Source organism: Allobosea sp. (assembly GCF_048595345.1).
Taxonomy (GTDB): domain Bacteria; phylum Pseudomonadota; class Alphaproteobacteria; order Rhizobiales; family Beijerinckiaceae; genus Allobosea.
The window spans coordinates 1-45,211 of the sequence record NZ_JBMDWH010000101.1; the positions used below are offsets into that span (position 1 = coordinate 1).

44 protein-coding genes, 2 pseudogenes and 1 riboswitch are annotated in these 45,211 nt (G+C 66.4%); of the genes and pseudogenes, 32 read left to right on the forward strand and 14 right to left on the reverse strand.

What is annotated here, in order from left to right; genetic code table 11:
• From gatB to ACOJTB_RS10405, 3 genes and pseudogenes are all read left to right on the forward strand, one after another.
• Positions 1–350 (forward strand): annotated as a pseudogene (gene gatB, locus ACOJTB_RS10395) (Asp-tRNA(Asn)/Glu-tRNA(Gln) amidotransferase subunit GatB); the annotation flags it as partial.
• A 143-nt stretch (positions 351–493) separates the two neighbouring features.
• Positions 494–1,000 (forward strand): GNAT family N-acetyltransferase, encoded by a 507-nt coding sequence (locus ACOJTB_RS10400; protein WP_420102451.1) that lies wholly within the window; start codon positions 494–496, stop codon positions 998–1,000.
• A gap of 41 nt (positions 1,001–1,041) precedes the next feature.
• A complete protein-coding gene (locus tag ACOJTB_RS10405; protein ID WP_420102452.1) occupies positions 1,042–1,521 on the forward strand; it encodes a GNAT family N-acetyltransferase in 480 nt (159 codons plus the stop codon).
• Positions 1,522–1,524: 3 nt separating this feature from the next.
• Here ACOJTB_RS10405 and ACOJTB_RS10410 read toward each other — a convergent pair whose 3' ends face one another.
• Entirely contained in the window at positions 1,525–1,848 is a 324-nt protein-coding gene (locus tag ACOJTB_RS10410; RefSeq protein ID WP_420102453.1) for a hypothetical protein, read from the reverse strand.
• Between the two features lie 155 nt (positions 1,849–2,003).
• Here ACOJTB_RS10410 and ACOJTB_RS10415 point away from each other — a divergent pair, with 155 nt between their 5' ends.
• Positions 2,004–2,714, forward strand: coding sequence for a glutathione S-transferase N-terminal domain-containing protein (locus ACOJTB_RS10415; RefSeq protein ID WP_420102454.1), 711 nt, complete (start codon positions 2,004–2,006; stop codon positions 2,712–2,714).
• 241 nt (positions 2,715–2,955) lie between these two features.
• Here the strand turns inward: ACOJTB_RS10415 and ACOJTB_RS10420 are convergent, their stop codons facing one another.
• The gene (locus tag ACOJTB_RS10420; RefSeq protein ID WP_420102455.1) at positions 2,956–3,342 is read right to left on the reverse strand and encodes a DUF2147 domain-containing protein; all 387 of its coding nucleotides are present in this window, start codon (positions 3,340–3,342) and stop codon (positions 2,956–2,958) included.
• A 361-nt stretch (positions 3,343–3,703) separates the two neighbouring features.
• Between ACOJTB_RS10420 and ACOJTB_RS10425 the strand changes: the two genes are divergently transcribed.
• Both ACOJTB_RS10425 and ndk read left to right on the forward strand, forming a co-directional pair.
• Positions 3,704–3,973 (forward strand): SEL1-like repeat protein, encoded by a 270-nt coding sequence (locus ACOJTB_RS10425; RefSeq protein WP_420102456.1) that lies wholly within the window; start codon positions 3,704–3,706, stop codon positions 3,971–3,973.
• 249 nt (positions 3,974–4,222) lie between these two features.
• A complete protein-coding gene (gene ndk / locus ACOJTB_RS10430) occupies positions 4,223–4,645 on the forward strand; it encodes a nucleoside-diphosphate kinase (protein WP_420102457.1) in 423 nt (140 codons plus the stop codon).
• Positions 4,646–4,720: 75 nt separating this feature from the next.
• Here the strand turns inward: ndk and ACOJTB_RS10435 are convergent, their stop codons facing one another.
• Positions 4,721–5,563 carry a MipA/OmpV family protein gene (locus ACOJTB_RS10435; protein ID WP_420102458.1) on the reverse strand — a complete coding sequence of 281 codons (843 nt, stop codon included), beginning with the start codon at positions 5,561–5,563 and terminating at the stop codon, positions 4,721–4,723.
• A gap of 321 nt (positions 5,564–5,884) precedes the next feature.
• Here ACOJTB_RS10435 and ACOJTB_RS10440 point away from each other — a divergent pair, with 321 nt between their 5' ends.
• From ACOJTB_RS10440 to ACOJTB_RS10450, 3 genes and pseudogenes are all read left to right on the forward strand, one after another.
• The gene (locus ACOJTB_RS10440; RefSeq protein WP_420102459.1) at positions 5,885–7,972 is read left to right on the forward strand and encodes a molybdopterin oxidoreductase family protein; all 2,088 of its coding nucleotides are present in this window, start codon (positions 5,885–5,887) and stop codon (positions 7,970–7,972) included.
• A gap of 195 nt (positions 7,973–8,167) precedes the next feature.
• A complete protein-coding gene (locus tag ACOJTB_RS10445; protein ID WP_420102460.1) occupies positions 8,168–8,515 on the forward strand; it encodes a hypothetical protein in 348 nt (115 codons plus the stop codon).
• A 281-nt stretch (positions 8,516–8,796) separates the two neighbouring features.
• Positions 8,797–9,465 (forward strand): annotated as a pseudogene (locus ACOJTB_RS10450) (helix-turn-helix transcriptional regulator); the annotation flags it as partial.
• Positions 9,466–9,557: 92 nt separating this feature from the next.
• Here ACOJTB_RS10450 and purN read toward each other — a convergent pair.
• Positions 9,558–10,193, reverse strand: coding sequence for a phosphoribosylglycinamide formyltransferase (gene purN, locus ACOJTB_RS10455; protein WP_420102461.1), 636 nt, complete (start codon positions 10,191–10,193; stop codon positions 9,558–9,560).
• 146 nt (positions 10,194–10,339) lie between these two features.
• A complete protein-coding gene (purM, locus tag ACOJTB_RS10460) occupies positions 10,340–11,413 on the reverse strand; it encodes a phosphoribosylformylglycinamidine cyclo-ligase (protein WP_420102462.1) in 1,074 nt (357 codons plus the stop codon).
• Positions 11,414–11,648: 235 nt separating this feature from the next.
• Here purM and ACOJTB_RS10465 point away from each other — a divergent pair, with 235 nt between their 5' ends.
• The 4 genes from ACOJTB_RS10465 (at position 11,649) to ppx (ending at position 17,454) form a co-directional block, all read left to right on the forward strand.
• Positions 11,649–12,758 carry an AI-2E family transporter gene (locus ACOJTB_RS10465; protein WP_420102463.1) on the forward strand — a complete coding sequence of 370 codons (1,110 nt, stop codon included), beginning with the start codon at positions 11,649–11,651 and terminating at the stop codon, positions 12,756–12,758.
• 5 nt (positions 12,759–12,763) lie between these two features.
• Complete coding sequence (locus ACOJTB_RS10470; RefSeq protein WP_420102464.1) at positions 12,764–13,462, forward strand: P-loop NTPase family protein; 699 nt, start codon at positions 12,764–12,766, stop codon at positions 13,460–13,462.
• 169 nt (positions 13,463–13,631) lie between these two features.
• Positions 13,632–15,944 carry an RNA degradosome polyphosphate kinase gene (locus ACOJTB_RS10475; protein WP_420102465.1) on the forward strand — a complete coding sequence of 771 codons (2,313 nt, stop codon included), beginning with the start codon at positions 13,632–13,634 and terminating at the stop codon, positions 15,942–15,944.
• Positions 15,910–17,454 (forward strand): exopolyphosphatase, encoded by a 1,545-nt coding sequence (gene ppx / locus ACOJTB_RS10480; RefSeq protein ID WP_420102466.1) that lies wholly within the window; start codon positions 15,910–15,912, stop codon positions 17,452–17,454. The genes ACOJTB_RS10475 and ppx overlap by 35 nt, the downstream gene beginning before the upstream one ends.
• A 119-nt stretch (positions 17,455–17,573) precedes the next feature.
• Here ppx and metC read toward each other — a convergent pair whose 3' ends face one another.
• On the reverse strand, positions 17,574–18,764 hold the full coding sequence (gene metC, locus ACOJTB_RS10485) for a cystathionine beta-lyase (RefSeq protein WP_420102467.1): 1,191 nt from the start codon (positions 18,762–18,764) through the stop codon (positions 17,574–17,576).
• Positions 18,765–19,027: 263 nt separating this feature from the next.
• Here metC and ACOJTB_RS10490 point away from each other — a divergent pair, with 263 nt between their 5' ends.
• The 7 genes from ACOJTB_RS10490 to crcB all read left to right on the forward strand — a co-directional run bounded on the left by ACOJTB_RS10490 (position 19,028) and on the right by crcB (position 25,837).
• A complete protein-coding gene (locus tag ACOJTB_RS10490) occupies positions 19,028–20,050 on the forward strand; it encodes an amino acid ABC transporter substrate-binding protein (RefSeq protein ID WP_420102468.1) in 1,023 nt (340 codons plus the stop codon).
• A gap of 110 nt (positions 20,051–20,160) precedes the next feature.
• On the forward strand, positions 20,161–21,183 hold the full coding sequence (locus ACOJTB_RS10495; protein WP_420102469.1) for an amino acid ABC transporter substrate-binding protein: 1,023 nt from the start codon (positions 20,161–20,163) through the stop codon (positions 21,181–21,183).
• 93 nt (positions 21,184–21,276) lie between these two features.
• A complete protein-coding gene (locus ACOJTB_RS10500; protein WP_420102470.1) occupies positions 21,277–22,470 on the forward strand; it encodes an amino acid ABC transporter permease in 1,194 nt (397 codons plus the stop codon).
• 7 nt (positions 22,471–22,477) lie between these two features.
• A complete protein-coding gene (locus ACOJTB_RS10505; protein ID WP_420102471.1) occupies positions 22,478–23,854 on the forward strand; it encodes an amino acid ABC transporter permease in 1,377 nt (458 codons plus the stop codon).
• Between the two features lie 20 nt (positions 23,855–23,874).
• On the forward strand, positions 23,875–24,666 hold the full coding sequence (locus ACOJTB_RS10510; RefSeq protein WP_420102493.1) for an amino acid ABC transporter ATP-binding protein: 792 nt from the start codon (positions 23,875–23,877) through the stop codon (positions 24,664–24,666).
• A gap of 197 nt (positions 24,667–24,863) precedes the next feature.
• Positions 24,864–25,139 (forward strand): hypothetical protein, encoded by a 276-nt coding sequence (locus ACOJTB_RS10515; RefSeq protein WP_420102472.1) that lies wholly within the window; start codon positions 24,864–24,866, stop codon positions 25,137–25,139.
• A 114-nt stretch (positions 25,140–25,253) separates the two neighbouring features.
• A riboswitch (Fluoride riboswitch) is annotated at positions 25,254–25,320 on the forward strand.
• An 85-nt stretch (positions 25,321–25,405) separates the two neighbouring features.
• Positions 25,406–25,837, forward strand: coding sequence for a fluoride efflux transporter CrcB (gene crcB / locus ACOJTB_RS10520; RefSeq protein ID WP_420102473.1), 432 nt, complete (start codon positions 25,406–25,408; stop codon positions 25,835–25,837).
• A 13-nt stretch (positions 25,838–25,850) separates the two neighbouring features.
• Here crcB and ACOJTB_RS10525 read toward each other — a convergent pair whose 3' ends face one another.
• Complete coding sequence (locus ACOJTB_RS10525) at positions 25,851–26,999, reverse strand: glycerophosphodiester phosphodiesterase (RefSeq protein WP_420102474.1); 1,149 nt, start codon at positions 26,997–26,999, stop codon at positions 25,851–25,853.
• 123 nt (positions 27,000–27,122) lie between these two features.
• A complete protein-coding gene (locus ACOJTB_RS10530) occupies positions 27,123–27,272 on the reverse strand; it encodes a hypothetical protein (protein ID WP_420102475.1) in 150 nt (49 codons plus the stop codon).
• Between the two features lie 174 nt (positions 27,273–27,446).
• On the opposite strand from ACOJTB_RS10530, the gene ACOJTB_RS10535 reads away from it, so the two are divergent.
• The 4 genes from ACOJTB_RS10535 to ACOJTB_RS10550 all read left to right on the forward strand — a co-directional run bounded on the left by ACOJTB_RS10535 (position 27,447) and on the right by ACOJTB_RS10550 (position 33,223).
• On the forward strand, positions 27,447–28,745 hold the full coding sequence (locus ACOJTB_RS10535; RefSeq protein WP_420102476.1) for an RsmB/NOP family class I SAM-dependent RNA methyltransferase: 1,299 nt from the start codon (positions 27,447–27,449) through the stop codon (positions 28,743–28,745).
• 49 nt (positions 28,746–28,794) lie between these two features.
• Complete coding sequence (gene guaA / locus ACOJTB_RS10540) at positions 28,795–30,363, forward strand: glutamine-hydrolyzing GMP synthase (RefSeq protein WP_420102477.1); 1,569 nt, start codon at positions 28,795–28,797, stop codon at positions 30,361–30,363.
• Positions 30,364–30,887: 524 nt separating this feature from the next.
• Entirely contained in the window at positions 30,888–31,538 is a 651-nt protein-coding gene (locus tag ACOJTB_RS10545; RefSeq protein ID WP_420102478.1) for a hypothetical protein, read from the forward strand.
• Positions 31,539–32,518: 980 nt separating this feature from the next.
• On the forward strand, positions 32,519–33,223 hold the full coding sequence (locus ACOJTB_RS10550; RefSeq protein ID WP_420102479.1) for a glutathione S-transferase N-terminal domain-containing protein: 705 nt from the start codon (positions 32,519–32,521) through the stop codon (positions 33,221–33,223).
• 27 nt (positions 33,224–33,250) lie between these two features.
• Here the strand turns inward: ACOJTB_RS10550 and ACOJTB_RS10555 are convergent, their stop codons facing one another.
• On the reverse strand, positions 33,251–33,826 hold the full coding sequence (locus tag ACOJTB_RS10555) for a phosphoribosyltransferase family protein (protein WP_420102480.1): 576 nt from the start codon (positions 33,824–33,826) through the stop codon (positions 33,251–33,253).
• A gap of 83 nt (positions 33,827–33,909) precedes the next feature.
• On the opposite strand from ACOJTB_RS10555, the gene ACOJTB_RS10560 reads away from it, so the two are divergent.
• The 3 genes from ACOJTB_RS10560 to ACOJTB_RS10570 all read left to right on the forward strand — a co-directional run bounded on the left by ACOJTB_RS10560 (position 33,910) and on the right by ACOJTB_RS10570 (position 36,352).
• The gene (locus tag ACOJTB_RS10560; protein WP_420102481.1) at positions 33,910–34,263 is read left to right on the forward strand and encodes an ArsC family reductase; all 354 of its coding nucleotides are present in this window, start codon (positions 33,910–33,912) and stop codon (positions 34,261–34,263) included.
• A gap of 161 nt (positions 34,264–34,424) precedes the next feature.
• Positions 34,425–35,570 carry a tRNA guanosine(34) transglycosylase Tgt gene (gene tgt / locus ACOJTB_RS10565; protein WP_420102482.1) on the forward strand — a complete coding sequence of 382 codons (1,146 nt, stop codon included), beginning with the start codon at positions 34,425–34,427 and terminating at the stop codon, positions 35,568–35,570.
• 2 nt (positions 35,571–35,572) lie between these two features.
• On the forward strand, positions 35,573–36,352 hold the full coding sequence (locus tag ACOJTB_RS10570) for a hypothetical protein (RefSeq protein WP_420102483.1): 780 nt from the start codon (positions 35,573–35,575) through the stop codon (positions 36,350–36,352).
• Here the strand turns inward: ACOJTB_RS10570 and ACOJTB_RS10575 are convergent.
• Complete coding sequence (locus ACOJTB_RS10575) at positions 36,266–37,252, reverse strand: DMT family transporter (RefSeq protein ID WP_420102484.1); 987 nt, start codon at positions 37,250–37,252, stop codon at positions 36,266–36,268. The genes ACOJTB_RS10570 and ACOJTB_RS10575 overlap by 87 nt on opposite strands.
• A gap of 56 nt (positions 37,253–37,308) precedes the next feature.
• Between ACOJTB_RS10575 and ACOJTB_RS10580 the strand changes: the two genes are divergently transcribed.
• The gene (locus ACOJTB_RS10580) at positions 37,309–38,067 is read left to right on the forward strand and encodes a hypothetical protein (RefSeq protein ID WP_420102485.1); all 759 of its coding nucleotides are present in this window, start codon (positions 37,309–37,311) and stop codon (positions 38,065–38,067) included.
• A gap of 22 nt (positions 38,068–38,089) precedes the next feature.
• Here ACOJTB_RS10580 and eno read toward each other — a convergent pair whose 3' ends face one another.
• Entirely contained in the window at positions 38,090–39,373 is a 1,284-nt protein-coding gene (gene eno / locus ACOJTB_RS10585; protein ID WP_420102486.1) for a phosphopyruvate hydratase, read from the reverse strand.
• A gap of 233 nt (positions 39,374–39,606) precedes the next feature.
• On the opposite strand from eno, the gene ACOJTB_RS10590 reads away from it, so the two are divergent.
• Positions 39,607–39,732 (forward strand): hypothetical protein, encoded by a 126-nt coding sequence (locus tag ACOJTB_RS10590; RefSeq protein ID WP_420102487.1) that lies wholly within the window; start codon positions 39,607–39,609, stop codon positions 39,730–39,732.
• Here the strand turns inward: ACOJTB_RS10590 and ACOJTB_RS10595 are convergent, their stop codons facing one another.
• Positions 39,733–39,972 carry a hypothetical protein gene (locus ACOJTB_RS10595; RefSeq protein WP_420102488.1) on the reverse strand — a complete coding sequence of 80 codons (240 nt, stop codon included), beginning with the start codon at positions 39,970–39,972 and terminating at the stop codon, positions 39,733–39,735. It lies immediately after the preceding gene.
• A 406-nt stretch (positions 39,973–40,378) separates the two neighbouring features.
• Here ACOJTB_RS10595 and queF point away from each other — a divergent pair, with 406 nt between their 5' ends.
• On the forward strand, positions 40,379–40,834 hold the full coding sequence (queF, locus tag ACOJTB_RS10600) for a preQ(1) synthase (protein WP_420102489.1): 456 nt from the start codon (positions 40,379–40,381) through the stop codon (positions 40,832–40,834).
• A gap of 58 nt (positions 40,835–40,892) precedes the next feature.
• On the opposite strand, the gene ACOJTB_RS10605 is transcribed toward queF, so the two are convergent.
• Positions 40,893–42,092, reverse strand: a complete 1,200-nt coding sequence (locus ACOJTB_RS10605) for an MFS transporter (protein WP_420102490.1) — start codon at positions 42,090–42,092, stop codon at positions 40,893–40,895.
• Positions 42,085–42,954 carry a 3-deoxy-8-phosphooctulonate synthase gene (gene kdsA / locus ACOJTB_RS10610; RefSeq protein WP_420102491.1) on the reverse strand — a complete coding sequence of 290 codons (870 nt, stop codon included), beginning with the start codon at positions 42,952–42,954 and terminating at the stop codon, positions 42,085–42,087. The genes ACOJTB_RS10605 and kdsA overlap by 8 nt, the downstream gene beginning before the upstream one ends.
• 255 nt (positions 42,955–43,209) lie before the next feature.
• Between kdsA and clpS the strand changes: the two genes are divergently transcribed.
• Together clpS and ACOJTB_RS10620 are read left to right on the forward strand one after the other, a co-directional pair.
• Positions 43,210–43,545, forward strand: coding sequence for an ATP-dependent Clp protease adapter ClpS (gene clpS, locus ACOJTB_RS10615; protein WP_420102494.1), 336 nt, complete (start codon positions 43,210–43,212; stop codon positions 43,543–43,545).
• A 46-nt stretch (positions 43,546–43,591) separates the two neighbouring features.
• Positions 43,592–45,211: Clp protease N-terminal domain-containing protein (locus ACOJTB_RS10620; protein WP_420102492.1), on the forward strand; the 1,620-nt coding region annotated here is incomplete at its 3' end.

The following is a 45,211-nucleotide window of genomic DNA, read 5'->3' on the forward strand; positions in this document are numbered from 1 at the left end:
ACGTCACGGCCTCGCCGGTCTCCGCCGCCCAGCTCGGCGGCCTCGTCGATCTCATCGGCGAGAACGTCATCTCCGGCCGCATCGCCAAGGACCTCTTCGAGATCCTCTGGACCGAAGGCGGCGACCCGCGCGAGATCGTCGAGAGCCGCGGCATGAAGCAGGTCACCGACACCGGCGCGATCGAGAAGGCGGTGGACGAGCTGATCGCCGCCAATCCCGACAAGGTCGAGCAGGTCAAGGCCAAGCCCACAATGCTGGGCTGGTTCGTCGGCCAGGCGATGAAAGCCTCCGGCGGCAAGGCGAACCCGCAGGCGCTCAACGAGATCCTGAAGGCGAAGCTGGGAATTTGACCCTGAAACGCGCGGTCATCCCGGACGCAGCGAAGCGGAGCTCCGGGATCCATGCCTGAACCTTCCCTGGAAGCGCTCCGGCATGGATTCCGGGTCAAGCCCGGGCTGATAGTGCTGTTTCCTGCGCGAACTGGACGATCGGAATGACCCCCGACGGTCTCATCATCCGCGACGCGGAAGCCGCCGATCTGCCGGCGGTGCGCGCCTTGCTGGTCGAGACCTGGCACGCGACCTATGACGGCATCTATGGCTGGCAGCGCGTCGCCGAGATCACCAATGCCTGGCACTCGCTCGAAAACCTAACGAACCAGCTCGGGCGGGAGGAGGGCGTGTTTCTGGTCGCGCTGGTGGGCGAGGAGATCGTCGCTACGGCCTCGGCCCGCAAGGAGCGTGACCGCACGGCGCTGCTGACGCGGCTTTATGTCCTGCCGGCCTGGCAAGGCACCGGCATTGGCCGCACGCTGCTGCAGGTGGCGCTGGCCTGCTTCCCGGAAGCCCCCGTCGCCAAGCTCGAGGTCGAGAACCGCAACGAAGCCGCGATCGCCTTCTACGAGCGCATGGGCTTCTTCCTGCAGCGCCAGGCGAGGTTCGACGGCCGCGACGACGCGCCGAACACGCTGCTGATGGCCAAGCGCCTGTTCGTTGGGTAACCGCCGCCCCCCATCCTCGCTTGCCTCGAAAGCCCGCCTCGATGACTGAAACCGCCCCCGCCATCATCATCCGCCGTGCGCAGGCGGGTGACGTCGCCCGCATCGCCGAACTGATCATGCTGGGCGCCGCGACGCAGACGATGACGCCGGACGAGATCCGGCAGGAGGCGCAGCATCCCGGCTATGCGGAGGCTTTCGCCGCCATCGACGCCAGCCCCGACAATGCGCTCTTCGTCGCCGAGCGGGCAGGGCAGATGGTCGGCACCTTCCAGGTCACGCTGATTCCGGGCCTCGTGGCCCGCGGGCGCAAGCGGGGCAAGATCGAAAGCGTGCATGTCGCGCTGGAATGCCGCGGCATGGGCATCGGCAAGGTCATGATCGCCCATGCGCTGGCCTTCGCGCAGGCGCAGGACGTCGGGCTGATCGAACTCAGCTCCAACAAGTCGCGCCTCGACGCCCACCGCTTCTACCGCAATCTCGGCTTCGCCCAGAGCCATGAGGGCTTCAAGATGGAGCTGTGAGGGTCATGCTCGCGGCGTAGGCGCGAGCAACCCTGCCAGCGCACCGACCGCTGCAGAACCCAGCGCGGTCAAAATATCGGGCACGCCGGCGCCTTCCTTGCCTGACAGAACCAGCAGGATGGTTCCTGCGACAACCAGGATGACAGTCAGGCCGAGGAAGGTTACGACCATGCGGTAGACCCAGGGGTCGGTGTCGAGCGGCAGTTGCCGCTTCGCTTCCGCGGCGGCGCGCTTGAGCGTCGCCTCCGGCTCGGTCTTTAGCCCCTCCGTCGCGTCCGAATCCGCAAGGATGTTCTGGACCAGCAAATCCGCAGACCGCTCCACCATCGCCGCCTCCTATGCTAGTAAATGCAACTATGAGTTGCATGACGCAGGGTCGGAATCAAGATGGCCTGCGCGCAGGGCCGGTCCGGGCTGCGGCGCATCGCTTCCGTTACGGACGGAGCGCGCCTAGCATGGCGCAAATCACACGGGATGCCCCCATGAGCCAGAACCAGACCCAGCCGATCGAACTGCATTATTGGCCGACGCCCAACGGCCACAAGATCACGATCATGCTCGAGGAATGCGGGCTACCCTACACGATCGTGCCGGTGAACATCGGCAAGGGCGACCAGTTCAAGCCGGAGTTCCTGGCGATCGCGCCGAATAACCGCATGCCCGCCATCGTCGATCCGCAAGGACCGGACGGACAGCCGATCTCGGTCTTCGAATCGGGCGCGATTCTGCAATATCTCGGCCGCAAGACCGGGCAGTTCTATCCGGCCGACGAGCGCGCCCGCGTCGCCGTCGACGAGTGGCTGTTCTGGCAGATGGGCGGCTTCGGTCCGATGCTCGGCCAGACCCATCATTTCCGCCTCTACGCGCCCGAGAAGGTGCCTTATGCGATCGACCGCTACACCAACGAGACCAACCGTCTCTATGGCGTGCTGAACCGGCGCCTCGAGGGGCGCGACTATATCTGCGACGCCTATTCCATCGCCGACATGGCCTGCATCGGTTGGGCGAGGGGCTGGGAAAAGCAGGGGCAGGACATCACGCAGTTCCCGAACGTCGCGCGCTGGATCGAGACGATGATGGCCCGCCCGGCCGTGGCGCGCGGCCTGAAGGTCGGCGAGGAACTGCGCACCGCCCCGGCGGGCATCCACACGGCGGAGGAAAAGGCGATCCTGTTCGGCCAGAAGGCCCGGTAAATCGTCGATTCCGATCGGCGTGGTCGTGCCGGGCAAGCGGCCCCCGGCTCGTGCCCTCGGCAGGTCAGAGGACAGGCTCCGCCGTGCCCATCCGGGATCCCTGCCGGAACGGTTTCGGCATGGATCCCGGGTCTCAAGCCAGACCCGGCATCCGTCCGGCCGCACCATGCCTCGCGAAGCCCATTGGTCGGGCTGGACAGGGCAGAGGATCAGGGGTGGCCGATAGCGGGGATAGGTTCCCTCAATCGATCCGCTTCCACACCACCGAGCGGCAAATGAGGCCGCCCATCACGCAGCCGGCCGTGGTCAGTGTGTCGCCGGCGAGCGTCATCGTGCCGGAATAGGTCTTGCCGTCCTCGGGGTTGAAGGCGCTGCCGGCCCATTTGCCGGTGCCGCTCGGCTTCATGTCGTAGAAGATGCGCTGGCCCACCTTGGCCGGCCCGCTCGTATCCTTCAGCCAGGACAGCGTGCCGCACAGCGCCTCGCCGCATTTGGCGATGCGCACGCGCGAGGCGCCGCTGTCGCGCTGCCAATTGCCGAGCGCCTCCTGAGCCCATGCGCCGCCGGCCGTTCCGGCCAGCAGCAGCGCCGCCAGCCCCATGCTCGTCCATCCGCCTTGTCGTGTCATCCGATCCTCCCTTGTGGCGAACATCCCGGATGCCGCCGTTATCGTTTAGATGTGAACGATATCCGCTTTTCAGCGCGGCTCAAGAGGCGGCAAAGCAGTGAGGCGCCGGGGTCTTCCCTGCGGGAGGGTGAATCGAATCTCAATGCGTTGCCGCAAATCGATTCGACAGAGTCTTGAAATCAAACGCTTTTCTGGAATTTCGGCGTAAACGCCCGATTGATTTAACCGCTCGCTCAACTTTCGTTGAGACTCGATTCATCGCGTAATTTAGCCCCCGCTTTAACGGTTGCGGCCACTCTCGGGACATCGGCCGGGACCTTTGGACGGGTGATCGGCGAGCAACGAAACAGGGTGGTTCGTCATGGCACGCATGGAGATGAGCGCGGTTCCCGCTTCGCTGGTGATCCCGGCGCAGGTGTCGGCAGAGGCCTATTACGAGTTGGGTCTGATGCACGCCGCGGGGCGTTCCGGCCCGGTCGACCGGGTGAAGGCGCAGACCTGGTTCAACGTCGCTTTCGCCCGCGGCTGTGCCCGCGCCGCGGCGGCAAGGCAGGAACTCGCGGCGGAGATGACCCGCGACGAGATCGCCCAGGCCCTGCGCGAGGCCCGCGCGGTCCTGACGCGGCACTGAGCGGGCGGACCCCTGTCTCAGCCCTCATCCTGAGGAGCGCTCGACACGAGCGCGTCTCGAAGGATGGTCCAGCGGTCTCAGAGGCCCTCTCGAGCATTCTTCGAGACGCCACTTCCGACGAAATGGCTCGTCAGGATGAGGGCCGAGCGACGCTCGCCCTCGGCATCTGGTCACCAGCCTTGTGGGGCGGGGAGGCGGCGGCTATAAGCGCGCCGCATTCCCGATTTCAAATCCCGCAAGGATCTTCCGATGGCTGTCCAGCGTACCTTCTCTATCCTCAAGCCCGACGCGACCAAGCGCAATCTCACCGGCGCGGTCAACGCGGTCATCGAGAAGGCCGGCCTGCGCATCGTCGCGCAGAAGCGCATCCAGATGACCAAGGAGCAGGCGCAGACCTTCTACGCCGTCCATTCCGAGCGCCCCTTCTTCGGCGAGCTGGTCGATTTCATGACCTCCGGCCCGGTGGTCGTGCAGGTGCTCGAGGGTGAGGACGCCATCGCCAAGTATCGTGAGGTGATGGGCGCCACCAACCCGGCCAACGCCGCCGAGGGCACCATCCGCAAGCTCTTCGCCCAGTCGGTCGGCGAGAACACCGTCCACGGTTCGGACGCTGCCGAAACCGCCGCGGTCGAGATCGCGCAGTTCTTCGCCGGCAACGAGATCGTCGGCTGATTTCAGCCTCGGCTTAAAGACGAAAAAGGCGGGCCTCGCGGCCCGCCTTTTTCGTTTTGAGGTCCTCTCTCGGCCTCACATCCCGAAGGAGTAGCTCGAGCCGGTATCGAAGGAGTAGCTCGCTGCAAGACCGATGGTGAGCGAGTTCTTGGAGCCGAAGGGCCGCACGATCGGAGAGCGGGTCGCATCCCCGGTCAGGCGCTTGTATTCGACATAGGCGGTCGTCTTCAGACTGTCGGACCAGTTATAGGTCGCCTGCGCGATCGCGCCATAGGAGTGCAGCCCAGTATTGAAGCGCTGCAGCAGGCCGCTGGTCCCCGGCATCGCGCCGCCGGTGCCGAAATAGGTGCGGACGTAATCGGCGGAGGTGATCCGCAGGCGCGGGCCGGCGCCGAGCGTCCAGGAGCCGATCGTGGTGAAGGCGTCGAGCTTCAGATCCGCCACGATGCCGTCATGCGCGACGATGCCCCGGCGGATATCGACGCGCCCGCGCAGCCAGGAGGTCGGGTAGAACTCGGCGAAGGCGCCGGCCTCGGCGCCGAATTTGGTCGCAGGCACGGCGACGAGCGCCGGATTGACCTTGGCGCTGCGCTTCCATAGGAGATCGCCCGAAAAGCCGACGCGCCAGCCCTGACCGGAAAACACGCCGATGCTCAGCATCGCGTCGTCCTCGGCGCTCCACCAGGTGCTTTTGAGGCCGCGGCCGAGCGAGATGATCGGCCGCGCGCGGAAGACGTAATCGTCCGAGCCGGTATAGTCCGGCTGGTAACGGACGCCGGCGCCCAGCGTCAGATACCAGTTCTGCGCCGATTGGGGGGAGGTGAGCTGGGTATAGTCTCGCGACTGAGCCTTCGCCCCGCCGGTCAACGCCAGGCCGAGGCCGAGCACGAGGCCCGCCAGATACACAACGCAACGCATGGTTCACAACTCCGGCGCCGAGGCACCTCTCGCAGGGGTTTCGCTGCACTCTCGGCGATGAGGATTGAGGCTCGGTTAACGTTGACGGGGTGTTACGGGGTTGGCGTGGGTTCACCACCCGCCAGTCCGCAGCCCTCCTCTTGAGGAGTGATGCGAAGCGTCGCGTCTCGAAGGGTGCTCCAGACCGTTCCGGAGCCTCTGCGAGCATCCGTCGAGATGCAGCCATTGGCTGCTCATCAGGATGAGGGCTGGTTCGTTCCTGCCCAGCCGAGACGGGATTTGCTCTCCCAAGGCGAAGCTTGATCGATTAGAACTCATCCCATGAACGCCCAGCCGCGCATCGACATTCGCCCCTCGGTCTGCCCGCATGACTGCCCCTCGGCCTGTTCGCTGGAGGTCGAGGTCATCGAGGGGCGCGGCATCGGCCGCGTGCGCGGCTCCAAGCGCCAGAGCTACACCGACGGCGTGATCTGCGCGAAGGTCGCGCGCTATGCCGAGCGCATCCATCATCCCGATCGCCTGCTCCATCCGCTGAGGCGGACCGGCCCCAAGGGCTCGGGACAGTTCGAGCCCATCTCTTGGGACGAGGCGCTGGAAGAGATCGCCAGCCGCTTCCTCGCCATCGAGGAGCAGCATGGGCCGGAAGCCGTCTGGCCCTATTACTATGCCGGCACGATGGGCCTGGTGATGCGCGATGGCATCGACCGCCTGCGCCATGCGAAGCGCTATTCCGGCCAGTACTCGACCATCTGCACCACGACCGCTTGGACCGGCTTCATCGCCGGGACGGGACGTCTCGCCGGGCCAGATCCACGCGAGATGGCGAAATCGGATTGCGTGGTGATCTGGGGCACGAATGCGGTCCACACCCAGGTGAATGTGATGAATCACGCGATCAAGGCCCGCAAGGAGCGCGGCGCCAAGATCGTCGCGATCGACATCTACGACAACGCGACGCTCCAGCAGGCGGATCTGGCGCTCGTCCTGAGGCCGGGAACCGATGCGGCGCTGGCCTGCGCGGTGATGCATGTGCTCTTCCGCGACGGCCATGCCGACCGCGGCTATCTCGCCCGCCATGCCGATTGCCCGGAGGAGCTGGAGGCGCATCTGGCCACCCGCACGCCCGCATGGGCCGCGGCGATCACGGGCCTGACAATCGCCGAGATCGAGGAATTCGCGACGCTCGTCGGCACGCGCAAGAAGAGCTTCTTCCGCCTGGGATACGGCTTCGCCCGCCAGCGCAACGGCGCCGTCGCGATGCATGCCGCGCTCTGCGTGCCGACCGTGACGGGAGCCTGGCAGCATGAAGGCGGCGGCGCCTTCCACAGCAACAGCGGCATCTACAAATGGCGCAAGAGCCTCATCCAGGGGCTCGACGTCCATCTGAAAAAGGTGCGCCAGCTCGACCAGTCGCAGATCGGCCGGGTCCTGACCGGCGACGCCGAGGCGTTGCGCGGCGGCGGGCCGGTGAAGGCGCTGTTCATCCAGAACACCAACCCCGTTTCGGTCGCGCCCGAGCAGGAGCTGGTGAAGCAGGGCTTCGCGCGAGACGACCTCTTCACCGTCGTCCACGAGCAGTTCATGACCGAGACGGCGAAGATGGCCGATATCGTGCTCCCGGCGACGCAGTTCATGGAGCATGACGATCTCTATCAGGGCGGCGGTCACCAGCACATCATGTGGGGCGGCAAGCTGATCGAGCCGCCGGGCGAGTGCCGCTCGAACCACGAGGTGATCTGTGCGCTGGCCGGGCGGCTGGGGGCGGAGCATCGGGGCTTTTCGATGAGCGTGCGCGAGATCGTCGACTGGACCCTGCGGGAGAGCGGGCGCGGCACGCTGGAAGAGCTGATCGCCAGGGATTTCATCGATGTGCAGCCGGATTTCGAGACGGCGCATTATCTCAAGGGCTTCGGCCATCGCGACGGCAAGTTCCGCTTCAGGCCGGACTGGCCGAAGGTGCCGAACCCCAATGAAGGCCTCGTCGGCCCGTATGCGCAGATGCCGGAACTGCCCGACCAGTGGGACGTGATCGAGCAGGCCGATGCCGAGCATCCCTTCCGCCTCGCCACCAGCCCGGCCCGCAGCTTCCTCAACTCCACCTTCACCGAGACGCCCGGCTCGGTGAAGAAGGAAGGCGGACCGACCCTGATGCTGCATCCGGAGGATGCTGCCGGGCTCGGCGTGGTTGCCGGCGACCAGCTCGTCGTCGGCAACCGGCGCGGCACGGTGCATCTCACCGCCGCGCTGTTCGCGGGTGTGCGGCGCGGCGTCGTCATCGCTGAGTCGATCTGGCCGAACGCCGCCCATAAATTCGGGCGCGGCATCAACACGCTGACCGGAGCCGATTCGCCCGCGCCGTTCGGCGGCGCCGCCTTCCACGACAACAAGGTCTGGATCAGGAGGGCGTGAGGGCCACGGGCATCGGACGCGAGTCCTCGGGTCGCTCTTCAGGATGGGGGCTGAGGGACATGCGAACCGCTCCGGCGTGACCCTCCGTCCTCTTGACCTTTCGGTTGGCTGTGTCATGCGGAACGCCACGGCGACGGCGATCCTTCGCGCCGCCTTTCTCGAAAGCACGGGCTCGAAAAGATGATCATGCGGCGGATGGGTGCGGTCGTTCTGGCCGGTGGACTGGCGCTTCTCCTCAGCGGCGCGGCCCTGGCCGCCAGCAGCCAGACGCCCGTGCCGGTCGTGGACCCCACGGCCAAGAACCTCACCCCCTACATGATCAAGCTGCGCGCCTTCGACGCCTGCCTCGTCAACCAGTCGGGCCTGCTGAAGACCACGCGCGAGGCGGTGCACACGCCCTGCAGCTGCTACGCCAACGGCACCATCGAATCGATGACCAAGGACGAGATTCAGGCTTTCCGCGACACTGGCTATTTCAACGATTCCGCCCGCGAGAAGGCGCTCTCCTTCCTCGACAAGTGTAAGCTGAAGCGCCCGTTCTGAGGCTGTCGAGTTCCGTCATTCTCGGGCCAGGCGCAGCTTGGATCCGAGAATCTCGGGGACGATGAGCACGGCTTTTCCTGCACCAGCTGCTCGGCGCGCGCCCGAGCATGACGCCGTCTTCTCCGACGCCGCTCCCGCCATGCTGCTGCCACGCTCCTGACAGAAGCTGTCAGCCTGATCGAGTCATCCTGACAGCACGGTCGAAGCCGACGCCGCTTTCACAGAAGCGGCGTCGCGGCATGGGCCGTCAGCGATCGCGAAGAGGCGGGGAGAAGACAGCCGTGCAGCGCGCCGAACGTTTGCTGGATATGATCCAGAGCCTGCGCCGCCGCAGGCGCCCGGTGACGGCCGAGACCCTGGCGGCCGAACTGAGTGTCTCCGTGCGCACGGTGTACCGCGATATCGGCGCGCTGGTGCGTCAGGGCGTTCCGGTGCGCGGCGAGGCCGGCATCGGCTATGTGCTTGATGCGGGCTTCGACCTGCCGCCGCTGATGCTCTCGCCCGACGAGATCGAGGCGGTGCTGGTCGGCATGCGCTGGCTTACCGAGCGTGCCGATCCGAGTTTGGCGCGCGCGGCGGAGGATGTCGTCAGCAAGATCGGGGCGGTGCTGCCCTCCCATCTCAAGCCGATCCTGCTTGACGGCGCGCTCTTCGCCGCCTCCTATCCGGGCGATCTGCCGGTGGACCGGGTCGATATCGCGCCGGTGCGCGCCGCCATCCGCAACGGCCGCAAGCTGCGCATCGCCTATAGCGACGAGAGCGGCCAGGCGACGCAGCGCATGATCTGGCCGATCGGCATGACCTTCTACGAGCGGGTGAGAGTGGTCATCGCCTGGTGCGAGCTGAGGCAGGCCTTCCGCCATTTCCGCACCGACCGCATCACCGAGCTGGCGGCGCTGGAGGAGCGCTATCCCGGCCGCCGCGCCGAGCTCTTCCGCCGCTGGCAGAAGGAAGAGGAGCGCACGCGCGAGGAATGGGCGCGCTGCCAGCGCGAAGGCCGGGAGGCACCGCAGCAGGCCCAGCCTGCGTCGGAGGCTGCCCCTCAGCCGCGCTCGACCACACCGCCGACCAGCTTCGCGCGGCCTGAAGCGACCTCCGCCAGCGCGGCCGGATAGAGCTTGTGCTCCTCGACGAGGACGCGCTGCGCCAGCGTCTCCTCATCGTCGCCGGGGAGGACCGGCACCTTCGCCTGCAGGATCACCGGCCCGGCATCGAGCTCCGGCACGACGAAGTGGACCGAGCAGCCATGCTCGGTGACGCCTGCTTCCAGCGCCTGCCGGTGGGTATGCGTGCCCTTGAACAGCGGCAGCAGGGAAGGATGGATGTTGATCATCCGCCCTTCCCAGCGCTGGACGAACCAGGGCGTCAGGATCCGCATGAAGCCGGCGAGCACGACGAGTTCGATCCGGTTTTCCCGCAGGACCGCGTCGACCGCCCGCTCGAACGCCTCGCGATCCTTGCCGAAGGCGCGGTGATCGACCGTGGCGGTCGCGATGCCGAAGCCACGCGCCCGCTCCAGCCCGACGACATCCGGGATGTTGGAGACGACCAGCGCGATCTCGGCCGGGTAGTCAGCCGCCCGCGCCGCCTCGGCCAGCGACACCATATTGGAGCCGCGCCCGGAGATCAGCACGCCGACGCGGGTGCGGGCAGCGGAACGAGGCTGTTCATCGAGCATGGGAAGCCCTCATCCTGAGGAGCGGCCGCAGGCCGCGTCTCGAAGGATGCCCCAGAGATCTCCCGCGCCTTTGCGAGCATCCTTCGAGACGCGCTTCTGCGAAGCGCGCCTCAGGATGAGGGCCGGGAAGGAGCCGCAGCTGAAGCTCACAGCGAAAGCCTGCCGCGATAGCTGACTTGCTCCTCGCCCGCCGATACCGGCACGACCTTGCCGAGCTTGACCGGCGCTTCGCCGGCGGCCTTCAGCGCGGCCTCCACCTCGTCGGCCTTGGCCGCATCGGCCGCCACGACCATGCCGAGCCCGCAATTGAAGGTGCGCAGCATCTCGCGCTCGGCGACGCCGCCGGTCTTCGCCAGCCAGCCGAAGACAGCTGGCACCGGGATGGCGGGCAGATCGAGCGCGACGCCCAGCCCCTCGGGCAGAACGCGCGGGATGTTGTCGGGAAAGCCGCCGCCGGTGATATGGGCGAGCGCCTTGATGCCGTCGGTCGCCTTCAGCGCTTGCAGCAGCGGCTTCACATAGATCCGCGTCGGCTCCAGCAGCGCCTCGGCGAGCGTCTTGCCGGCTGCGAAGGGGGCGGGCGCGTCCCAGGAAAGGCCGCTCATCTGGACGATGCGGCGCACCAGCGAATAGCCATTGGAATGCACGCCGGAGGAAGGCAGGCCGAAGACGACATCGCCGGCTTTGAGATCCTCGCGCGGCAGCAGCGTCCCGCGTTCGGCCGCACCGACCGCGAAACCGGCGAGATCATAGTCTTTCTCGGCATACATCCCCGGCATCTCGGCGGTCTCGCCGCCGATCAGCGCGCAGCCGGCCTGCCGGCAGCCATCGGCGATGCCCCGCACGATCTCGACGCCGACCTTGGGGTCGAGCTTGCCGGTGGCGTAATAATCGAGGAACAGCAGCGGCTCGGCGCCCTGCACGATGAGGTCGTTGACGCACATCGCGACGAGGTCGATGCCGATCGTGGAGTGCAGCCCGCTCTCGATCGCGATCTTCACCTTGGTGCCGACGCCGTCATTGGCCGCGACCAGGATCGGATCGCTGAAGCCGGCGGCCTTGAGGTCGAACAGGCCGCCGAAGCCGCCGATCTCCGCATCCGCACCCGGCCGGCGGGTCGCGCGCACCAGCGGCTTGATCTGGTCGACCATCGCATTGCCGGCGTCGATATCGACACCCGCCTGCGCATAGGTCAGTCCATTCGCGCCGGGCTTGCTCATGGCTCTCTCGCCTTCCATTCCTGCTCGCGCGAGCGATAGGCAAGGCGGCCGCGGCTGGCAAGGCGTCTGACCGGGTTATCCGCCGTGCCGCGCCCTGAAAGGGCAGATGGTGAAGGCCCGCCATATTGCGCTTGTCGGCGCCGCGGCCTATCTGCCCAGCGGCTGCGTCCGCCGGGAACTTTGCGGCCTCCCGGCGTTTGAGAGGCGGGCTGTCGTCTTGCGAAGAGGCTGAATCATGACGTTGCAACGCCAGATCGGCTTTTGGCTCGGCTCGCTCGCCGTCTTCGTGCTCTTCCTCGTCGTCTTTCGCGATATCCTGCTGCCCTTCATCGCGGCTCTGGTGCTGGCCTATCTGCTCGATCCGCTGGCCGACCGGCTGGAGCGCATGGGCATGGGGCGGTTGGCGGCCACCATCGTCATTCTCGTCTTCTTCCTGCTCTTCTTCGTGCTCGCGCTCGTCCTGCTCGCGCCGCTACTGGGCCAGCAACTCGCCGGGCTGGTGGCGCGCCTGCCGCAGGACGCCTCCCGCCTTCAGGAACTGCTGATGGAGCGCGGTGCTCCCTGGCTGGAGCGCTTCGGCGGCGGCGACCTCGCCAAGGAGGCCCAGAATTCGCTCGGCAACCTCGTCGGCGAGGCGACGAAATGGATCGGCGGCCTGCTGCAATCGCTCTGGAGCGGCGGCACCGCCATTGTAGGCGTGTTCTCGCTGCTGGTGCTCACTCCGGTCATCGCCTTCTACCTGCTGGCGGACTGGGATCGCATGGTCGCCACCGTCGATGGCTGGCTGCCGCGCGCCCATCGCGACACCATTCGCGGTCTGCTGCGCGAGATGGACACCGCCATCGCCGGTTTCCTGCGTGGGCAGGCGCTGGTCTGCCTGCTGCTCGGCGCCTTCTATGCCATCGGCCTCAGCGTCATCGGCGTGAATTTCGGCGCGCTGATCGGGCTGATCTCCGGCTTCCTCTCCTTCATTCCCTATGTCGGCTCGCTGACCGGGCTGGTGTTGTCGGTCGGCGTGGCGACGGTGCAGTTCTGGCCGGACTGGACCTGGCCGCTGGCGGCGCTCGGCGTCTTCCTCGTCGGGCAGTTCCTGGAGGGCAACATCTTCCAGCCTAAATTCGTCGGGGACTCGATCGGCGTCCATCCCGTCTGGCTGATGTTCGCGCTTCTGGCCTTCGGCTCGCTCTTCGGCTTCGTCGGGCTGTTGATGGCGGTGCCGCTGGCGGCGATCGCGGGGGTGCTCTGCCGCTTCGCCCTTCGGCAATATCTCGCCAGCAACCTCTACAGGGGCGCGCCGGTGCCGCCGCCGAAGGAAGTGGTGGTCAAGGTCGATCTCGAACGCTGAACCAGATGAGCGACAGCACCGCGCGCCCGCGCCAGCTGGCTTTCGATCTGCCGGTCGACAGCCGCCACGGCATCGAGGATTTCCTGATCGGCCCCTCGAACGAGGCCGCCTATGCCCTGGTCGAAAGCTGGCCGAGCTGGCCGGAGGCCTGGCTGCGGCTGACGGGGCCGGCCGGCGCCGGCAAGACCCATCTGGCCGCGATCTGGGGTCGTGCCGCCTATGCCTGGACGGTCAGGGCAGCCGAACTCGGCGACGACAAGGTAGCGCATCTCATCTCCAACGGCGCCCTCGTCGTCGAGGATTGCGATGCCGGCCCCTTCGACGAGGCGGCTCTGTTCCACCTGATGAACGCGGTGAAGGCGCGCGGCGGTCATCTGCTGCTGACGGCGCGGACCCCGCCGGAGCAATGGGGCCTGAAGGTGCCGGATCTGCTTTCGCGCCTGCGGCTGGCGCCGAGCGCGACGATCGAGCCGCCCGATGACGGGCTGCTCCGCGCCGTGCTGGTGAAGCTCTTCATCGACCGCCAGCTCGTCGTCGACACGGCCGTGATCGACGCGCTCGCGCTGCGGATGGAGCGCTCCTTCGCCGCCGCGCGCCTCGTGGTCGACCGGCTCGACCGGCTGGCGCTGGAGCGCGGCCGGCGCGTTACCCGGCCGCTGGTGCAGGAGGCGCTGGCGGAGCTTTTTCCGGAGGAGGGCGGCTGATGGCGGGCCGTTCGGCGCTTTTTGAAGGCGCCGAGCCCGTGACCCTCCGCGGAAAAGCGCCACCTGCCACCTATCCGCAGCTCGAGCGCCTGCTAATCTGAAGCCCCGATTCCCGCCTGCCGTCATCGGATTGTCGTGGTGGCGTGACCTTACGGATTTGATGAGACGGATGACAACCTCCAACCGCGTCAGGGTCCGAAGCAAGCGCATCGCCAAGCCGGCCGCCGAGGCCGGGCAGGCCGCTTCAGCAGCCCCCGCGCCGGAGTCAGCCGAGCCGTCCGCCGTATTGCCGACGCTTCCGCCGGCGCCCGCGAGCCCGGTCGTCGTCATGCAACCCGAGGATGCGCAGCTGCGCCGCTCGCCGGCCCGCTTCATGAACCGCGAGCTCTCCTGGCTCCAGTTCAACCGCCGCGTGATGGAGGAGGCCTCCAACCGCAACCATCCGCTGCTGGAGCAGCTGCGCTTCCTCTCCATCTCGGCGAATAATCTCGACGAGTTCTTCATGGTGCGCGTCTCGGGGCTGCGTGAGCAGCTCAAGGCGGGCGTGGTGTCGCGCAGCCAGGACGGGCTGACCCCGGCGGAGCAGCTGGTCGAGATCGGCAAGGCGACCGTGGCGCTGACCGACGACCAGCAGGCCCGCTGGGCCCAGTTGCGGCAGGATCTGCACGAGAACCGCATCCATCTGCTCGGCCCCGACGATATCGGCCCGCAGGACCGGATCTGGCTGGAGGATTACTTCCTCAACTATATCTTCCCGGTGCTGACGCCGCTGGCGATCGACCCGGCCCATCCGTTCCCCTTCATCCCCAATCTCGGCTTCACCATCGCGCTGGCGCTGGAGCGAAAGGGCGATTCCCGCCAGCTCGACGCGCTGATCCGCGTGCCGACCAAGATCGACCGCTTCATCGAGCTGCCAGACCTCGCGCGCGAGGGGCTGCACCGCTTCATCACGCTCGACGACGCGGTCTCGCTGTTCATCACCAAGCTCTTCCCGGGCTATGCGGTGAAGGGCGCCGGCTCCTTCCGCGTCATCCGCGACTCCGATCTCGACATCGAGGAGGAAGCCGAGGACCTCGTGCGTGTCTTCGAGACGATGCTGAAGCAGCGCCGCCTCGGCGTGGTCATCCGGCTCGAGGTCTCGACGGGCATGCCCCAGCACCTGCTGCGGCTCATCGTGCGCGAGCTCAAGATCGACAGCGACGAGGTCGTCGAGATCAACGGCATGATAGGGCTGAACGAGCTGTCGCAGCTCGTCGGCGTCGACCGGCCGGACCTCAAGTTCAAGCCTTATAACGCCCGTTTTCCCGAGCGCATCCGCGAGCATGGCGGCGACTGCTTCGCCGCGATCCGCCAGAAGGACCTGCTGGTCCATCATCCCTATGAGAGCTTCGACGTCGTCGTGCAGTTCCTGCAGCAGGCGGCGCGCGACCCCTCGGTGGTCGCGATCAAGCAGACGCTCTACCGCACCTCGTCCAACTCGCCGATCGTCAAGGCACTGACAGAGGCGGCCGAGGCCGGCAAGTCGGTGACGGCGCTCGTCGAACTGAAGGCCCGCTTCGACGAAGAGGCCAATATCCGCTGGGCCAAGGAGATGGAGCGGGCCGGCGTCCAGGTGGTCTACGGGTTCATCGAGCTCAAGACCCATGCCAAGCTGTCGCTGGTTGTCCGCCGCGAGGCTGGACAACTGGTCAGCTACTGCCACATCGCGACCGGCAACTACCATCCGATCACGGCGCGCATCTACACCGACGTCTCCTTCTTCACCGCCGACCCGGTGATGACGCAGGACGTGGCGCGGGTCTTCAACTTCATCACCGGCTATGCCGAGCCGGCCGGGCTGGAGCGCATGGCGGTCTCGCCGAGCGGGCTGAAGCAGCGCCTGCTCGCGGACATCGGAGAGGAGGTCGCCCATGCCAAGGCGGGCCGCAAGGCCGCGATCTGGGGCAAGTGCAACTCGCTCGTCGACCCCGAGATCATCGACGCGCTTTACGATGCCGGCCGCGCCGGCGTGGAGATCGACTTCGTCGTGCGCGGCATCTGCTGCCTGCGTCCCGGCGTGCCCGGGCTCTCGGAGAATATCCGGGTCAAGTCGATCATCGGCCGCTTTCTGGAGCACACGCGCATCTATGCCTTCGGCGCAGGCCACGGCCTGCCGGCGGCCAAGGCCAAGATCTACATCTCCTCGGCCGATCTGATGCCGCGCAATCTCGATCGCCGGGTCGAGGCGCTGACGCCGATCCTCAATCCGACTGTGCATCAGCAGCTGCTGGATCAGATCATGCTGGCCAATCTGCTCGACAACGAGCAGAGCTGGACGATATTGCCCGATGGCGGCTCGCGCCGCATCGCCCCCGGGCCGAACGACGAGCCGTTCAACGCCCATAAATACTTCATGACGAACCCGAGCCTGTCCGGACGTGGAAAATCGCTTTCAAGCTCCAGCCCCCGTGCCCTTTCCCGCCGCGGCGGCCGCAAGACCTGAGGCGCGGCACGCGCCGGGCCGGCTGGCGCTGTCGAACACCATCGCCATCGTCGACATCGGTTCCAACTCGGTCCGTCTCGTCGTTTACGAGATGCTCGGGCGCGCGCCCTCGCAGGTCTTCAACGAAAAGGAGATGGCCGGGCTCGGCCGTCAGGTCGCCACGACCGGGCGCCTGGCCGACGACGCCATCGAGAAGGCGATCGAAGCGCTGCTGCGCTTCCGCATCCTGTGCGAGGCGATGCATGTCGGCGAGATCCGCGTCATCGCGACGGCCGCCGCCCGCTATGCCGAGAACGGCCCGGCCTTCATCGCCCGTGCGCAGGAGGCCATCGGCCAGCCGATCGAGCTGATCTCCGGCGGGCGCGAGGCCGAGCTTTCGGGGCTCGGCGTCATCTCCGGCTTTCATGAGGCCGATGGCGTGGTCGGCGATCTGGGCGGCGGCAGCCTCGAGCTGATCTCGGTTTCGGGAGAGACGGTCGGCCCCGGCGCCAGCGTGCCCCTCGGCGGCCTGGCCCTGCAGGACCGCTCGAAGGGCTCGCTCAAGGCGGCGGAAAAGATCGTCAAGGACGAGCTCGACAAGCTCCCCCAGCTGGCCGCGATGAAGGGGCGCGATTTCTACGCTGTCGGCGGCACCTGGCGCGCTCTGGCGACGCTGCATCAGCGCCGCAGCAATTATCCGCTCAACGTCATGAACGGCTACGCCATTCCCCCGCGGGACGCGGCCGATTTCGTCAGGCTGGTCGAGCGGGCCGATGCGACGACGCTGGAAGCGATCGACGCCGTCTCTTCGGCGCGTCGCCCGCTGCTGGCCTATGGCGCGCTGGTGCTGGACGAGCTGATCAAGCGCGGCAAGCCACGCAGCATCGTCATCTCGGCGCAGGGGGTGCGCGAAGGCCTCCTCTACGAGCAATTGCCGCCCGAACAGCGCGCCGGCGACCCGTTGCTCCAGGCGGCACGGGACTACAACCTGCTGCGCGCCCGCGACCCGCGCCATGCCTCCGAGCTGGTGGACTGGACCCTCGGCATCCTTCGCACCGCCGGCGCGACGGAGGCGCTCGTTCCCCATCGCATGATCGAGACCGTGTGCCTGCTGTCGGATATCGGCTGGCGGGCCCATCCCGATTATCGCGGCGAGCAGAGCATGAACGTCGTCGCCCATGCCTATTTCACAGGCATCGACCATACCGGCCGCGCCTTCCTGGCGATGACCCTGTTCCACCGATATGCCGGGCTGAAGGACAGCTCCCCCGCCGCCGAGGCGCTGAAGACGCTCTTGGAGCCGACCCTGTTGCAGCAGGCGCAGCTCATCGCGGCGATCTTCCGCGTCGCCTATCTCCTCTCGGCCGGGATGGCGGGCATCCTGCCGAAAATTGCGGCGGCCTGCGAGGCGGATCGGCTGGTCCTGCGCTTCCCGGCCGAGCTCGCCGCTCTGTCGAGCGAGCGCGTGGAGGGGCGCCTCAAGCAGCTGGCGCGGCTCTTGGGCCGCGACTTCGCGATCGAGCGCGGCTGATCAGGGCGTCAGTTCGGACCCGTGGTCTGTCCGGGGCGCGCCGGCGGCACGAGCCCGGAACTCACGGCCGAGCGCAGCGCCCGCTGCGCTCGGCCTCGGATCGACCAGCGCGGCGCTGCCTACGCCGCCGCGCGCAGCCGCGCAAAGCCGGCGTCGAGATCGGCCTTGAGGTCCTCGATGTTTTCGAGCCCGATATGGATGCGGATGGTCGGGCCCTTGTGGCTCGGCGTCGTCGCCGTGCGATAGGCCCGGCAGTCGAAGGGCAGAACCAGGCTTTCATAACCGCCCCAGGACGCGCCCATGCCGAACAGGGTCAGCCCATCAAGCATGGCGCCGACACCCTTCATCGAGACCGGGGCGAGCTCGATGCCGAACAGCGAGGAGGCGCCGGTGAAGTCGCGCTTCCACAGGGCATGGCCCGGATCGTCGGGCAGGGCAGGGTGCATCACCCGTGCGACCTCCGGTCGCGCCTTCAGCCAGTTCGCCATCTCGATCCCGGCCGGCATCTGCTCCTTCAGGCGGATCGCCATGGTGCGCATGCCGCGCAGCGTCAGGAAGGCATCCTCCGGCGCCACGATGATGCCGAGCTCCTCCCAGGCCCTGCGCAGGGTCTTGTAGAGCTCCGGCGTGCGCGCCGAGACGGTGCCGATCAGCACGTCCGAATGGCCGGCGTAATATTTCGTGCCGGCCTGCACCGAAATGTCGACGCCCGCCTTGTGGCTGTCGAAGAACAAGGGGGTCGCCCAGGTGTTGTCCATCATCGTCAGGATGCCGCGGGCCTGCGCCGCCTTCGCGATGGCCGGGATGTCCTGCATCTCGAAGGTCTGCGAGCCTGGCGCCTCGGTCCAGATCGCCTTGGTGTTGGGCTTGAACAGCGACGCGATGCCCTCGCCCAGCGCCGGATCGTAGTACTCCACCGTGATTCCCATGCGCTTCAGCAGGGAATCGCAGAAATTGCGCGTGGGGCGGTAGACGCTGTCGGTCACCAGCACGTGATCGCCGGCCGACAGGAAAGCGAGGAAGGGCAGGGTGCAGGCCAGCAGGCCCGAAGGCGTGACGACGACGCCGGCCCCGCGCTCGATCGTATTGGCCGCGGCCTCCAGCGCGTCCAGCGTCGGATTGCCGTGGGTGCCGTAGGTGTAGCGCGACCTGCGGGCGAGGAAGTCCTCCGTTGTCGGATAGATCACCGTCGAGCCGCGCACGATCGGCGGGTTCACGAAACCATAGCTGTCGCTGGGGTCGCGGCCGGCGAGAGTCAGGCGTGTGCGCTCGCCCAGGCGGGCGAATTCGGCGGGAGGCAGCTTTTTCATGGAAACGGCACGTCCGGACAAGATGACAGGTGGCGCACTTGACCACATTTGCAAAGTCGCATGAGATGATTGTGGCCAACAAGGGGCGGGAACAGCGGGTGACCGTTGCTTGACGCTCATAGGTCGCTCTGGCAATCGACTGGGTCGAGGGGACGTCGCCCCAATTGCTGGGAACAATCGAGCGGTCGGGAGCCGCCGGCGACGAAACCGATATTTCCGCACACCGGCCTGTCCGGGTGCTTGTCATCGATGGGAGAGTTTGGATGAAGAAATTTCTGGCAGCCGCCCTTCTCGCGGGCGCTGGTCTGGCGCTCGCGGCGACCGGCGCCTCGGCTCAGGCGACCCTCGCCCAGGTGAAGCAGCGCGGTATCCTGAACTGCGGATCCAACACCGGCCTTGCGGGCTTCGGTGTTCCGGACGCGCAGGGCAACTGGACCGGTCTGGACGTCGATTACTGCCGCGCCGTCGCGGCTGCGATCTTCAACGATGCGAACAAGGTGAAGTTCATCCCGCTCTCGGCCAAGGACCGCTTCACGGCGCTCCAGTCGGGCGAAGTCGATCTGCTCGTGCGCAACTCGACCTGGACCATGACGCGCGACGCCTCGCTCGGCATCGTGTTCACGGGTGTGAACTACTATGACGGCCAGGGCTTCATGGTCCGCAAGAAGCTTGGCGTGAACTCCGCCCTGCAGCTGAACGGCGCCTCGGTCTGCACCCAGCAGGGCACCACCACCGAGCTGAACCTGGCCGACTATTTCCGTGCCAACAACATGAAGTACGAGGTCGTGGCCTTCGCCAGCGCCGACGAGACCGTCAAGGCCTATGATGCCGGCCGCTGCGACGCCTTCACCACCGACCAGTCGGGCCTCTATGCCGAGCGCCTGAAGCTGACGGCCCCGGACGACCACATCGTTCTGCCGGAGGTGATCTCCAAGGAGCCGCTCGGCCCGTCCGTCCGCAACAACGATCCGCAGTGGTTCGCGCTCGTCAAGTGGGTCGGCTTCGCCATGCTGAACGCCGAAGAGCTGGGCGTGACCAAGGGCAATGTCGACCAGCAGGTGAAGTCCGAGAATCCCGAGATCAAGCGTCTGCTCGGCACCGAAGGCAAGTTCGGCGAGCAGATCGGCCTGACCACGGACTGGGCCGTCCGGATCGTCAAGCTCGTCGGCAACTACGGCGAGTCCTTCGAGAAGAACGTCGGCGCCGGCTCGCTGCTCAAGATCGCCCGCGGCCAGAACGCGCTCTGGACCAAGGGCGGCCTGCAATACGCCCCGCCGGTTCGCTGATCCCCTCAAGCCCCCGACGACAGGACCGCGGCTCTGGCCGCGGTCCTTGGTCTGGGACTTGCAAAGAGTTTTGGGCGCGGCGGCGGTCGCGCCCAGAGCAGGGGGACATCATGAGCATCGTCGTCAGAACAGCCATCGCGGCTGTCGCTTTCGTCACGACGGCCGGTTTCGCATCGGCCCAGACCAATACGCTGGCCCAGGTGAAGGCGCGCGGAATCCTCAATTGCGGCACCAGCCCCGGGCTTGCCGGTTTCGCGATGCCGGATGCGCAGGGTGTCTACAAGGGCATCGACGTCGACCTCTGCCGGGCCGTCGCCGCCGCCATCTTCAACGATCCGATGAAGGTGAAGTTCATTCCGCTCTCCTCCAAGGATCGCTTCACCGCCCTCCAATCCGGCGAGGTCGATGTCCTGCCGCGCACGACGACCTGGACGATGTCCCGGGACACCTCGCTCGGCTTCAACTTCGCCGCGGTGAACTATTACGACGGCCAGGGTTTCATGGTCCGCAAGAAGCTCGGCATCGATTCCGCGCTGAAGCTGGCCGGGGCCTCGATCTGCGTAGCGCAGGGCACGACGACCGAGCTCAACCTCGCCGACTATTTCCGCGCCAACAACATGAAGTACGAGGTCGTGGCCTTTTCCGTCGGAGACGAAACCATCAAGGCCTATGAAGCGGGACGCTGCGACGCTTTCACCACGGATTCCTCGGGCCTCTATGCCGAGCGGCTGAAGCTGCAGGACCCGGCGGAGCACATCGTGCTTCCCGAGATCATCTCCAAGGAGCCGCTGGCCCCTGCGGTAAGGCATGGCGACGACAACTGGTTCGATCTCGTCAAATGGACCCATTTCGCCATGGTCAATGCCGAGGAGTTGGGCGTCACTAAAGCCAATGTCGACACGATGCTGAAATCGGAGAACCCCGAGATCAAGCGGTTGCTCGGCACGGAGGGCAAGTTCGGGGAGCCGCTGGGGCTGACGAACGACTGGGCCTACCGCATCGTCAAGCATGTCGGAAACTACGGGGAGGCCTTCGAGCGCAATGTCGGAACGGGCTCTCCGCTGAAGATCGCGCGCGGCCAGAACGCACTCTGGACCAAGGGTGGCCTGCAATACGCTCCGCCGATCCGCTGACCGGCACGGAGCCACGAACGAGATGAGGGATGCCGGCGGGACCGAGCCGCCGGCTGCCAACGCATCGATCAGAACCAAAAAAGGGCGTGACAGGTGTCGAGCATCACCGACAAGACAATTTCCCCGGGCAAGGCGTCGTTATTCTACGACCCTCAGATCCGCGGGTATTTCTACCAGTTCCTGCTGCTGGCGATCGTCGCCTTCCTCGTCTGGTCGGCCACCACGAACGTCATCGACAACCTGCGGGCCCAGAAGATCGCCTCCGGCTTTGGCTTCTGGAACAATGCGGCCGGCTTCGACGTGAACCAGAAGCTGATTCCCTTCAGCGCGTCCGGCTCGACCTACGGCCAGGCCTTCTTCGTCGGCCTGCTGAATACGCTCCTCGTCGCCGCCATCGGCATCGTGTTCGCCACCATTCTCGGCTTCGCCATCGGCGTGGCGCGCCTGTCGAGCAACTGGATCGTCGCCAAGATGGCGATGGTCTATGTCGAGATCATCCGCAATATCCCGCTGCTGCTGCAGCTGTTCTTCTGGTACAATGCGGTGCTGAAGCCGCTGCCGGATGCGCGCAATTCGATCTCGCTGCCGGGCGGAATCTACCTCAACAATCGCGGCATCATCATGCCGACGCCGCAATTCGGCGCGGCTTTCGAATTCGTCCTGCTGGCACTGGTTGCCGGTATCGTCGGCGCCATCGCCTTCTTCGTCTGGAGCCGCCGCCAGCAGGCTCGCACCGGCCGGCAATACCCGAATGGCTGGATTGCGCTGGGTCTGATCATCGGCCTGCCTCTGCTGGTCTTCTTCGCCACCGGCCGGCCGCTCGGTTTCGAATTCCCGCAGCAGGGCCGCTTCAACCTCACCGGCGGCGTGCAGATCTTCCCGGAGTTCGTCGCGCTGCTGATCGGCCTGTCGACCTACACCGCCGGCTTCATCGCCGAGGTGGTGCGCGCGGGCATTCTCGCCGTCTCGCGCGGCCAGACCGAGGCCGCCCATGCGCTGGGGCTGCGACCGGGCCCGACGCTGAAGCTCGTCGTCGTGCCGCAGGCCATGCGGGTGATCATCCCGCCGCTGACCTCGCAATATCTCAACCTCGTCAAGAACTCTTCGCTCGCCGTCGCGATCGGCTATCCGGACCTCACCCAGGTCTTCATGGGCACCGTGCTGAACCAGACGGGCCAGGCGGTGGAAATGGTCTCGATCACCATGGGCGTCTACCTCACCATCTCACTGGTGACCTCCATCGCGATGAACATTTACAACAAGCGCATGGCGCTGGTGGAACGGTGAGGGCGCGATGACCGACGCAACGCTCGACAACGCGCCGAACGCCTTCGTCCGCCGCGAAACCCTCCAGCCCCAGCCGGCGCCGCTCTCCGTCGCCGGCCCCGTCGCCTGGGTGCGCACCAATCTGTTCTCCGGCCCGGTGGCGACGCTGCTGACGCTGGTGAGCCTCTACATCGCGATCGTCGTGGTGCAGGATTTCCTGCGCTTCTACGTCCTCGACGCCGTCTTCACCGGGGCCAACCGCGACGCCTGCCTGGCCGACAAGATCGGGCGCCCGGTCGGGGCGTGCTGGCCCTATGTGGCGGATCGCCTGCAGTACTTCATCTACGGCTCCTATCCGGTCCCCCAGCGCTGGCGGGTCGATATCGTGTTCGTGATGTTCGCGCTCGGGGTGGTCTGGCTGCTCTGGAGCCGCGCGCCGCTGAAGCGGGCCGGCGCCTTCTTCTTCTTCGTCATCCTGCCGCTGGCGGGCTTCGTTCTGCTGCTCGGCGGTCCGCGGGCGGAGACGACGCTGACCATCCTTCTGGTGATCTCGCTGCTGCTGGCCGTGGTCTATGCGCTCGTCTCCTTCGTGCCCTCGCTGGCCCTCTGGGCGAGCGGGCCGATCCGCGCCGCCGAGGCGCAGGTCTCGCCGCTGCTGCGCTTCGCCCAGGGCAAGCTGCTGGTTCTGATGTCGCTCGCGATCTTCGGCGCCATCGAACTCGCCAGCGAGCGCATCGGCCTGCCGCGCGTCGATACCGGCCTGTGGGGCGGCATGATGGTGACCTTCCTGATTTCGGCGGTCGGCATCGTGTTCTCGCTGCCGTTGGGTGTCGTGCTGGCGCTGGGCCGTCGCTCGCGCCTGCCGATCATCCAGCTGCTCTCGGTGATCTTCATCGAGTTCGTGCGCGGCGTGCCGCTGATCACCGTGCTGTTCATGGCCAACACCATGCTGCCGCTGTTCGTGCCGCAGGAATACTCGCCCGACCGGCTGCTGCGGCCGCTGATCGGCGTCGCGATCTTCGCCTCCGCCTATATGGCGGAGGTGATCCGCGGCGGCTTGCAGGCGATTCCCAAGGGCCAGTTCGAGGGCGCGATGTCGCTGGGCCTGGGCTATTGGCAGATGATGCGGCTCATCATCCTGCCGCAGGCGATCCGGATCGTCATTCCGGGCATCGTCAACACCTTCATCGGGCTGTTCAAGGATACGACGCTGGTCTCCATCGTCGGCATCTTCGACTTCCTCAACACCGTCCAGGCGACGCTCGTCGATCCGACCTGGGCCACACCGACCACGCGCACGACGGGCTATGCCTTCGCCGCGACCTTCTATTTCCTGTGCTGCTGGGGCATGTCCCGCTACTCGATCGCCGTCGAGAAGCGCATGGCTGCCGGCCAACGTCGTTGAGAGGGAACCAGACCATGGCAATGGCAGAAACCAAGACCGAGACCCGCCCCGCCGCCCTGAAGCCGACCTCGCTCAAGACGGCGACCGCCGTCGAGATGGTCGGCGTGAACAAGTGGTATGGCGAGTTCCATGTGCTTCGCGACGTCAACCTCAAGGTGTCGCGCGGCGAGAAGCTCGTGATCTGCGGCCCGTCGGGCTCGGGCAAATCGACGATGATCCGCTGCATCAACCGTCTGGAGGAGCACCAGAAGGGCCAGATCATCGTCGACGGCACCGAACTCACCAACGACCTCAAGAAGATCGACGAGATCCGTCGGGACGTCGGCATGGTGTTCCAGCACTTCAACCTGTTCCCGCATCTGACGATCCTCGAGAACCTGACGCTGGCGCCGATCTGGGTGAAGAAGATGCCCAAGAAGGACGCCGAGGAGATCGCGATGCACTACCTCAAGCGCGTCAAGATTCCCGAGCAGGCCAACAAATATCCGGGCCAGCTTTCGGGCGGCCAGCAGCAGCGCGTCGCCATCGCCCGCTCGCTCTGCATGAGCCCGAAGATCATGCTGTTCGACGAACCGACCTCGGCGCTCGACCCGGAAATGGTCAAGGAGGTGCTCGACACCATGGTCTCGCTGGCGGACGAGGGCATGACCATGCTCTGCGTGACCCACGAGATGGGCTTCGCCCGCCAGGTCGCCGACCGCGTCATCTTCATGGATGCCGGCCAGATCGTCGAGATGAACGAGCCCAACGAGTTCTTCAAGAACCCGCAGCACGAGCGCACCAAGCTCTTCCTCAGCCAGATCCTGCACTGAGCCTGGGAGGCGCCTCGAGGCGTCTCATCCACCATCGTCGCCGCCGCGCTGGAATTCCCGGCGCGGCGTTTGCGCGTTTGGTGCTGGTGAGCGGCCGCCGGCCATGCGGTCGGCAACAACGCTCCTCGCGCGGCCGCAATGCCCCTTGGGAACGATTCAAGCCGCGGGCGGTTGTCATCCCAAACGGAGGACACAGCATGAAACGCTTCATTCCCGCGCTGATCGCCGCTGTTCTGGTGAGCGGCAGCGCCTATGCCCAGTCCATCAATATCGGCCCCGGCGGCGTCTCGGTCGATCCGCGCTCGCCCCAGGAACGCGCTTACGAGCGCGACATGCGTCGCGATCGCTATGAGCGCGAGCGTGATCGCGAATGGCGCCGCGCCAACTACCGCGACGAGCGCTGCCGCACGATCACGACCCAGCGTGAGACGCCCCGCGGCGTGATTTCCCGCACCGAGCGCGTCTGCGACTGATCATTCTCGATCATGCGTTCCGAAAGGGTCGGCGAAAGCCGGCCCTTTTTGCGTGACGCTCTTCAACCGCCGGCCTTCTGCGGCGTTGCAGCTGCAGGACGGGCGCATTACGCTGGCCACGATGGGGATGGGGTTCCCCCGAAACCGCCTTTTACGGAAGGCTGATGACTCCTGAGCCATGGGTACGGCGGCCGCCGAGGCGAACTGCCGTGCCGCGCGATCATTGCTCGCTGCGGCGCCCGCGCCGCAGGCCGGGAGACCGTTTCATGTCCTTCACCAATTGCCTGATCATCATGCTCGGCGGCGCCATCGGCACGCTGGCGCGCTATCTCATCTCGCTCGCCGCGGCTCCGGTCAGCACGCAGTTGCCCTGGGGCACCATCGTCATCAACATCGCCGGGTCCTTCATCATCGGATTCTTCGGCACGCTGACGCTCGCCCATGGCCGCTTTCCGGCCTCCGAGCCGCTGCGGCTGTTCGTGATGATCGGGATCTGCGGCGGCTTCACCACCTTTTCGTCCTTCAGCCTGCAGACGCTCGACCTGTTGCGCAGCGGCGCGATGCTGCGCGCGGCGCTCAATATCGGGCTCTCCGTCGCGCTATGCGTCGCGGCGGTGGCTCTCGGCCATGCGCTCGCGTCCAGGCTGAATGGCGGCGACCCGCGCATCGCGCAGATCGCCATCGAGGAGGAGGGGTAAGGCCGGCCTCGCCTCAGCGGGCGTCGCGGGCCTTCACCGCCTGCTCCGGGAAGTCCGAGAACAGGCCGTCGACGCCGAGCGCGAAGAAAGCCTTGTACTCGGCCGCCGGATCGCCCTTGTAGGACGCGGCGATGCGCTTGGGCTCGCTGCGGAAGGTCCAGGTGTGGACCGCCAGCCCCGCCGCATGGGCATCCTTCACCACGCTGGTCGGCGCGATGGCGGTGCGGTCGCGCTCGTCGACCACGCCGTCGCCATTGACGTCGCGCGGCTTGCCGTCGGCGCCCAGCTCGGGCTTGGTGCCGATGAGATAGGGCTTCCACGGGCCGACGCCGTCGGCATAGGTCGCGATCTCCTTCAGCCCGGCCGGGGAGAGCATGTCCTGGAAGGTGCGGGCATCACCCAGCACGGCGAAGTCGTAAGGCCGGTCATAGGGCGCGGCCAGCGAGACCTTGCCGTCATTGTCGACGCCATCGCCATCGACGAGTTGGATGAGGCGCAACTGCGTCTTCGGGCGCAGATATTTGAGATTGCCGGTCTCGAAGCTCTGAATGAAGACCGGCGCCGATTTGTCGGTCCAGCCGGCGGCCTTGAGCATGTCGATGAGCTTGTCCTCGAAGGCGAGGCCGAGCGCGGCGTGATAGGTCGGGTGCTTGGTTTCCGGGTAGATGCCGATCGTCCGGCCGACGCGGGCGCTCTCGGACTTGGCGAGGTCGATCACCTGCTGGAAGGTGGGGATCTCGTATTTGCCGTTATGAGACTGATCGCGATCGGCGAAGGCCTGCTTGGCCTTCAGCGTCTGGATCTCGGCGAGAGTGAAGTCGTTGGCGAACCAGTCCTCGGTCTCGACGCCGTCGATCTTGCGCTTGGTCTTGCGGGCGGCGAATTCCGGCCGCTCGGAGACGTCGGTGGTGCCGGAGAGCATCGGCTCGTGGCGCACGATCAGCACGCCGTCCTTGGTCGAGACCAGATCCGGCTCGATGAAGTCTGCGCCCTGCTGGATCGCGAGCTTGTAGCCTTCCAGCGTGTGCTCCGGCAGCGTGCCGCTGGCGCCGCGATGCGCGATCACGAGCGGCTTCTGGCCGGAGAGGGTCGGCGCGGTCTGCGCGAGAGCCGGCACGGCCAGCATCGCGAGCAGGGAGGTCGATAGAAGCAGCTTCTTCATGGGGCACCTCGGTCCACAACAAATCGCCGGGACCCTAGGCTGCCCCATGTGACGGGGCCATGAAGGCAAAAACGGTCGGCGGCCGGTGCGGCGCTGCTGGGCGCCGCCGCACCGGGCCGGCCATCAGCGGCGCTGGTTCGGCTTTTCCAGCGTGGTCTTGGCGTCGAGGCGCTTGGACGGCGGCGGCGTGTAATCCTGCTGGGCCTGCGAGGCGCAGGCGGCGAGACCGAGCGCGAAGAGGCCGAGAACGGCGAGACGAGCGGCGCTTTTCATGGTTTGGACACCCCGGAAACCGCGACATGCGGTTGCATCGTCTTGCCGCTTATGGAACGAGCGCGTCAAGAACGTGACGGCGCGGCTTCCATGCCGAAGAGTCATGCTCGCTCGGTTTCGAGATCGCCCTTTCCCGTTTCGCGGCGCCGGTCGCGCCCGCCTGGACGCTTGCCCATGACCCCCGCCGCCCGGATCAGTGCCGCCATCGAGGTCATCGAAGATATCGTCGGCCGCCGCCGCCCGGCCGCCGACGCTCTGAAGGATTGGGGCCTGTCGCGCCGCTTCGCCGGGTCCAAGGATCGGGCGGCCATCGCCTCGCTGGTCTATGACGCGCTGCGCCGCAAGGCCTCCTCCGGCTATGCCATGGCCTCGCAGGAGCCACGCGCTCTGGTGCTGGGCATGCTCGCCGGCCTGCGGGGGATGTCGGTGAGCGAAATCGGCGGGCTCTGCTCCGGCGAGAGCCACGCACCGGCCCGGCTGAGCGAGGACGAGACCGCGCTGCTGACCGTCTTCTCGGCCGGTGACGCGCCGGACTGGGTGCAGGCTGATGTGCCCGAATGGCTCTGGCCCTCCTTCGCGAGCGCCTTCGGCGCCGCGGCGGTGGCCGAAGGGCAGGCGCTGGCGGCGCGCGCGCCGGTCGATCTGCGCGTCAACCGCCTGAAGGCGAGCCGCAAGGAGGTCGCCGCTGCGCTTAGCCATGCCCAGCCGCAGGAGGGCGCCTGGTCCCCCGATGCGCTGCGCTTCGAGCCCGGGCCGGATGGGCGCGGCCCGTCCCTCCAGACTGAAGCCCCCTTCTTCGCCGGCGCCTTCGAGATTCAGGACGAGGGCTCCCAGCTGGTGACGCTGCTGGCTGCCCCTCAGCCCGGCCAGACGGTCATCGACCTCTGCGCCGGAGCCGGCGGCAAGACGCTGGCGCTGGCGGCGCTGATGGCCAATCGCGGCACGCTCTACGCCACCGATCTGGACGGGCGGCGCCTCGCCCCGCTGCACGATCGGCTGGCTCGTTCGGGCGCGAGCATCGTCGACATCCGCATCCCGCGCTCGCGCGGACACGAGCCGCTGGAGGATGTGGCGGGGCAGGCGGATCTCGTGCTGGTCGATGCGCCCTGCACCGGTTCCGGTACCTGGCGCCGCAACCCCGACGCCAAATGGCGGGTGCGCCCCGGCGCGCTGGCCGAGCGCGTCAAGGATCAGGCCGAGGTTCTCGCCCGCGCCGCCAGGCTGGTGCGCCCCGGCGGGCGCATCGCCTATATCACCTGCTCGATGCTGCCGGAGGAGAACGACGAGGCCATCCGCGCTTTCCTCGGCAAGCAGCCGGGCTTCGCTCCGATCGCGCCGATCGACATGCTCAAGAGCGCCGAGACCGACTTCTCCCTGCTCGCCCGTTTCGCGACCGAGTTCGGGCTGCAGCTGACCCCGCGGCGGACGGGCACGGATGGGTTCTATCTGGCCTGCCTGAGACGCGGGGATTGAGGGGCTCGCGGGCGTTGCGCGCGTGATTGCGATCCATTAACGGAACGCGATGACGAGCGCTCTGCCCTACCACGACTCCATCCTCATCATCGATTTCGGCTCGCAGGTGACGCAGCTGATCGCGCGGCGCATTCGCGAGATCGGCGTCTATTGCGAGATCGCGCCCTTCCAGAAGGCCTCCGAGGCCTTCGAGCGGTTGAATCCGAAAGGCGTGATCTTCTCCGGCGGGCCCGCTTCGGTCCCCGATGAGGGCTCGCCCCGAGCGCCGGAGGCGGTGTTCTCCGCCGGCATCCCGGTGATGGGCATCTGCTACGGCCAGCAGACCATGGCCCATCAGCTCGGCGGCACGGTCGAGGGTGGGCATGCCGCCGAATTCGGCCGCGCCGATGTCGAGATCGTCGCCCCCTCGAAGCTGTTCGAGGGCGTCTGGCAACAGGGCTCGCGCTACCCCGTCTGGATGAGCCATGGCGACCGCGTGACTCAGCTGCCGCATGGCTTCTCGGTGAAGGCGACCTCCGAGAACGCGCCCTTCGCCGTGGCGAGCGACGAGGAGCGGCGTTTCTATTCCACCATGTTCCACCCCGAGGTTGTCCATACGCCCGATGGCGGCAGGCTGCTGCGCAATTTCGTCGTCGAGATCTGCGGCTGCACGCCGGACTGGAGCATGTCGGCCTATCGCGCCGAGATGACCAAGAAGATCCGCGAGCAGGTCGGCAGCGGCCGCGTCATCTGCGGGCTCTCCGGCGGCGTCGATTCGGCCGTGGCGGCGGTTCTGATCCACGAGGCGATCGGCGACCAGCTCACCTGCGTCTTCGTCGATCACGGGCTGATGCGCCTCGGCGAGGCCGAGCAGGTGGTGACGCTGTTCCGCGACCATTACAACATCCCGCTCGTGCACGTCGAAGCCGAGGAGCTGTTTCTGTCGGAGCTGGCCAAATGCGGCGCCGATCCGGAGGCCAAGCGCAAGACCATCGGCCGGCTCTTCATCGAGGTCTTCGATGCCGAGGCCGCCAAGATCGGTGGCGCCGACTTCCTCGCCCAGGGCACGCTCTATCCGGACGTGATCGAGAGCGTCTCGTTCAGCGGCGGTCCTTCGGTCACGATCAAGAGCCACCACAATGTCGGCGGCCTGCCCGAGCGCATGAAGATGAAGCTCGTCGAGCCGCTGCGCGAGCTGTTCAAGGACGAGGTGAGGGTACTCGGCCGCGAGCTCGGCCTGCCCGACGCCTTCGTCGGCCGCCACCCCTTCCCGGGACCGGGCCTCGCCATCCGCTGCCCGGGCGAGATCACCAAGGAGAAGCTCGACATTCTGCGCAAGGCCGATGCGATCTATCTCGAGGAAATCCGCAAGGCCGGCCTCTACGACGTGATCTGGCAGGCCTTCGCGGTGCTGCTGCCGGTCCGCACCGTCGGTGTGATGGGCGACTACCGCACCTACGACCATGTCTGCGCCCTGCGCGCCGTGACCTCGGTCGACGGCATGACGGCGGACTTCTATCCCTACGACATGGCATTCCTCGGCCGCACCGCGACCCGCATCATCAACGAGGTCAAGGGCATCAACCGCGTCGTCTATGACGTCACGAGCAAGCCGCCCGGCACGATCGAGTGGGAGTGAGGGTTATTTTCCTATTCTTGTAAGAATAGATTCAGATTACCCAAAGATGATGTGATCTAAGCCCGCGTAACAGCGGGCTTTTTTCATCTTGCCGCAGAATTTCTGGAATCAAGTAAAAGAACAGCGATTCCGGCGTCTTATGGCATTGTTCATGGTATGGCGCTCGATGCTTGGCCGAAGCTGCCTTTATACCATACACCGTTCATAGCGCGGATCATGGTATTGGCGCTATGCAAGCCTTTGCTGCGCCAGGGGAATCCACCCATTCGCCGCGCATGGTATCGAATTTGAGCCCGATACCATGACGATCCGGCGTTAGCTGAGCGATTCCAGCATCTTATCCAAGGTCGGGCTCCGTAACGTAGTTGATGATGCGGCCGCGTCATCAATGAGCAGGTTCCGATCTCTGGCTTTCAAATCTAACCACACAACGAGCGGAGGGTGTGCTAAAGTAATGAAACGCCATTACTTTGAAATCATGCCAATGTCTGCGCGTATAGTTGTGGCGTCAGCAAAGGAGATGTATGAAAGATCGTGAATTGTTGGAGCCGACATCGCCCACCGTGGCAGTACCTGCTGCAATTACTCGCGCATACCTGCATTACGCACCGAAGAAGCCAGAGTTGTGCCGAGTTGACTTCCTGCCGATGGCATCAAAAGCAGAGCGAGGCTGTGGATGGGTAACTGTGGCGCTCTCTCCAGCGCCTTCCGCGTCCCCGGTAGCCGCACCAGTGGTGCTGTCAGAGCCTGATGGGTTGGAGGAAGATGTGCGCGCAGCACTGCAACTGCTTGAAGACGGAGAGTGGGCGGAGCACTTTGCTACTACCGATCTGGGCAAGGCTTTGGAAGGTGCTATCACAGAGCTGCACAGCGGGCTAAACGCGGACCTTTTCGCCACACGAGCGGATAATGCAAAAACTTCATTGCGAGCTCGCGCGCTAGAGTTGCACGAAAAGGGTTTCATGCCATGGAGAGAGGCAGAAGAGTTGGCTTTACGCGAGGCAGGAATCGGTGATTCCGCTATTGATGAGCTAATCTATGAATGCAGTGATTCTGGATGCTCTCCGATACTTTGCTCCAAGGACGAACTACGAAAATTCACTCGGGCAGTTCTCGTTCACCAGCCTGCAGGGGGCAGCGCCGCCATCGCCAAGGCATGCGTGAGTGCAGCATGAGTTGCGACGAGATCCTCCGTGTCAGCTCCGACGACATCCTGTACCGTCTGCGCCAGGAAGAGCAGGAGAGGGCGGAGGCTCTTCGGCGCTGGCGGGCTAACGCCCACGGTGGCAGCGCGCGGGACGATGACCACGTTCACACGCTGGTCCGGGATGCCGCCTTTGAAATCGTGCGGCTCCGAATCGCGCTGAGTGAGTCAACTAGGCCCGAGCGTACTCCCTGAACATTTTGCAAGAGGCGCTTATTGCCTTGACGATCCACACGCTGTGGACAAGGGTGGATTGTCGCCGGAAGGCGGCACAAGTTCTCCGCCTGGGGAAGGGCGAAGAAAAAAAGAGGGAGCCCGAAGGCTCCCCAAGTAGCACTCATACAAGCCGGGGCTCACCGTGTGGTCGGTAGGCCTCGGCAGTGTGCTCGGACAAACTCAACCCGTCCGAAACGAACCCGCAGATAGTCGCGCACGGCGACGGGCTGCGAGAGTGGGCAGAAGTGCTTCATGGCTTTTCGGTCCATGCCGGGATCGGGCCCGGGCCCTGGGGCGACATGCCCCGGGCGTGAGGGCATGCTGATCCAAGGCGCACTGCGTACTGCCGGGAATCGATTTACCGCTTCCGTAGCGGCAATACCAGCGCCGCCACCGGGGTTGTCCCCGAGATTCGTTCACCTGTTGTTCCGCGCAACCAGGCCGGTTTCGATGGAAAGACGGCATTTCAGGGCGTTTTTCCCTTATTTTGGGGCCTTTGGGATCATGGCATTTTCAATGGTATCGCCAAAATCGCATGGCTATAAGTGATTGAAAAAACTACTGTTTTTTGGTCAGTACACAATCGAGTGGGAGTGAAGTGACCCGGCAAAGGAAGCGGCCGAGCTTGCAGCGATGCAGGATCGGCATTGCTCCGGAGGCGTGCGCCGCCGGTTGCGCGGGGCAGATGGGCTCTTAAGTTCCTTGGCGACGCAAGCCGATGCAACGGAGCCCCCGATGGCCGATCTCTCCGCCTTTCCGATCACCAGGCGCTGGCCTGCGAGCCACCCCGACCGCATCCAGCTCTATTCCCTGCCGACGCCGAATGGCGTGAAGGTCTCGATCGCACTCGAGGAGCTCGATCTGCCTTACGAGCCGCATCTGATCGACATCGGCAAGAACGAGACCTGGGGACCGGAGTTTCTCTCGCTCAACCCCAACGGCAAGATCCCCGCGATCATCGATCCCGCCGGCCCCGGCGGCAAACCCTTCGGCCTGTGGGAATCGGGCGCGATCCTGATCTATCTCGCCGAGAAGACTGGCAAGCTGCTGCCGCAGGACCCGGCCGCCCGCTACGAAACGATCCAGTGGGTGATGTTCCAGATGGCGGCGGTCGGCCCCATGTTCGGGCAGCTCGGCTTCTTCCATAAATTTGCCGGCAAAGAATACGAGGACAAGCGCCCGCGCGACCGCTACGCCGCCGAGAGCAAGCGCCTGCTCGGCGTGCTGGAGGAGCGGCTGGCGAGCCGCACCTGGATCATGGGCGACGACTACACCATCGCCGACATCGCCATTCTCGGCTGGGTCCGCAACCTCGTCGGCTTCTACGGCGCGGGCGAGCTCGTCGACTATCAGTCGCTGACCCATGTCCCGATCTGGCTGGAACGCTGCCTCGCGCGCCCGGCGGTTCAGCGCGGGCTCGACAGTCCCAAACGCAGCTGACACTGCGGGCAGGCGCTGCCGGGCCGGTCACTCGGCCTGGCGCTGCTGCACCGTCATGGCGGCGTGGAGGGCGAGGCCCGCCTGGGCGAGACGCTCCCGCCCGCCCAGCCCGTCGATCTCGAAGGCGACGAGCGCGCGGTCGCAGATCGCGCCGCGCTCGCCCAGCAGCCGCGCGGCACGGATCACCGTCTCGCCGCTGAGCAGGCAATCGTCGATCAGCGCGATCCGGCGGCCGGACAGCGCCACCCCTCGAGAGACGGCGAGGTCATGCGCGATTTCGTGATTCTCGATGAAGTTGCGGATGATCTCGGTGCGCAGCGACCCGATCTTGCGGATATGCATGAAGCCGCAGCCTCGCGCGCGGGCGACCGCGCCGGCCAGCGCCGCCCCGCCGAGATCGATGCCCGCGACGATGTCGAGATCGGCCGGCAGCACCGCTGCGAAGTCCGCGGCGATCCGGGCGAGGGCGCTGCCATCGGCTCCCAGCGTGTTGATGTCGGGGAAGTCGATGCCGGCCCGCGGATAATTCTTCCAGCGGCGGAATGCCGGGGCGGTGGGCGCAGTGGCCGGGGGCATGCTATCGACGGTTTCGATCGTGCTCACAGCCGAGTCTCCAGCTTGACGCAGTGCCGCCGCAGTCACGGTCGGGGCGGATGGGCCGCCGAATCCCAACCAGCGAGACGTGCATGATCTCCCTTTACGGCATCAAGAATTGCGACACGATGAAGAAGGCGCGCGCCTGGCTCGACGGGCGGGCCGTTGCCTACGCCTTCCACGATTACAAGGCGAGCGGCATCGACCGCGCCTCGCTGGAGCGCTGGGTCGCGGAGCATGGCTGGGAGACGCTGCTGAACCGCGCCGGCACCACCTTCCGCGCGCTGCCGGACGAGCAGAAGCAGCGTCTCGATGCCGGCAAGGCGATCACGCTGATGCTGGCGCAGCCCGCCATGATCAAGCGCCCGGTGCTGGACCTCGGCGCGGGAAAGACGCTCGTGGGCTTCAAGCCAGAGATTTACGAGAAGGTGCTGGGCAAGGGCTGAGGCCGTGGCTGTCAGGCTCGGTCAGCGCGGGGGAAGCCTGCCCCCTCCGGTCTCCTGACAGGAGAGCGGGGCGCTGGCGAGTGACGGCCGAACGACGCACTCTCTTCCCTAAATCCGCGCGCTGTTCTACCTCGCGGGCCATGACCGCATCACCCGCTCCCATGGCAGCCGAAATCACGGCCGCACCCGCCGAATTCTCCTTCCAGGTCGCAACACGCGATGGCGCCGCCCGCACGGGCGCGATCACCATGCCGCGCGGCACCATCCGCACGCCGGCCTTCATGCCGGTCGGCACCGCCGCGACCGTGAAGGGGATGTATCCCGAGCAGGTGAGGGCGCTCGGCGCCGATGTCGTGCTCGGAAACACCTATCATCTGATGCTGCGGCCCGGTGCGGAGCGCGTCGCGAGGCTCGGCGGGCTGCACCGCTTCATGAACTGGCCGCACCCGATTCTGACCGATTCCGGTGGGTTCCAGGTGATGTCGCTCGCCAACCTGCGCAAGCTGACGGAGGAGGGTGTGGCCTTCCGCTCCCATATCGACGGCTCGAAGCACATGCTCAGCCCCGAGCGCTCGGTCGAGATCCAGAACCTGCTCGGCTCGGATATCGTGATGCAGCTCGACGAATGCGTCTCGCTGCCCTGCGAGGACAAGGTCGCGGAAAAGGCGATGCGCCTGTCGCTGCGCTGGGCGCAGCGCTGCAAGGACGCTTTCGGCCGTCATCCGGGCCGCGCGCTGTTCGGCATCGTGCAGGGCGGGGCGGTGCCGCATCTGCGGGTCGAGAGCGCGCGCGAACTGGCTTCGATGGACCTCAAGGGCTATGCGGTCGGCGGGCTCGCAGTTGGCGAGCCGCAGGAGATCATGCTGGCCATGATCGAGACGGTGGAGCCGCATCTGACGCAGGAGAAGCCGCGCTATCTCATGGGCGTCGGCACGCCGGACGACATCGTCCAGGCGGTGGCGCGCGGCATCGACATGTTCGATTGCGTGATGCCGACCCGCGCGGGTCGCCACGGCCAGATCTTCACCCGCTTCGGTCGGATGAATCTCAAGAACGCCAAACACGCCGAAGACCCTCGACCGATCGACGAGCAATCCTCCTGCCCGGCGGCGCGGGACTGGTCGCGTGCCTATCTCCACCATCTGGTCAAGGCCGACGAGATGCTCGGGAAGATGCTGCTGACCTGGGTCAACCTCGCCTATTATCAGGAGCTGATGGCGGGCCTGCGCGCCGCCATCGCCGCCGGACGTCTGACCGATTTCATCGCCGAAACGAAGGAAGGCTGGGAGCGGGGCGAGCCGGCTTGAGCATGAGCCTCTCCCTGCTGCCGATGAACATGGCGCTGGCCGCGTCGGTGGTGGTTGGCTGTTCTCTGCTCGCCGAGCGCGCTGGACCGCTCATCGCGGCCCTGATCGCGACCTTGCCGATCTCACTGGGACCGGTGCTCGTCTTCATCGCGCTCGATCATGATTCGGCTTTCGTCGCCGGCAGCGCGCTCGGCACGATGAACGCCAATCTCACCCATGCCGGCTTCGTGCTGAGCTATGTTCTGTTGGCCCAGCGGCACGGCCTCGCCGTTTCCCTCGGCTGTGCGTTCGCGCTCTGGATCGCCTTGCTGCTCGCCATCCGCAGCTTTGGACTGACAGTGCTGCCGCTGGCGGCAGTAACCACCATCGCATTCCTCGTCGTTCATCGGCTGGTCCGGCCGTATCTGGCGATCCGGGCCAAGCCTCCTGCGGGATTGTCCCGCTATGCCATTCCGATCCGTGCTGCCTGCGTCGCGGCGCTGGTCGGGGTCGTCAGTGGCGCCAGCGGCCATATCGGCCCGCAATGGTCCGGCATTCTGGCGGGCCTGCCGATCATCCTCTCCAGCCTGATCGTCATTTTGCATCTGAGAGCCGGTGGTCCGGCTGCCGCGACGGTCATCGGCAGCAGTGCGCTCGGGCTGCTCGGGTCGGGGCTCGGCCTTGCCGCCGTCAGTCTGACGGCTGTGCCTTGGGGGTCATGGAAGGCGCTTGGCTTCGGCCTCGCCATCGCCGTCGCCTGGAACCTGATGCTGCTCGCCCTTTCGCGGCGGGCGCCGCCATGAGGCTACGAAGAGCCCGCCGATGATCAGCGCGATGCCGATCCATTGGATCGGCCCCGGCCACTCGCCGAGCACGGGGATGGCGAGCGAGGTGCCTGTGACGGGGATCAGCGGCGGGAACCGGCCGACGATCGCAGCGCCCAGCACATGCGCCGCGCGGCCCCAGAGCCATAAGCCGACGATCATGTTCAGCACGCCCTGATAAAACGCCTGGAACAGGAACACGGTCCAGGGCGCGACAGCGAAGCCGCAGTGAAAGATGGCGAAATAGACCGGCAGATAGACCAGCGACAGCACCGCGACGATCGCGGCCGCATGCAGCCCGTCGATGCGCCAGCGCTGGACCATCAGGGGATAGAAGCCCCAGAGCAGCCCGCAGCATAAAAACAGAAGGTCGCCCATCAGCGCGCCGTGCCCGCCCGCGGAGCCGGCGATGGCGAGGCAGGCGAGCCCCGCCAGCATCCCGGCGGTGCCGATGACGAGGTTGCGCGTGATCGCCGCCCCGAACATCACGACGCTGCCGGCGATGCCGATCATGGTCACGGTGCCGGGCGTGATCGTGGCGCCATGGGCGGCGGGCGCGAGCCCAAGGCCCGTCAGCATCAGATAGCTCATCGGAAAGCCGCTGGAGACCAGCAGGAAGAGCCCGCGCCCCCAGCCGATGCCGCTGCAATCGGCAAGGCCGCCGCGGCGCAGGAACAGCGGCAACAGCAGCAGCCCCGCCGTGCCGAAGCGCACCGCCATCATGTCATGCGCGCTCATGCCGTGCAGGACGGCGTAACGGCTGACCACGAAATTGGAGCCGAAAATCAGAACGCTGAGCAGCATCCCGGCGATGGCCAGATGCCGGCGCCGGCGCGCCCTGGCGGCCCGTTGGAATTCGGTTTCGGCGATCGCATCCATCCTGCACAGATAACCCGTCCGGCGCAGGCCCCGATGAGCCGATTGTGCATGCGCGCATGAACGGATCGACCGCCGTCTGGGCAGTCGCCATCTTGGCCGAGATCCCGCCCGATTTCAGCCCTGCTGTTGCCCGGTGTCGCCGTTTACGTGCTCCCATCGGACGCGCTGGAGGTGGGGAAATGGACAGCGAGACGCATATGACGCCGAAGCCAGCGGCACTTTTCCGTCGGATGGGCAGCCATCTGGCGATGTCGCTGGGGATTTCGATCGGGATCGCGCTGACCATCGTCGCAGCGGTCACCCTTCCCAAGGGCTTGCGGATGGCCGCTCGGCCAGTCGTTCCCGCGGTGGTGCCGGTGCCGGCGGCAGCGCCGCTGGATGGCAAGTTCATCGATCGGTTGAGCCTGGCCGACGACGAGGAAGGTCTCTCGAAGCGCGCCTTCATCCCCGCGATCCTCGCGATGCCGATGGTCGCCGCCTGGCCGGAGACGGAACAGAGCGCCCCTGCGAGCGCTTCGCAAAGCACCGCCTCCACCGCGCCGATCCGGCTGCGGACGGCTGCCGCGAACCTTGCCCCGCTGCCGCCGCGCCGGGACCCCGGGCTCGCCGATGGCTGGCCGGCCGGCGGACCGCTTCGGCTGACGCAGGCGCTGGCCGAGGCGCCGTCCGATAAGCAGGAAGAGGGCGGCTGGAGCCGGATCGTCACCGCACCGGCGGGGAAGGTAGCCGAGGTTGTCGCGGGCACCGCAGGCCTGGCGCAGGCCGCCGGTTCCTGGACCTGGAGTCAGGCCTCGGGACTGCTGCCGCGCTGGTGAGCGCGGCAGCTTGTCTCGTCGATCAGGCCAGCGCCTTCAGCGCGGCGCGGCCGGCATAGATCGCCTGGTTGCCCAGCTCTTCCTCGATGCGCAGGAGCTGGTTGTACTTGGCGGTCCGGTCCGACCGGGCGAGCGAGCCGGTCTTGATCTGCCCGCAATTGGTCGCGACGGCGAGGTCGGCGATGGTCGAATCCTCGGTTTCGCCCGAGCGATGCGACATCACGGCGGTGTAGCCGGCGCGCTGCGCCATCTCGACCGCCGCGAGCGTCTCGGTCAGCGAGCCGATCTGGTTCACCTTGACGAGGATCGAGTTCGCCGTCTTGCCCTTGATGCCCTGGGAGAGGCGGGTGACGTTGGTAACGAACAGGTCGTCGCCGACGAGCTGACACTTGGCGCCGACGAGGTCGGTCAGGGTCTTCCAGCCCTCCCAGTCATCCTCGGACATGCCGTCCTCGATCGAGACGATCGGGTAGCTGCCGACGAGCTTGGCGAGATATTTCGCCTGCGCCTTCGGGTCGCGCGTCTTGCGCTCGCCTTCATAGACATAGGCGCCGTCCTTGAAGAACTCGGTCGCGGCGCAGTCGAGCGCGATGGCGACATCGTCTCCGGGCTTGTAGCCGGCGGCCTCGATCGCGCTCATCACGAAGTCCAGCGCCGCCTCGGCCGACTTGATGTTCGGCGCGAAGCCGCCCTCGTCGCCGACATTGGTGTTGTGGCCGGCGTCGTGCAGCTTCTTCTTCAGCGTGTGGAAGATCTCGGCGCCCATGCGCAGGCCTTCGGCGAAGCTCTCCGCGCCGACCGGCATGATCATGAATTCCTGGAAGTCGATCGGGTTGTCGGCATGGGCACCGCCATTGACGATGTTCATCATCGGCACGGGCAGGACACGGGCCGAGGTGCCGCCGACATAGCGGTAGAGCGGCAGGCCGGCGGCCTCGGCCGCGGCCTTTGCGACCGCCAGCGAGACACCGAGAATGGCGTTGGCGCCGAGCTTGGACTTGTTGGGCGTGCCGTCGAGATCGATCATCGCCTGGTCGATGGCGGTCTGATCTTCGGCGTCCATCGCGACGATCGCCTCGGCGATGTCGACATTCACGGCGTTGACCGCCTTCAGCACGCCCTTGCCGAGATAGCGGCTCTTGTCGCCGTCGCGCAGCTCGACGGCCTCATGCGCGCCGGTGGAGGCGCCGGAGGGAACGGCAGCGCGGCCCATCGAGCCGTCTTCCAGCACGACATCGACCTCGACGGTGGGGTTGCCGCGGGAATCGAGGATCTGTCGTCCGATGATGTCGATGATCGCGGTCATGCTGCACTCCGGCCTGAAAAAGGAAGGGCTGCCGCGCTTCTAGAGCAGGGAAGGAGCGCTGGGCAAGCCGGGGCGCGCGGCCCGGCGAGGCGCTTTGTTAAAATTCGATGCAACGTCATATTGCGGTCGCGTTGTTGGGTTGTGCATTGCACAAGGAAAAGGCGCGCCGCGTTGGTCCAGCCCTTGCGGAGGTCGGCATAGCACGACACCCGATGTCCCAGCAGGATACAGGCATGTTTCAGAATCCACCGCTTCGCCGCCGTCCGCCGCTCGCTGCGGTTCTGGTCTCCTTCGGGGTGACCACGGCGTGGTGGGCTGCTCTTTGCGCTTATGCGGGCCGGGCGATCTGGTTCTGGTGATCAGCCTTCCTCGTCGGCGCGATCACCCGAGGCCAGATAGGAGCCGAGCAGGAAGCCGCTCTGCAGCGCGAACAGATAGCCGATCCAGATGAGGATGGTGAACCAGCCGAACTCGCCGAGCCAGATCCACACGGTAAAAAACCCGACCGTGGTCAATGCGCTGGCCAGCAGGACCGCGCCATATCCATAAAACAATCCGATCGTGATCCCGGCGAGGATCAGTATCGCGGCGATGATCATGCGGGCGTCCGCTCTCGGCAGGCCAGGGTTCGACAGCTGGGCTACGATCCCGCGAACGCTCCGGGCAAGAGACTTCGCCGAAGACCGTTAAATGCGGGATCGAACTCCTCGCATATTTGAATCGAACTCGATAGATGCGCATGAAACCATCTTTCGGTCGATGCAAAGCGATGCCCGTGAAGGGCGCCAGCCCCGCAGACCGTCACGCCGTTGCGAACATGCGCGCGAAGGTTCTCCCGGATCGTCGTTCCTCCGCGTCGACAGCCTGGTCAGCTGATCACCGGCTCGTCGGCATCGGGACCAACGTGCGGCCATGCTCTTCGATCGCGCGGGAGCATTGGACGCAAAAGTGGATGCCCCTTTTGCGTCCAATGCTCTAGAAGCGCTGCCGAAACAGGAGCCGATCATGTCCCTCGACGCCTCGACCCTCCAGCTCGGCCAGCCGAGCGCCATGCCCGCCTCGCCGCAGGAGGCGCGGCTCGACCGGGTGCCGAATCCCCATGCCGGCACGCCTTACCTCGCCCGCTTCACCTGCCCGGAATTCACCTCGATCTGCCCGGTCACCGGCCAGCCGGATTTCGGCATTCTCGTCATCGACTATCTGCCAGGACAGTGGCTGGTCGAATCGAAGTCGCTGAAGCTCTATCTCGGCGCCTTTCGCAACCATGGTGCTTTCCATGAGGATTGCACGGTCGGCATCGGCAAGCGGCTGGTCGAGCTGCTGGAGCCGGAATGGTTCCGCATCGGCGGCTACTGGTATCCGCGCGGCGGCATCCCGATCGACGTGTTCTGGCAAACCGGCGAGCCGCCCAAGGGCCTGTGGCTGCCGGATCAGGGCGTGGCGCCCTATCGGGGGCGGTGATCCTCGCAGGGGCGTCGTGCTCGGGGCAAGCCCGGGCCTGACAGCCGAAACGGCTGTGTCAGCTCCGCGAGCCCAGCGGCGGCAGCAGTTTCGGCGCCAGCAGGCCCAGCAGACCGATGCCGATGCCCACCACCGCCAGCGCGCCATGCGTTCCGAGCCCCTGCAGCAGCGCGCCCATGGCGAGCGGGCCGGTGGCATGCCCCATGAAGAAGAAGCACGCGAACAGCGCGACGGCTGAGCCTCGCGCTGTCGGCGCCAGCTCCGTCGCCTGCGCCTGAAGCGTCCCGTGGATCAGGAAGAAGCCGAAGCCGATCAGCAGGAAGATGCCGATCGCGCTCCACCACGGCGCCACCACCATGAAGGCGAAATCGCCCAGCGCGACGGCGAGCCCGCCCAGCCGCATCATCTGCGCCGGGCCGACGCGCTGCACCAGCACCCGTGTCGAAAGGCCATAGACGAGGCCGCCGAGGCCCATGGCGCCGATGGCGAGACCGGCCTCCGAGGAGCCGACGCCGGAGCGTTCATGCAGGATCGCGGCGACGAAAGGCGGCAGGCCGAAAATCAGCGCGCCCTCCAGCAACACGATCGCATAGAGGATCTTGCTGCGCGGATTGGCGAAGACGGTGCGATAGCGCCCCGTCGCGCCGGCAAGGCTGAGCGGCGGGCGCTCGGCGATCGGGCGCGGCTTCAGCACCAGCCGCACCAGCAGCGCCCCGCCGCCGGCCAGCAGCGCGGCGGTGCCCAGCACGGCCCGCCAGCCGATATGGTCCGCCACCACGCCCGAGAAGGAGGCGCCGGCCATCTGGCCGATGATCATGATGACGAGAAAGCGGCCGAGCATGATCTGGCGCTCGGCCATGGGCGCGCGGTCGCCGATGGCGGCCATCGCCGCGGGGATGACGCCACCTGCCGCGATGCCGCCCGCCGCGCGCAGGACCAGCAGCATCCAGTAATTCGTGGCGAAGGCTGCCAGCGCCGACAAGACGCACAGCGCTGCGAGGCAGGTCGCGATGCTGCGCAGCTTGCCGACCGAATCGGCGACTGGCCCGAGAAAGGGCTGGCCCAGCGCGTAGCAGCCGGCAAAGGCCGTCACCAGAAAAGCGATCTGGTGGACGCTTTGGCCGAGTTCCAGCGCGAGAGTCGGCACCAGCGGATCGATCAGCCGCATGGTTAAGGTGGAGGCGAACCCGCACAGGCCGAGGACGGGGATCAGGGCGCCGAGCGGCTCTTCCGGCTTCGGCTGCCCCGGCTCAGACATAGGCCACGGCCGGCGCGGCACCTTGCTTGGCCAGCCCGTCGAACGCCATCAACTGCTCGATCAGACTGCGGAACTCGGTGAGCGGCACCATGTTCGGCCCGTCCGAAGGCGCCTTGTCCGGGTCCGGATGCGTCTCGATGAAGACGCCCGCGACACCGACAGCCACCGCCGCGCGCGCCAGCACAGGCACGAATTCGCGCTGGCCGCCGCTGGAGGCGCCCTTGCCGCCGGGTTGCTGCACCGAATGGGTCGCGTCAAAAATGACCGGTGCGCCGGTTTCGGCCATGATCGGCAGGCTGCGCATGTCGCTGACGAGCGTATTGTAGCCGAAAGAGGCGCCCCGCTCCGTCAGCATGACGTTCGGGTTGCCGCTCTCGGTGAGCTTGGCCGCGACATGGACCATGTCCCACGGCGCCAGGAACTGTCCCTTCTTGACGTTGACGGCGCGGCCGGTCTTGGCGGCCGCGACCAAAAGGTCGGTCTGGCGGCAGAGAAAGGCCGGGATCTGCAGCACGTCCACCACCTCCGCCACCGGCGCGCATTGCGCGACATCGTGAACGTCGGTGAGCACGGGCAGGCCGGTGCGCTCGCGGATTTCGGCGAAGACGGGCAGGGCGGCCTTCAGCCCCAGGCCGCGCCCGGCGCGGACGCTGGTGCGGTTCGCCTTGTCGAAGGAGGTCTTGAACACCAGCCCGATCCCGAGGGCGGCGGCGATCTCCTGCAGCGCCTCCGCGCATTCCAGCGCATGCTCGCGGCTTTCCATCTGGCAGGGGCCGGCGATGAGTGCGAGCGGCAGGGCGTTGCCGAAGCGCACGGGGCGGGACAGATTGTCGCCGACGGTGACGATGGCGTTGGGGGTCATGGCGGTTCCTGGAGGGCCGATTGGCCGGGCAATATGGCCCCGGCGCGGTCCCGGTCAAGGCTGCGGCGGCGGACGCGGCCAAGCCCGGCTCGCCGCGAACGGGCTGGCGAAGCGCAAGCGAGGTCTGTAAATTGGCGCAGCGAGCATTATCTTGGCTGCGAAGCGGGATTGGATGTGGCGACGGCGCGGGCGGATATGACGAAGGCGGATCGGGACGTGGCCGGGCTTGAGTCCGCGCCGCACGCAGCCCTGTCGATGGCCGACCGGCCGCGGCGGGGGGCTGGCGAGGGCGGAAAGGAGGGCAGCGGCACCGCAGTGCTGACGCGCACCCGCACCCGCAAGCCCAATCTCTACCGCGTGCTGCTGCTGAACGACGATTACACCCCCATGGAATTCGTCGTCCACGTGCTGGAGCGCTTCTTCCAGAAGGATCGCGCCGAGGCCACCCGCATCATGATGCATGTGCATCAGAACGGCGTCGGCGAATGCGGCATCTTCACTTACGAGGTTGCCGAGACCAAGGTGACGCTGGTGATGGACCTGGCTCGCAAGCACATGCATCCGCTGCAATGCGTGATGGAAAAGAAATAGAGTCGCGTAAGATCGCAAAGACCCGAAACAGATAGGAGCGCGCCCCTTGCCGAGTTTCTCGCGCAGTCTCGAACAGGCGCTTCACCGGGCTCTGGCCCTGGCCAATGAGCGCCGCCACGAATATGCCACCCTGGAGCATCTCCTGCTCGCGCTGGTCGACGACCAGGATGCGGCGGCGGTGATGCGGGCTTGCAGCGTCGACCTCGACCTGCTGCGGCGCAATCTCGTCGATTACATCGATGCCGAGCTGAACAATCTGGTCACCGATGGGCGCGACGATTCCAAGCCTACCGCCGGCTTCCAGCGCGTGATCCAGCGTGCGGTCATCCATGTCCAGTCCTCCGGCCGCGAGGAGGTGACCGGCGCCAATGTGCTCGTCGCCATGTTCGCCGAACGCGAGAGCCACGCCGCCTATTTCCTGCAGGAGCAGGACATGACCCGCTACGACGCGGTCAACTACATCAGTCACGGCATCGCCAAGCGCCCCGGCGCGGGCGAGAGCCGGCCTGTGCGCGGCTCCGACGACGAAGGCGAGCCGCAGCGTTCGGAGCAGCGCTCCGAGCCGGCCCCCGGCGACGACAAGGACAAGAAGAAGAAGGAAAGCGCGCTCGAGGCTTACTGCGTCAACCTCAACCGCAAGGCGAAGGACGGCCGCATCGACCCGCTGATCGGCCGCGAGGCCGAGGTGCAGCGGACGATCCAGATCCTCTGCCGCCGGCAGAAGAACAACCCCCTGCTGGTCGGCGACCCCGGCGTCGGCAAGACAGCGATCGCCGAGGGGCTCGCGCTCAAGATCATCCGCCATCAGGTGCCCGAGGTGCTGGAGGACGCGACGGTCTTCTCTCTCGATATGGGCACGCTGCTCGCCGGCACCCGGTATCGCGGCGATTTCGAGGAACGCCTGAAGCAGGTGATGAAAGAGATCGAGCAGCACCCGAAGGCGATCATGTTCATCGACGAGATCCACACGGTGATCGGCGCCGGTGCGACCTCGGGCGGCGCCATGGACGCTTCGAACCTTCTGAAGCCCGCATTGGCCTCGGGCGGGCTGCGCTGCATCGGCTCGACCACCTACAAGGAATACCGCCAGTATTTCGAGAAGGACCGCGCTCTCGTCCGTCGCTTCCAGAAGATCGACGTCAACGAGCCCTCGGTGCCGGACACGATCGAAATCCTGAAGGGGCTGAAGCCTTATTTCGAGGAGTTCCACAAGCTGCGATACACCAACGACGCCATCAAGGCGGCGGTGGAACTCTCGGCGCGCTACATCCATGACCGCAAGCTGCCGGACAAGGCGATCGACGTCATCGACGAGACCGGCGCATCGCAGATGCTGGTGCCGGAGGGCAAGCGCAAGAAGACCATCGGCGTGAAGGAGGTCGAGGCCGCCATCGCGACCATGGCGCGCATCCCGGCCAAGACCGTCTCCAAGGACGATGCCGAGGTGCTGCGCAACCTCGAGACCACGCTCAAGCGCACGGTCTACGGTCAGGAAAAGGCGATCGAGGCGCTTTCCTCCTCGATCAAGCTGGCCCGCGCCGGCCTGCGCGACGGCGAAAAGCCGATCGGCTGCTATCTCTTCGCCGGGCCGACCGGCGTCGGCAAGACCGAGGTGGCGCGCCAGCTTTCGGCCTCGCTCGGGGTCGAACTCGTGCGCTTCGACATG

Excerpts from the sequence above, each read along its gene's own strand:
- ACOJTB_RS10420 (WP_420102455.1), bottom strand. The coding sequence starts at position 3,342 with ATGACACGACAAGGCGGATGGACGAGCATGGGGCTGGCGGCGCTGCTG.
- ACOJTB_RS10595 (WP_420102488.1), bottom strand. The coding sequence starts at position 39,972 with ATGATCATCGCCGCGATACTGATCCTCGCCGGGATCACGATCGGATTG.
- ACOJTB_RS10400 (WP_420102451.1), top strand. The coding sequence starts at position 494 with ATGACCCCCGACGGTCTCATCATCCGCGACGCGGAAGCCGCCGATCTG.
- ACOJTB_RS10575 (WP_420102484.1), bottom strand. The coding sequence starts at position 37,252 with ATGGATGCGATCGCCGAAACCGAATTCCAACGGGCCGCCAGGGCGCGC.
- ACOJTB_RS10545 (WP_420102478.1), top strand. The coding sequence starts at position 30,888 with ATGAAAGATCGTGAATTGTTGGAGCCGACATCGCCCACCGTGGCAGTA.
- ACOJTB_RS10550 (WP_420102479.1), top strand. The coding sequence starts at position 32,519 with ATGGCCGATCTCTCCGCCTTTCCGATCACCAGGCGCTGGCCTGCGAGC.
- ACOJTB_RS10410 (WP_420102453.1), bottom strand. The coding sequence starts at position 1,848 with ATGGTGGAGCGGTCTGCGGATTTGCTGGTCCAGAACATCCTTGCGGAT.
- ACOJTB_RS10405 (WP_420102452.1), top strand. The coding sequence starts at position 1,042 with ATGACTGAAACCGCCCCCGCCATCATCATCCGCCGTGCGCAGGCGGGT.
- ACOJTB_RS10560 (WP_420102481.1), top strand. The coding sequence starts at position 33,910 with ATGATCTCCCTTTACGGCATCAAGAATTGCGACACGATGAAGAAGGCG.
- ACOJTB_RS10490 (WP_420102468.1), top strand. The coding sequence starts at position 19,028 with ATGAAGAAATTTCTGGCAGCCGCCCTTCTCGCGGGCGCTGGTCTGGCG.
- ACOJTB_RS10470 (WP_420102464.1), top strand. The coding sequence starts at position 12,764 with ATGAGCGACAGCACCGCGCGCCCGCGCCAGCTGGCTTTCGATCTGCCG.
- eno (WP_420102486.1), bottom strand. The coding sequence starts at position 39,373 with ATGACCGCGATCATCGACATCATCGGACGACAGATCCTCGATTCCCGC.
- ACOJTB_RS10580 (WP_420102485.1), top strand. The coding sequence starts at position 37,309 with ATGAACGGATCGACCGCCGTCTGGGCAGTCGCCATCTTGGCCGAGATC.
- ACOJTB_RS10590 (WP_420102487.1), top strand. The coding sequence starts at position 39,607 with ATGTTTCAGAATCCACCGCTTCGCCGCCGTCCGCCGCTCGCTGCGGTT.
- ACOJTB_RS10440 (WP_420102459.1), top strand. The coding sequence starts at position 5,885 with ATGAACGCCCAGCCGCGCATCGACATTCGCCCCTCGGTCTGCCCGCAT.
- ACOJTB_RS10475 (WP_420102465.1), top strand. The coding sequence starts at position 13,632 with ATGACAACCTCCAACCGCGTCAGGGTCCGAAGCAAGCGCATCGCCAAG.
- purM (WP_420102462.1), bottom strand. The coding sequence starts at position 11,413 with ATGAGCAAGCCCGGCGCGAATGGACTGACCTATGCGCAGGCGGGTGTC.
- clpS (WP_420102494.1), top strand. The coding sequence starts at position 43,210 with ATGGCCGACCGGCCGCGGCGGGGGGCTGGCGAGGGCGGAAAGGAGGGC.
- purN (WP_420102461.1), bottom strand. The coding sequence starts at position 10,193 with ATGCTCGATGAACAGCCTCGTTCCGCTGCCCGCACCCGCGTCGGCGTG.
- metC (WP_420102467.1), bottom strand. The coding sequence starts at position 18,764 with ATGAAAAAGCTGCCTCCCGCCGAATTCGCCCGCCTGGGCGAGCGCACA.
- ACOJTB_RS10425 (WP_420102456.1), top strand. The coding sequence starts at position 3,704 with ATGGCACGCATGGAGATGAGCGCGGTTCCCGCTTCGCTGGTGATCCCG.
- tgt (WP_420102482.1), top strand. The coding sequence starts at position 34,425 with ATGGCAGCCGAAATCACGGCCGCACCCGCCGAATTCTCCTTCCAGGTC.
- ACOJTB_RS10530 (WP_420102475.1), bottom strand. The coding sequence starts at position 27,272 with ATGAAAAGCGCCGCTCGTCTCGCCGTTCTCGGCCTCTTCGCGCTCGGT.
- ACOJTB_RS10515 (WP_420102472.1), top strand. The coding sequence starts at position 24,864 with ATGAAACGCTTCATTCCCGCGCTGATCGCCGCTGTTCTGGTGAGCGGC.
- kdsA (WP_420102491.1), bottom strand. The coding sequence starts at position 42,954 with ATGACCCCCAACGCCATCGTCACCGTCGGCGACAATCTGTCCCGCCCC.
- ACOJTB_RS10605 (WP_420102490.1), bottom strand. The coding sequence starts at position 42,092 with ATGTCTGAGCCGGGGCAGCCGAAGCCGGAAGAGCCGCTCGGCGCCCTG.
- ACOJTB_RS10495 (WP_420102469.1), top strand. The coding sequence starts at position 20,161 with ATGAGCATCGTCGTCAGAACAGCCATCGCGGCTGTCGCTTTCGTCACG.
- ACOJTB_RS10525 (WP_420102474.1), bottom strand. The coding sequence starts at position 26,999 with ATGAAGAAGCTGCTTCTATCGACCTCCCTGCTCGCGATGCTGGCCGTG.
- guaA (WP_420102477.1), top strand. The coding sequence starts at position 28,795 with ATGACGAGCGCTCTGCCCTACCACGACTCCATCCTCATCATCGATTTC.
- ACOJTB_RS10570 (WP_420102483.1), top strand. The coding sequence starts at position 35,573 with ATGAGCCTCTCCCTGCTGCCGATGAACATGGCGCTGGCCGCGTCGGTG.
- ACOJTB_RS10445 (WP_420102460.1), top strand. The coding sequence starts at position 8,168 with ATGGGTGCGGTCGTTCTGGCCGGTGGACTGGCGCTTCTCCTCAGCGGC.
- queF (WP_420102489.1), top strand. The coding sequence starts at position 40,379 with ATGTCCCTCGACGCCTCGACCCTCCAGCTCGGCCAGCCGAGCGCCATG.
- ndk (WP_420102457.1), top strand. The coding sequence starts at position 4,223 with ATGGCTGTCCAGCGTACCTTCTCTATCCTCAAGCCCGACGCGACCAAG.
- ACOJTB_RS10505 (WP_420102471.1), top strand. The coding sequence starts at position 22,478 with ATGACCGACGCAACGCTCGACAACGCGCCGAACGCCTTCGTCCGCCGC.
- ACOJTB_RS10535 (WP_420102476.1), top strand. The coding sequence starts at position 27,447 with ATGACCCCCGCCGCCCGGATCAGTGCCGCCATCGAGGTCATCGAAGAT.
- crcB (WP_420102473.1), top strand. The coding sequence starts at position 25,406 with ATGTCCTTCACCAATTGCCTGATCATCATGCTCGGCGGCGCCATCGGC.
- ACOJTB_RS10435 (WP_420102458.1), bottom strand. The coding sequence starts at position 5,563 with ATGCGTTGCGTTGTGTATCTGGCGGGCCTCGTGCTCGGCCTCGGCCTG.
- ACOJTB_RS10415 (WP_420102454.1), top strand. The coding sequence starts at position 2,004 with ATGAGCCAGAACCAGACCCAGCCGATCGAACTGCATTATTGGCCGACG.
- ACOJTB_RS10510 (WP_420102493.1), top strand. The coding sequence starts at position 23,875 with ATGGCAGAAACCAAGACCGAGACCCGCCCCGCCGCCCTGAAGCCGACC.
- ACOJTB_RS10465 (WP_420102463.1), top strand. The coding sequence starts at position 11,649 with ATGACGTTGCAACGCCAGATCGGCTTTTGGCTCGGCTCGCTCGCCGTC.